We start from the raw sequence: 56,570 nt of genomic DNA on the forward strand, positions 1-56,570 counted from the left end.
TACAGCCGGACCAGGGCATCGCTGACAGCCCTCAGTCATTTAGAAAGCAACTTTATTGCTTCTGCATAAAAAAATTACTGGGGATCCCTCAGCCCACAGGGAGAGGGGGAAGTCACTGCCTGTATCAGAACCTCGTATTCACGCTCATGTACCAGGTGCGACCCGGCTCATTATACGTATACGCACCCGCACCGTACATATACGCACCTGTCGTGGTATTACCCGTGGTCTGGGCGTTACCGGCGCGCCACTGGCGCTTGTCGAAGACGTTGTCCACGCCGCCGGTCAGGCTGACGTTTTTCGTCACGTCCCAGGTCGCGCTCAGGCCAACGATGCTGTAAGGGCTGACTTCGTCTTTCTCAGACCCGGTCACCGGCTGACCTTTGTAGTTGTACTTCTTCGGCTGCTGCTTGCCGTACCAGGTGAAGGTCGACTGCAATGAGACATCCTGACGTACCTGCCAGCTCAGGGTAGAGTTCAGCGTATACTCCGGGATGATCGACAGACGATCGCCGGTCTCCTTGTTCTTGCTTTGCAGCATGTAGGTGATGTTGTTGGTCCAGTTGATGGTATCGCTGACCGGCACGTTCAGGGAGCCTTCCAGACCTTCCACTACCGCCTTCGGTACGTTTTCCCACTGGTAGATATCGGTGGTGACTTTGCCGGTGGACGTCTGGCCAATCGGCGCGTAGCCCGCTTCAATCTTGTTGCGATAGTCGTTGCGGAACCAGGTCACGCCCGCCAGCCAGCCGTCGCGTTTCCACTCCAGGCCAATCTCTTTGTTGATGCTGGTTTCCGCTTTCAGATCGTCGTTACCCATCATGTAGCAGCCCACGCCGTCGGAGCTGGCGTAGCAGCCCTGGCCTTTACTGTACAGCAGGTAGTTCGGGTTGGTCTGATACAGGCTTGGCGCTTTATAGGCGCGCGCGATGCCCATCTTCAGGGTGAAGTCATCCCCCAGACCTTGCGACAGGTTCAGGGACGGGCTCCAGTTATTGCCGACAATAGTGTGGTGATCGAAGCGCAGGGCAGGGGTCAGCATGGTGCTGTCGGTCAGCTCCATGTTGTTTTCGGCGAACAGGGAGAAGATCTCCGCTGACGTGTAGGGGCTACGGTCTTCGCTCATGCCCGGGATGGTGCCGCCCTGCTGGGTTTGCGTGAAGGAGGTCGAGTCCTTCATGCGCTGCTGGTTCCACTCGGTGCCGAGCGTCAGGTTCTGGTTCACAATGAAATCAATCGGCAGGTTGATTTCGCTGTGCAGCATCACGTCGGACAGATCGGTGTCGGTGAATTTATTGCTGTTGAACAGACCTTCAGTACCGCCCGCCAGTCCTTCACCCAGACGGGAGTTGCGGGTGTGCTCGTACTGCGCCCAGTTGCTGGTGGTAATGCCGTTATCCCAGCCGCCGTTCCAGGTCACGGCGAAGTTCTGGCGATAAATACGGTTCGTCTCTTTACCGTAGTTCTTCTTCACCAGCGCGTTGTCGTTGTTGGTGTTCTGCGTGTCGCCCGCATACAGGTTGTTCTGGCGGCTGTAGCCCGCTTCAAACTCCAGCGACTGCATCGGTGCGAAGTCCCAGCGCACCACGCCGTTGATGTCTTTGTTTTCCACACCTTCACGGCCTGCGGGCAGGGTGTTGGCGTAGGCACCGGTACGTTCAGACTGGTGACCCTGGTTGATGTCCCACGCATCGGCCTGGGTTTTGTCCAGGTTACCAAACATGCGGAAGCTGAAGTCGCCGCCCAGCGGGCCGCTCAGGCTGAAGTTGGTGCGTTTAGTCGAACCTTCGTCCTTATGTTCTGGCGCGTTCAGGTAGGTGTTCCAGGAGCCGTGCCACTGGTCGTCGAATTTTTTGGTGATGATGTTCACCACGCCGCCCGCCGCGCCGTTACCGTAGCGTGCAGCGGCCGGGCCACGGATCACTTCGATGCGCTCGATCATCTCTGGCGGTACCCAGCCGGTATCGCCGCGGGTGTCACGCTCGCCGCGCCAGCCCAGACGGATGGAGTTGCGGCTGGTGACCGGCTTGCCGTCGATCAGAATCAGGGTGTTTTCCGGGCCCATGCCGCGAATGTCAATCTGGCGGTTGTTCCCGCGCTGGCCGCTGGTGGAGTTGCCGGTCAGGTTAACGCCCGGCATGGTGCGGATGATTTCCGCCACGTCGCGCGCGGGCGGGTTTTTGCGGATCTCATCGGCGGTGATGGTCGACACGCCCGGCGCCTGCAAATTCTGCTCGGCGGCGGTGATCACCATGGTGTCTTCGTGCTGCGCGGAGGCGGTGTTGTCGTCTGCCATGGCGGGCAGCGCGACACCATAAATCCCTAAATTGACCAGCAAGGCCAGAGAGTGAATCTTCTTATTCATTGTACGTCCCGCTTTTATGGTTATTTAATGAGCGCGCTTCCCACAGCGCGGGCATTACGCTATTGCAAATGCAAATAGTTATCAATAATATTATCAATAAAATTTGCTCTGAAACAAAAAAGACTGTTAAACATGGGGTTATAAGGGTGACGGCGTTAACAACCGGAAGTGAAGCGTGGTGGCAGGCGAAAGACGGGCCGGAACGGGAACGTCATCAGGAAAACTATCGCGTGACATTCTGGTGGCGGGACCCGGCGGGAACGCAGAAAACGTCGACGGTTAAACGCGTCTGGCTCTACGTCACCGGTGTGACCGATCACCATCAAAATGCCCGTCCGCAGTCCCTTGAACGTATCCCGGATACCGACGTCTGGCAGTGGCAGGGCGAGTTCAGCCCGGAATGGCGCGGCAGCTACTGTTTTATCCCCTCCGACAATGAAAACGATTTTGCCAGCGCAGTGTTTGAAGGCGATCAGCCGGACCGCATGGCGCTGCGCGAAGGCTGGCGCAAACTATTGCCGCACGCGGTGTCCGACCCGCTGAATGCCCAGAGCTGGCGCGGCGGGCGCGGGCACGCCGTCTCGGCGCTGGAGATGCCGGAGGCGCCCGTACAGCCCGGCTGGAACCATCCCGATACCCCTTACAAAAAGCCTGTCTGCATTGAGTGGCACAGCGCGCGTCTGAAGAACCGTCGCCGCGTGTGGATTTTTACCACCGGGGATGAAAGCCCCGAGCGCCCGCTGGCGGTGCTGCTCGACGGGCAGTTCTGGGCCGAAAGCATGCCCGTCTGGCCTGCGCTGGCGTCGCTCACCCATGAAGGCAAACTGCCGCCTGCGGTCTATGTCTTAATCGACGTGATTGACACCGCACACCGCAGCCGCGAGCTGCCGTGTAACCCTGATTTCTGGCTGGCGGTGCAGGACGAACTTCTCCCGCAGGTGAAAAGCATGGCCCCGTTCAGCGACCGCGCCGACCATACCGTGGTGGCGGGTCAGAGCTTCGGCGGGCTCTCTTCCCTCTATGCGGGCCTCAACTGGCCGCAGCGTTTTGGCTGCATCCTCAGCCAGTCCGGATCCTACTGGTGGCCGCACCGCGGCGCGCAGCAGGACGGGCTGCTCATCGAACAACTCAAAGCGGGTGACAAAACCGCTCGCGGGCTGCGCATCGTCCTTGAGGCCGGGCGCAACGAGCCGCTTATCTTACGCGCAAACCAGGCGATCCTCGCCGAACTACACACTCAGCAACCGGTTTTCTGGCGTCAGGTTGACGGCGGACACGATGCGCTTTGCTGGCGCGGTGGGCTGACACAGGGGCTGATGACCCTCTGGCAGCCGCTTATTCAATAACGGAGTCTGTATGGAATTCAGCAATCCTTTCGATAATCCGCAGGGACAGTTCGCCATTTTGCAAAATGACCAGGGGCAGTACAGCCTGTGGCCGCAGGAGTGCGAGTTGCCCGCGGGCTGGCGCGTGGTGTGCGAACCGCAATCTCAGGAGGCGTGCCAGCAGTGGCTGGCGGAACAGTGGCAGACGCTTGAGCCGTCTTACTTTGCGGGGGAGCGCGCATGAACCGTCTCCCTCTTGTCGCCGCCCAGCCGGGGATCTGGATGGCAGAGCAGCTTTCCTCCCTGCCAAACGCCTGGAGCGTGGCGCACTACACCGAACTGAAAGGCGCTATCGACGCGCCGTTGCTGGCAAAAGCCATCGCTGAAGGCATGATGCAGGCCGACACCCTGCGGATGCGTTTCACTGAGGATAACGGCGAGGTGTGGCAGTGGGTCGATGAGGCCATGATCCTGCCGGAGCCGTCCATTGTGCGCGTTAACTCCCACGACGCCGCCGTGGCGCTGATGGAGGCCGATCTCAACCAGAACCTGCGCGTCGACAGCGGTCAGCCGCTGGCGTTTCACCAGCTGATTCAGGTGGGAGAAAACCACTGGTACTGGTATCAGCGGTATCATCATCTGGTGGTAGATGGCTTCAGTTTCCCGGCCATTACCCGTCATATCGCCGCCATTTACGCTGCGTGGCAGAAAGGTGAACCTGCGCCCGCCTCCCCGTTTACTCCGTTCGCCGAGGTGGTGGAGGAGTATCAGCGCTATCGCGACAGCGAGGCGTATCAGCGCGACGGTGCTTTCTGGGCCGAACAGCGCCAACAGCTTCCTTCTCCGGTCTCGCTCTCTTCCGCACCCCTGCCGGGACGCGCCGCCACCACCGACATCCTGCGCCTGAAAATGGCGATGGACGGCCGTGCGTTCAGCCAGCTTGCACAGGCGGCCGGACAAACGCAGCGAACCGATCTGGCGCTTGCGCTGGTGGCGCTGTGGCTGGGTCGCCTGACCGGACGGCTGGACTACGCCGCCGGGTTTATCTTTATGCGCCGCATGGGCTCCGCCGCGCTGACCGCGACCGGACCGGTGCTCAACGTCCTGCCGCTGGCGGTGAATATTCGCCCGCACGAGAGCTTGCCAGCGCTGGCGCTGCGCCTGGCGAACCAGCTGAAAAAGATGCGCCGCCATCAGCGCTACGATGCCGAGCAGATCGTGCGCGACAGCGGGCAGGCCGCAGGGGACGAACCCTTGTTTGGTCCGGTGCTGAACGTCAAGGTGTTCGATTATCAGCTGGATATCGACGGCGTGGAGGCCATTACCCACACGCTGGCGACCGGCCCGGTGAACGATCTGGAGCTGGCGCTGTTCCCGGACGAGCAGGGCGGACTAAGCATTGAGATCCTCGCCAACAGGCAGCGTTACGACGAGGCGACGCTGAAGGGGCACGCGGCGCGGCTGAACGCAATGCTGACGCAGTTTGCCGCCAACCCGGACCTGCGTTGTGGCGACGTGGAAACCGTATCAGAGCAGGAATACGCGCGGCTGGCGCGAATCAACGATACCGGGCTGGCGCTGCCGTCCACCACGCTGGCGGACCTTGTCGCGGAGCAGGCGAGCAAAACGCCGGACGCCCCGGCGCTGGCGGATGCCCATACTGAGCTGAACTACCGCCAGATGCGCGAGCAGGTGGTCGCGCTGGCAAATCTGCTGCGCGCGCGCGGCGTGAAGCCGGGCGACAGCGTGGCGGTGGCGCTCCCGCGCTCGGTGTTCCTGACCCTGGCGCTGCACGGGATTGTTGAAGCTGGCGCCGCCTGGCTGCCGCTGGATACCGGTTACCCGGACGACCGTCTGCGGATGATGCTGGAGGACGCGAAGCCGTCGCTGCTCATTACCACCGACGAGCAGCTTCCGCGCTTTAACGATCTGCCGATCGCCACCTTTAGTTACAACACACTATTACCGGCCACCGATGCTGAACCTCTGCGCCTGGCGAAGCCGGAGCAGACCGCGTACATCATCTTTACCTCCGGTTCGACGGGACGACCAAAAGGCGTGATGGTCGGCCATACCGCCATCGTTAACCGCCTGAAGTGGATGCAGGATCATTATCCACTGGCGGCGCATGACGTGGTGGCGCAGAAAACGCCGTGCAGCTTTGACGTGTCGGTGTGGGAGTTCTGGTGGCCGTTTATCGCCGGGGCGAAGCTGGTGATGGCCGAGCCGGACGCGCACCGCGATCCGCAGGCGATGCAGAGCTTCTTCGCACAATATGGCGTAACCACCACCCACTTCGTGCCGTCGATGCTGGCGGCGTTCGTCGCCTCGCTGACGCCGGAAAACGTCGACTGTTGCAGGACGCTGAAGCAGGTGTTCTGTAGCGGCGAGGCGTTGCCGACTGCGCTGTGCCGCGAGTGGGAACAGCTCACCCATGCGCCGCTGCACAACCTCTATGGCCCGACCGAAGCGGCGGTGGACGTCAGCTGGTATCCGGCGTACGGCCCCGAGCTGGCGGCGGTGGAAGGGAACAGCGTGCCGATCGGCTTCCCGGTGTGGAATACGGGGCTGCGCATTCTGGACGCGATGATGCGCCCGGTGCCGTTCGGCGTGGCGGGGGATCTGTATCTCACCGGCATCCAGCTGGCGCAGGGGTATCTGGGACGCCCCGACCTTACCGCCAGCCGCTTTATCGCCGATCCGTTTGCCCCCGGCGAGCGGATGTACCGCACCGGGGACGTTGCTCGCTGGCTGGACAACGGCGCGGTAGAATATCTGGGCCGCAGCGATGACCAGTTAAAAATTCGCGGTCAGCGCATTGAGCTGGGCGAAATCGACCGGGCCATGCTTGCGCTGCCGGATGTGGCCCAGGCCGTGGCGCACGCCTGCGTGTTCAACCTGGCAACTGCCACGGGTGGCGATGCCCGCCAGCTGGTGGGGTACGTTGTCTCCGAATCCGGCTTACCGCTGGATCGCGACGCGCTGCTAGCATCACTCAAAGCCCAGCTGCCGCCACATATGGTGCCGGTGGTGCTGCTGCAAATCAGCGCGCTGCCGTTAAGCGCCAACGGCAAGCTGGATCGCAAGGCGTTGCCGCTGCCGGAGCTGACCAGCAAAACCTCTGGTCGCGCGCCTGAGACACAAACCGAAGTCGCCGTGGCGCAGGCGTTTTCTGCCCTGCTGGGCTGCGTAGTGAACGATATCGAATCCGATTTCTTTGCCCTCGGCGGCCACTCGCTGCTGGCGATGCGCCTCGCGGCTCAGCTCAGCCGTGCGTTCAGCCGTAAGGTCACGCCGGGCCAGATTATGGTCGCCTCGACGGTGAGTAAGCTTAGCGCCCTGCTGGACTCGCAGATGAGCGACGAGCAGGCGCAGCGTCTGGGGTATGAAACTGTTCTCCCGCTGCGTGAAAGCAACGGCCCGACGCTGTTCTGCTTCCATCCGGCATCCGGCTTTGCCTGGCAGTTTAGCGTCCTGGCGCGCTACCTCAGCCCGCGCTGGTCAATCGTCGGCATTCAGTCTCCCCGGCCTGAGGGGCCGATGGAGCAGTGTGCGGATCTCGATGCGGTGATCGAACATCATCTGAACACGTTGCGTAAGCAACAGCCTCAGGGGCCGTATTATCTGTTCGGCTATTCCCTCGGCGGCACGCTGGCGCAGGGCATTGCGGCGCGTCTGCGCGAGCAGGGTGAAAACGTAGCGTTCCTCGGCCTGCTGGATACCTGGCCGCCGGAAACCCAGAACTGGGCGGAGAAAGAGGCCAATGGCCTCGATCCTGAGGTGCTGGCGGAAATTGAGCGCGAGCGTCAGGCGTTTATCGCCGCCCAGCAGCGGCAAGGTTCCAGCGAGCTGTTTGACGCTATTGAAGGCAACTACGCCGATGCGGTGCGGCTGCTCACCACCGCGCATAGTTCACGGTTCGACGGCAAAGCGACGCTGTTTGTCGCCGAACGCACGCGAACCATGGATCCGCAGGCCGCATGGGCGCCGTGGGTGAGTGCGCTGGAGGTGTACAGCCAGGACTGCGCCCACGTGGATATTATTTCACCGCAGGCGTTTGAGAAAATTGGGCCGGTACTGAAGGAAATTTTAGGATAGTGCAAATGCCCCTCACCCTAACCCTCTCCCACGGGGAGAGGGGATGGTTTGCTCCCTCTCCCTGTGGGAGAGGGCTGGGGTGAGGGCATCAGACCGCACGTTTTCCAAGCGGCACCACCAGCGGCGTACCCGCCACCGGGTCGTCAATAATCATGCAGCGCATGCCGTAGATCCGCGCGATCAGATCCGGCGTCACAATCTCCTTCGGCGCGCCCTGCGCCACAATCTCGCCGTCGCGCAGCGCAATCAGATGCGTCGCGTAGCGGCACGCCTGATTTAAGTCGTGCAGCACTGCCGCCAGGGTGTACCCCTGCGTGCGGTTCAGTTCGCTCAGCAGCTCCAGCAAATCAATCTGATGGCTGATATCGAGCCAGGTTGTCGGCTCGTCCAGCAGCATAATCGAGGTTTCCTGCGCCAGTACCATTGCAATCCAGGCGCGCTGGCGCTGTCCGCCGGAGAGAGTATCGACGCTTTGCTGGGCCAGATTGGTGATGCCCGTAGCCTGCATCGCGCGCTTCACCGCCTCGTCGTCCTCCTTGCGCCAGCGGGTAAACAGCGGCTGGTGCGGGTAGCGCCCGCGGGAGACCAGCTCCTGCACGGTAATATCCCCCGGCGTGGTGGCGTTTTGCGCCAGCAGACCAATTCGGCGCGCCACCTCTTTGCTGGCGAAGCGCTGGATCTGCTCCCCGTCGAGGAACACGCTACCCTCAACCGGCGACATCAGGCGGCTCAGCGTGCGCAGCAGGGTCGATTTGCCGCAACCGTTCGGGCCGATAATGGCGGTGAAGTGGCCGTCCGGAATGGACACGGATAAATCCCGGGCAATGATTTTTTTGCCGTAGCCGAGGGTCAAGTTTTCGCCGCGCAAGCGGAATGTTGAATCTGTCATTTCTTGCGTGACTCCTGAACGAGCAAGACGATGAGGTAAATCCCGCCGAGGCTGACGGTCACCACGCCCACCGGCAGTTGATAAGGCATAAACAGCTGCTGAGCGCAGAGATCGGCGGCCAGCAGTAACAATGCGCCGCACAGCGCCGCCTGGGTTAATCCCCAGCGCGCGGTACCGCTAAGACGCCGCGCGATATGCGGGGCCACGAGGGCAATAAACGAGATCGGCCCGGCGATGGCGGTAGACGCTGCGGTCAGCAAGACCGCCACCAGCATCAGCATCAGGCGCGAGCGCTCTACGCTCACGCCCAGCGCGCAGGCGCTGTCGTCGCCCATCTCCAGCAGCCGCATGCGCCTGACCAGCAGCAACGCGCCAATAAACATCAGCAAAATCAGCGGCGCGGCGGGCCAGGTTTTTCCCCACGTCAGACCGTTGAGGGAGCCGGCGTACCACAGCCCGGCGGAGAGCGCGGTTTCCAGCGATGCCTGTAGCAGAAGCCAGGTGTTGAACGCCATCAGCATCGCACGGATGCCGATCCCGATGATGATCAGACGGAAGGTGTCGATGCCGTTGCGCCAGGCCAGGGCCCAGATAAGCAGGGAGGTGAGAATGCCGCCCGCCATCGCCGTAAAGGTAATGGCCGTAAGATGCTGCCCGAACAGCACCATCGCCACCAGCACGCCGCTCCACGCGCCGGTATTCAGGCCCATCACGTCCGGGCTCCCGAGGGGGTTACGCATCAGCGACTGGAATATCGCGCCGCTGACGCCAAGCGCCGCGCCCACCAGGATCGCCATCGCCACGCGCGGCAGTCGCCATTCGGTGACCACCATGGTGATGTTACGCGGCGCGCTGCCGGTGAGAGCGTGAAAGACCTGCGCGAAATCAAGCGTTACGGCACCGCTTTGCAGGCTCCAGACCGCCAGCAGCAGACTGGCGACGACCAGCAGGGCGACGCTGGTAAGTAAACGACGGGACGGGGCCATCATGCGCCACCCCCGCGTCTGCGTCGAACCAGGAAGATCAGCACCGGCGCGCCGATAAAGGCGCTGACCACCGAGACGCGAAGTTCACCCGGCACCAGCAGGCGGCCCAGTACGTCGGCAAAGAGCAGCAGGGCAGGGGTCGCCAGCAGCGTGACCGGCAGCGACCAGCGGTGATCCGCCCCCACCAGCCAGCGCGCCATGTGCGGCATCATCAGGCCGATAAAGGCAATCGGCCCGACCACGGCGGTCGCGCTGCCGCAGAGCACGGTAATGGCGAGTAGCCCCGTCAGCTGCGTGCGCGCCACACGGTTGCCGAGGGCGGTCGCGGTATCGCTGCCGAGGCTCAGGCTGTTCAGCGCCCGGCTTAAACAGAGCGCCACGGCGGCAGCGACGATCGTCGGGATCACCACCACCTTTAAGGTTTCAAGGGTACGAATATCCAGCGAACCCGCCTGCCAGAAGCGCAGCTGGTCATACACGTCCGGGTTGAGCAGGGCGATGCCGTTGGACAAGCCTTCCAGCACCGCCGCGAGCGCTACGCCCGCCAGCGTTAAGCGTACCGGGCTGAGCTGGCCGCCGCCCTGGCTGCCGGTAAACGCCACCACCAGCGAGGCCGCCAGCGCGCCGCAAAAAGCCATCATCAGCTGTTCAGAGGGGGACGTAAATCCAAACAGCGCTGCGCCGAGCACGATGGCAAAGCTGGCGCCGGAGTTAACGCCGAGAATGCCGGGGTCCGCCAGCGGGTTGCGGGTGAGGGTTTGCATCAGGGCACCGGCAAGGCCGAGCGCACCGCCAGCCAGCAATCCGGCAAGGGTGCGGGGCAGGCGAGCGTCGAGCACGATGGTGCAGTCGGCGCTCTGACAGGTACCGGATAGCGCATCGACAATAACGGACGCGGGCAGCGGTTTTGCGCCGACCAGCAGGCTGAGTGCAATCGCAAGGATTAGCAGTAGCAATAAAACGGGCACGGCAAGGGCGCGCACCGCAGAAGAGGAAAACGACATAGCAACATCCATGATTTGATAATGATAGTGATTATCGTTATCTATCTTATTTGGCTATGTTAGCATGTGCGCCCATGGAATGGGTAGAAATAGACTCAAGGCTTTGTCATGAATCAAAAATCCTGGCTGCTTAACCTCAGCCTGCTCAAAACACACCCGGCGTATCGCGCCGTTTTTATCGCTCGCTTTATCTCCATTTTGTCCCTCGGTCTGCTTGGTGTGGCCGTACCGGTGCAAATCCAGACCATGACTCACTCCAGCTGGCTGGTGGGGTTATCCGTCACCTTAACCGGCGGGGCGATGTTTATCGGCCTGATGGTGGGCGGCGTGCTGGCGGACCGCTACGAGCGTAAAAAGCTGATCCTGCTGGCGCGCGGCACCTGCGGGGTGGGCTTTATCGGGCTGTGTCTGAACGCCATGCTGCCGGAGCCGTCGCTGGTGGCCATCTACGTGCTGGGATTGTGGGACGGCTTTTTTGCTTCGTTAGGCGTGACGGCGCTGCTGGCGGCCACGCCCGCGCTGGTCGGGCGCGAGAACCTGATGCAGGCGGGGGCGATCACCATGCTCACCGTACGTCTCGGCTCGGTGATTTCGCCGATGGTGGGCGGTCTGTTGCTGGCGACCGGCAACGTGGCGTGGAACTACGGCCTTGCCGCGGCGGGAACGTTTATTACCACCCTGACGCTACTGCGTCTGCCGCTCCTGCCACCCCCGCCGCAGCCGCGCGAGCATCCGCTGAAGTCCCTGATGGCCGCGATTCGTTTCCTGTTCAGCAACCCATTGATTGGCGGCATTGCGCTGCTCGGCGGCCTGCTGACGATGGCGAGCGCCGTGCGCGTGCTGTATCCGGCGCTGGCGGGTGAGTGGCAGATGAGCGCCTCAGAGATTGGTGTGCTGTACGCCGCCATTCCGCTCGGTGCGGCCTTCGGGGCGCTGACCAGCGGCAACCTGGCGCAGAGCGCGAGACCGGGGTTGATCATGCTGGTGGCGACGCTGGCCTCGTTTATCGCCATTGGTTTCTTTAGCCTGATGCCGGTGTGGGCGCTGGGGGTGATGTGTCTGGTGATTTTCGGCTGGCTGAGCGCGGTCAGCTCTCTTTTACAGTACACCCTGATCCAGACCCAGACGCCGGAAGGGATGCTCGGGCGCATTAACGGCCTGTGGACGGCGCAGAACGTCACGGGCGATGCGATTGGCGCGGCGATCCTCGGCGGGCTGGGGGCGATAATGACCCCGGTGGCGTCGGCGAGCAGCAGCGGGTTTGTGTTAGCCGTTGTTGGCGTGATTTTACTGGCGGTTCTGGTGGAGTTGCGTCGGTTCAGGCAAACCCTGTAGGTCGGGTAAGGCGTAGCCGCCACCCGACAAAACGCCCGGTGGCGCTGCGCTTACCGGGCCTACGGGGAACGTGCCACTTATTTAAAAATTGAATTCAAACGCTGCAACACCAACATCGCGCTGTAATAATCCAGGCGGAACGTCTCGGTTCCTAATGCCCAGACGCGCTTGTTCTTCACCGACGGCAGATGCGCCAGCAGCGGGTTGGCGTAAATCGCGTCCACGTCTTTCTGATCGCCGGCAAACACGAACAGCCCTTCGCCGTTCAGCCCCGTCGCCAGGTTTTCACCCCCTAACTGGATAATGTCGTGGCGTTTGCCCTGACTTTTTGAGGTGTGCAACCCGGCAGGCACGTCGGCCAGCGTAAAGCCCAACTGGTGCAAAAGCTTGCCCTGCGCGGAGTCTGTCGTCCACAGGTTCGCCGTGTGCGCCGCGGCGGTGTAGACGATGGCGTTCACCGGCTGTGGCGGCAGCTTCATCTGCTGTTTCACCTTGGCGAGCTGTTTGTCGAAGGCAGCGATGCGCTCTGCGGCCTGTGTCTCCTGCCCGGTGATCGTCCCCAGTTGGGTCAGCAGTTCCTGCCAGCTTTTGTCGTCGTAGTTAATGATAAGCGTCGGCGCGATGGCGGAAAGCTGATCGTAGAGCGCCAGCGCGGAATCCCCGCCGGTGGCGCTGATCAAAATCAGGTCCGGCATCTGGGCCGCGACGGCTTCGGCGCTCGGCTCGCCGATGTACAGCCGGGCAACCTTACGCTGTTTGGCGATATCGCCCCACTGACGTAAAAAGCCCTGCGCATCCGCCACGCGGTTGTTTGGCGTGGTCGCGCCGCTGGCAATGACCGGCGCGTCAATGGCCAGCAGGGAGCCGGTTAAGGTCACGCTGGTGGAGACAATGCGCGTCGGTTTGCTCTCAAGCGTGTGAACGCCGCGGCTGTCGGTGACCTGACGCGGCCAGTCGGCGGCGGCGGCTGAGGTTAGTCCTAAAACAAAAAGTCCTGTTAAAAGAAGGGCATTGCGGCAAACGGCAGCGATTTTCACAGAGCGGCATCCTGATTTTATTGAAGATAATGCTTCTCATTTTCAGGGCTGTAGGGAAGGGATGCAAGCGTTTGTCGCACAAGTTATTTGCCCGACGGTTGACAGCGGGGCGATGTGGGATTAGGTTAGCCGACGAAAATATAAATGATAATCATTATTGCTTCTTTTATCATTTTAAGGAGGATGATATGGACACGTCCCTGGCTGAGGAAGTTCAGCACACCGCGACAACGCTGCAATCAGACAGCTTTTTCTTTATGTCGCCTTACCGCAGTTTTACCACGTCCGGCTGTTTCGCCCGTTTTTCTGAACCCGCCGTCGGCGGTGACGATCCGGCGGGTCCCTTTCAGCAGAAATTAGCTCAGGCTTTCCGGAATGCGAAAAACAGCGGCATTGCCCATCCGGTGATGGTAGGGGCGATCCCCTTCGATACCCGCAAACCGTCATCGCTGTTTATTCCGCAACGCTGGCAAACCTTCTCCCGCCCGGCGCGTCAGCAGTCCGCACGTTATGCCTCCGGCGCGCAGACGCTGAACGTGCAACAGCGCACCGAGATCCCGTCGCAGCCGGTTTTCGAGGAGATGGTTGCTCGCGCCGCGTCGCTCACCGCTACGCCGCAGGTGAATAAGGTGGTGCTGTCGCGCCTGATTGATATCGCTACCGACAAACAGATCGATAGCAGCGCGCTGATGGAGCGTCTTATCGCCCAGAACCCGGCGAGCTTTAACTTCCACGTACCGCTGGAAGACGGCGGCGTGCTGCTGGGCGCCAGCCCGGAACTGCTGCTGCGCAAAGAGGGCGCGCACTTTAGCTCGCTGCCGCTGGCAGGCTCTGCGCGCCGTCAGCCGGACGATGTGCTGGATCGCGAAGCGGGCACTAAGCTGCTGGCCTCCGAAAAAGACCGCCACGAGCACGATCTGGTCACGCAGGCGATGAAAACCATTCTGGAACCGCGTAGCCATCATCTGAGCATGCCAGCTTCCCCGCAGCTCATCACCACCCCGACGCTGTGGCATCTGGCCACGCCGGTAGAAGGTGAGGCACGTGAAAACGAGAACGCCCTGACGCTGGCCTGCCTGCTGCACCCGACGCCCGCGCTGAGCGGCTTCCCGCATCAGGCGGCAAAAGAGCTGATTGCCGAGCTGGAGCCGTTCGACCGCGAGCTGTTCGGCGGCATCGTCGGCTGGTGCGACAGCGAAGGTAACGGCGAGTGGGTGGTAACTATCCGCTGCGCGCGGCTGCATCAAAATACCGTTCGCCTGTTTGCCGGCGCGGGCATTGTGCCTGCCTCCTCCCCGGTCGGCGAGTGGCGCGAGACGGGCGTGAAGCTCTCCACCATGCTCAACGTGTTTGGTTTGCACTAAGGAATACTCATGACCATCCCTTTTACCCGCTGGCCTGAGGAGTTTGCCCGCCGCTACCGTGAAAAAGGCTACTGGCAGGATCTGCCGCTGACCCACATCCTGACGGACCATGCGGACAGCGATACGGTCGCGATAATTGACGGCGATCGCCGCATCACCTACCGCGCGTTTAATCAGGCGGTGACGAATCTGGCGTCCTCCCTTCAGGCGCAGGGGCTGCATCGCGGTGAGACCGCGCTGGTGCAGCTTGGCAACGTGGCCGAGTTCTACATCACCTTCTTCGCGCTACTGCAAATCGGCGTCGCGCCGGTCAACGCGCTCTTTAGCCATCAGCGCAGTGAACTCAACGCCTACGCGGAGCAGATCAAACCCGCCGTGCTGATTGCCGATCGCGACCACGCGCTGTTCTCGGGCGACGATTTTCTCAACACCGTTGTGGATGCGCATCGCTCGGTACGCGTTGTGCTGCTGCGTGGCGATAAGGGCGAACATGCGCTGGAGGCGGCGATTGCGCGCCCGGCGGACAATTTCATCCCGAACCCGACGCCCGCCGACAAAGTGGCGTTCTTCCAGCTCTCCGGCGGCAGCACCGGCACGCCGAAGCTGATCCCGCGCACGCATAACGATTACGACTACAGCATCCGTCGCAGCAACGAAATCTGCGGTATCACTGCGCACACCCGCTATCTGAACGCCCTTCCCGCGGCGCATAACTACGCCATGAGCTCGCCAGGATCGTTAGGCGTTTTCACGGCGGGTGGCTGCGTGGTGCTGGCGAACGATCCGAGCGCCACGCTCTGCTTCCCGCTGATTGAGCAGCATCAGATAAACGTCACCTCGCTGGTGCCGCCCGCGGTCAGCCTGTGGTTGCAGGCGATTGCCGACGGCGCGGGGAACGCCCAGCTGAAATCCCTCAGGCTGCTCCAGGTGGGCGGCGCGCGCCTCTCCGCCACGCTTGCGGCGCGCATTCCGGCGGAAATTGGCTGCCAGCTTCAGCAGGTATTTGGCATGGCGGAAGGGCTGGTGAACTATACCGCCCTCGACGATGTGCCGGAGCGCATCATCAATACCCAGGGTCGCCCGATGTGCCCGGACGATGAAGTGTGGGTGGCGGACGAGGACGGTAACCCGCTGCCGCGCGGGGAGGTCGGGCGTCTGATGACGCGCGGCCCTTACACCTTCCGCGGCTATTTCAACAGCCCGGACCACAACGCCAGCGCCTTCGATGCCAACGGCTTCTACTGCTCGGGCGATCTGATCGCCATCGATGAGCAGGGTTACATCACCGTGCAGGGGCGCGAGAAAGATCAGATCAACCGCGGTGGCGAGAAAATCGCCGCCGAAGAGATCGAAAACCTGCTGCTGCGCCACGACGCGGTGATCCACGCCGCGCTGGTGAGCATGGAGGACAGCCTGCTGGGCGAAAAAAGCTGCGCGTACCTGGTGGTGAAACAGCCGCTGCGCGCGGTGGAGGTGCGCCGCTTCCTGCGCGAGCAGGGCGTTGCCGAATTTAAGCTGCCGGACCGCGTGGAGAGCGTGGATGCGCTTCCGCTCACGCCGGTCGGCAAAGTTGATAAGAAACAGTTGCGCCTGTGGCTTGCTGAACGCGCCCGGGGCTGAGGAACAGAGAATGGCTATTCCAAAATTAACCGCATATGCGCTGCCAACCGCCGCCGAACTGCCGACCAGTAAAGTAAGCTGGGCGTTTGAGCCGGCGCGCGCCGCGCTGCTGATCCACGATATGCAGGAGTACTTCCTGAATTTCTGGGGCGAAAATAGCGACATGATGCAGCAGGTAGTGGCGAACATCGCTAAACTGCGCGCGTACTGCAAAGAGCACAATATTCCGGTGTACTACACCGCGCAGCCGAAAGATCAGAGCGATGAAGACCGCGCCCTGCTGAACGATATGTGGGGGCCGGGTCTGACTCGCTCGCCGGAGCAGCAGCGCATCGTCGCTGAGCTGACCCCGGACGAAGCGGACACCGTGCTGGTGAAGTGGCGCTACAGCGCGTTCCACCGCTCCCCGCTGGAGCAGATGCTGAAAGAGACCGGCCGCAACCAGCTTTTGATCACCGGCGTGTACGCCCACATCGGCTGCATGACCACCGCCACCGACGCCTTTATGCGCGACATCAAACCGTTCTTTATCGCCGACGCGCTGGCGGATTTCACCCGCGACGAGCACCTGATGTCGCTGAAATACGTGGCCGGACGTTCGGGCCGCGTGGTGATGACCGACGAGTTGCTGCCGTCTGTTCCGGCAACGAAAGCCGCGCTGCGTGAGCTGATCCTGCCGCTGCTGGACGAGTCCGACGAGCCGATGGATGACGAAAACCTGATCGACTACGGTCTGGATTCAGTACGGATGATGGCGCTCGCCGCCCGCTGGCGCAAAGTGCACGGCGACATTGATTTCGTGATGCTGGCAAAAAATCCGACCCTCGACGCCTGGTGGGCGCTGCTCTCCCGCGAGGTGAAGTGATGGCTTTTGATTTTACCGGTAAAACCGTCTGGGTGACGGGCGCGGGTAAGGGCATTGGCTATGCGACCGCGCTGGCATTTGTGGAGGCCGGGGCGCAGGTGACCGGGTTCGATCTGGCTTTCCCTCACGGCGAATATCCGTTTGCCACCGAAACGCTGGACGTGGCGGATGCGGCGCAGGCGAGTGACGTCTGCAGGCGTTTGCTCAGCAGCCTTGAGCGGCTCGACGTGCTGGTTAACGCGGCGGGCATTCTGCGTATGGGCGCGACGGATCAGCTTTCGCAGGAGGACTGGCAGCAGACCTTTGCGGTCAACGTCGGCGGCGCGTTCAACCTGTTCCAGCAGACGATGGGCCAGTTCCGTCATCAGCAGGGTGGGGCGATTGTGACGGTGGCCTCTGACGCGGCGCACACGCCGCGCATCGGCATGAGCGCCTACGGCGCGTCGAAAGCGGCGCTGAAAAGCCTGGCGCTGACCGTCGGGCTGGAGCTGGCGGGCAGCGGCGTACGCTGTAACCTGGTGTCGCCGGGTTCTACGGATACCGACATGCAGCGCACGTTGTGGACCAGCGATGATGCGGAACAGCGGCGCATTCGCGGCTTCGGCGAGCAGTTCAAACTCGGCATTCCGCTCGGTAAAATTGCCCGTCCGCAGGAGATTGCCGCGACCGTGCTGTTCCTGGCATCCGATGCCGCCAGCCATATCACCTTGCAGGATATCGTGGTGGACGGCGGCTCCACGCTGGGGGCGTAATGATCTGGAAACGTCATTTATCCCTCGACGAGCTGAATGCCACTAGCCAGAACACGATGGTGGAACACCTTGGCATCGTCTATACCCGCCTCGGGGACGATACGCTGGAAGCGGAGATGCCGGTGGATGCGCGCACCCACCAGCCGTTTGGCCTGCTGCACGGCGGTGCGTCGGCGGCGCTGGCGGAAACGCTGGGGTCGATGGCCGGTTTTCTGATGACCCGCGACGGGCAGAATGTGGTGGGCACGGAACTGAACGCTACGCACCACCGCGCGGTCTCTCACGGTAAGGTGCGCGGCGTATGTCAGCCGCTGCATCTGGGCCGCTCCAGTCAGAGCTGGGAGATTGTGGTGTTCGACGAGCAGGGGCGGCGGTGCTGTACGTGTCGGTTGAGTACGATGGTGCTGGGTTAGATTGTGCGGCGGGAGTGCCGGGTGGCGGCTTCGCCTTACCCGGCCTACGAAACATGCAGGCCCGGTAAGCGAAGCGCCACCGGGCGGTTGTTACAACATCGATACCACCCGCTTCAACAGCCGAATTCGCGGCGCAATGGACGCTTTATCCAGCCATTCCGCCGGGCTGTGGAACCCGGCGCCAACCGGCCCGAAGCCGTCAAGCGTGGGGATGCCGAGCGCGGCGGTGTGGTTGGCGTCGCTGCCGCCGCCGACTGCCTGCCAGGTAATGTCGATGCCTTCCGCTTTACCCGCCGCTTCAACCTGCTGCATCAGCGCCTGCGTCGCGTCGCTCGCGGCCATCGCCGGTTTGTGATTAACCCGCGTCAGCGTGGTGGTCACGCCGTCTAAAAAGCCTTGTTCACATAACAACTCCAGCGCCTGGTTCACCCGGTCATACTCGTCGTTTTCCCAGAAGCGAACGTCCAGTTCTGCCACAGCGCTGTCCGCGACCACGTTCGCCGCGCTGCCGCCCTGAATCACGCCGACGTTAAGTGTAGTGCCGCGATCCCAGTCCGTCAGCGCATTGATGGCGATAACGCTCTTTGCCAGCGCGGTGATCGCCGAGCGGCCTTTTTCCGGGTCATTGCCCGCGTGTGCCGCCACGCCGCTAAAGGTGAGGTGATAGCCCGCCATCCCTTTACGCGCTTTCACCAGCGAACCGTCGGCGCGGGCGGCTTCGCACACCAGCACGCAGCGGGAACGCTTAGCCAGCTCGCCAATCCACTCATGGGAATGGACAGATCCGGTCTCTTCGTCCGGGTTCATCGCAACGGCAATCGCGAGACGATCGTTGTCTGCGGCGTCAAGCGCGCGCATTGCCCACAAAATATTCAGAAGTCCGCTCTTCATATCCGAGACGCCGGGGCCGTACAGGCGGGTTTCATCCTCGCTCAGCGGACGCGCGGCCACGGTGCCGGCGGGAAATACGGTATCCAGATGCCCGACCAGCAGCACGTCGAACCGTTCCGCCTGCGGCTTGTTACTGACGAAGACGCCGGGGCCCACCTTGTCGCCCAGGTTCACCTGCTCCGTATGCCAGCCTTCGCGCTGCCACAGTTGCTGCATGATGCCTGCAACAGCGGCGACGCCGTCAATCGTCTGGGTGCCGCAGTCTACGTTCACCAGGGTTTTCAGCTCTTCGATATAATGGTCAAGGTTCATGTTCACGTCCTGTTCAGAGAATAATGCGCATCAGCAGCATGGCTAAGAAAGCGTTGACCACCGAGAGGGCGATCATCAGCGGAATACGTTTGGCGCGGGTGCCAATCACCCCCAAAATGCGGCCCAGGTACTGCACCTGCGAGCCCATCAGGTAGATGGCGGGCGCCAGGATCGCCAGGTGCTCGCCGGTGAGGATGCCTTTATCAAACAGGCCGATGGCAACGCCGATCCCGCCGCCCATCGACATCCAGCCGCCAATCAGCACGGCGGCCGCTTCGCCCGGCAGGCCAAACAGGCCCATCAGCGGAGAGAAGATCGTGCCCAGCCCTTTCAGCGCGCCGGTAATTTCCAGCGCCTTGATGATGATAAAGGCCATCACCACGTTGGGCAGCGTGCTGCTGGTGGCAATGCTCCAGCCTTTGCGCGCGCCTTCGATAAACACATCGGTAATGACGGGATTGGACTGTGGGGCACTCATGCGGCGTCTCCTTTATGGGTAAACGTCAGGATCAGGCGCAGCAGATTGGCGCCGACAATTTTCATGATAAACATCACCGCGATACAGGCCCCGATGGAGGTGGGCACCGCCGCCGTGCCGTCAACGGCGAGCAGCGTGAAGAGGATCGCCCCGGAAGAGAAAAAGTTGGTGATCATCGCCCCGGCGGAGAACTGGAACATGGCGAAAACGTCTTTCTCTTTTTCGCTGATTTGCCCTTCATCAGAGAGATTACGGGTAAGCGACGCGCCCACGTCGGTACTTTGCAGGCTGCCAATCAGCGCCAGCCCGGTGGTGCCAGGGATCCCCAATAGCGGGCGCAGCAGAGGAGTTAAGAGTTTGCGCGCGGCACGCAGGGCGCCATAGTGCTCCAGCACGTTGATCATCCCCAGGGCGAACATCACCGCAGGAATTAAACCGAGCGCGAAGAGAAACCCGTCCATCGCGCCGCTGCCGCCGGTGCCGCGAAAGGCGCTGCTGGCTGTTGTTAACGTACCGTCATCCAGACTGGCTTTGCTGACCACTTTGCCAAATGCGCCGTTGAGGGTGGTGAAATCAAAGACGCCGTACCACTCTTGTCCGCCTAACAGACCCGAGAAGAAAACGGCTGCAAACGCCAGCGCGAAGTACGCGCCCGGCCCGACCTGACTATCCTGAGGTACTGAACTGTTCATATCCTTTTCCTTGTATGCACGCGATTGCGCAGGATCATTCTGGCGAGGTTATGGCCAAAAAAAATGATACAAATCATTCCGTAAGGCGGTGTCTGGCCGAAAAAGGTAAAAGTGTGAACGGTGACGCTACGAAAGTGATCGGCTTAACAATGTGGTGTAAATGTCTGGTTTGACCACGCATTATTGCGTTTCAAAGTTGTTAAATTTTATCCGTTGTTCTAGAAACAAAATGTAACATCTCACTGTTTCACAACAACGGATAACCATTATGAACAACTCAGGGAAATACCTTATATGGGCAGGGCTCTCCGTTGTGGGAGCCTTTGCCCTGGGCTACATCGCCCTCAACCGGGGGGAGCAGATCAATGCGCTCTGGATCGTGGTCGCCTCCGTCTGCATTTATCTGATAGCATACCGTTTTTATGGCCGTTATATCGCGAAGACGGTACTGGGCGTAGACGGCACGCGCATGACGCCGGCCGTGCGTCATAACGATGGTCTGGACTACGTGCCGACCGATAAAAAAGTGCTGTTCGGTCACCATTTCGCGGCGATTGCCGGGGCAGGCCCGCTGGTGGGGCCGGTACTGGCGGCGCAGATGGGCTATCTGCCGGGGATGATCTGGATCCTCGCGGGGGTGGTGCTGGCGGGCGCGGTGCAGGACTTCATGGTGCTGTTCGTCTCCACCCGTCGCGACGGTCGTTCGCTGGGTGAGCTGGTGAAAGAGGAGATGGGGGCAACTGCCGGGGTGATTGCGCTGGTGGCGACCTTTATGATCATGGTCATCATCCTCGCGGTACTGGCGATGATTGTGGTGAAAGCCTTGACCCACAGCCCGTGGGGAACCTATACCGTCGCCTTCACCATTCCGCTGGCGCTGTTCATGGGGATCTACATTCGCTATCTGCGTCCGGGACGCATTGGTGAAGTTTCAGTCATTGGCCTGGTGTTCCTGGTGTTTGCTATTATCTCCGGTGGCTGGGTGGCGGAAAGCCCGACCTGGGCACCGTTCTTCGACTTCACCGGCGTGCAGCTGACCTGGATGCTGGTGGGCTACGGCTTCGTGGCGGCGGTGCTGCCGGTATGGCTCCTGCTGGCCCCGCGTGACTACCTCTCTACGTTCCTGAAAATTGGTACCATCGTCGGGCTGGCGATCGGCATTCTGATTATGCGCCCGACCCTGACCATGCCTGCCCTGACCAAATTCATTGACGGCACCGGCCCGGTCTGGACCGGCAATCTGTTCCCGTTCCTGTTTATCACCATCGCCTGTGGGGCAGTGTCTGGCTTCCATGCGCTTATCGCCTCCGGGACCACGCCGAAGATGCTGGCGAATGAAAATCAGGCCTGCCTGATTGGCTATGGCGGCATGCTGATGGAATCCTTCGTGGCGATTATGGCGCTGGTCTCGGCCTGTATTATCGACCCGGGCGTGTACTTCGCGATGAACAGCCCGATGGCGGTACTGGCCCCGGCCGGCACTGTTGACGTGGTCGCCTCTGCTGCGCAGGTGGTGAGCGGCTGGGGCTTTGCGATTACCCCTGAAACGTTGACGCATATCGCTAACGAGGTCGGCGAGCAGTCGATTATCTCCCGTGCGGGCGGGGCGCCGACGCTGGCGGTGGGTATGGCCTACATCCTGCACGGTGCGCTGGGCGGGCTGATGGATGTCTCGTTCTGGTATCACTTCGCCATTCTGTTCGAGGCGCTGTTTATCCTGACGGCGGTGGATGCCGGTACGCGCGCGGCGCGCTTTATGTTGCAGGATCTGCTGGGGGTGATCTCCCCGAATCTGAAACGTACCGATTCACTCCCGGCTAACCTGCTGGCGACGGCACTGTGCGTGCTGGCGTGGGGCTACTTCCTGCATCAGGGCGTGGTCGATCCGCTGGGCGGCATTAACACCCTGTGGCCGCTGTTCGGTATCGCCAACCAGATGCTGGCGGGCATGGCGCTGATGCTTTGTGCCGTAGTCCTGTTCAAGATGAAGCGCCAGCGTTACGCATGGGTGGCGCTGGTGCCAACGGCGTGGCTGCTGATCTGTACCCTGACAGCAGGCTGGCAGAAAGCCTTCAGCCCGGACAACAAGGTGGGCTTCCTGGCCATTGCCAACAAGTTCCAGGCGATGATCGACAGCGGCAAGATCCCGGCGCAGTACACCGAATCTCAGCTGTCCCAGCTGGTGTTTAACAACCGTCTGGACGCCGGGCTGACCATCTTCTTTATGGTGGTGGTTGTGGTGCTGGCGTTGTATTCTCTGAAAACCGCGCTGGCGGCGTTGAAAGTCGACACGCCAACGGCGAAAGAGACGCCGTATGAGCCAGTGCCTGAGAACCTGGACGAGATTGTCACCCAGGCGAAAGGGGCGCATTAACCCGTGTGCCGGGTGGCGGCTTCGCCTTACCCGGCCTACATTTCTTATCCTCCCTCTCCCTCCGGGAGAGGGCCGGGGTGAGGGAAACAAACGAGAAACTGATTATGTTCGACACCCTTTCCAAAGCAGGTAAATACCTGGGCCAGGCCGCTAAAATGATGATTGGCGTGCCGGATTACGACAACTACGTCGAGCATATGCGCGTCAACCACCCGGATCAGACGCTAATGACCTACGAAGAATTTTTCCGCGACCGTCAGGACGCCCGCTACGGCGGTAAGGGCGGGGCGAAGTGCTGTTAACCCTCTTTTGGTAAATAGAGGCTGATCTGCTCCTGTTTACAGCCGTAAATTGCCGCCAGCTTTTCGCGGGTGCGCTTTTGCGGTCGGGAGTCCAGCGCCTCCAGCTGTGACACGGCGGACTGACTGATGCCAAGCTTCTCCGCCACCTCCTGCTGGGACATACCGCGTAAAATGCGCCAGGCGGCCTGTAGGCTGACGTTTTCGTTATGCATGATGTCGCACACTTCACCCGGTAAACCTACGTTATCGTAGATGTCTGATTCGTAAGGGATGTCTTCCCAGTCGTTTTCATCATCGTCATCGTACTCAAGCATGGCTAAACGCATGCGAAAATATTCACCGTAGGGTATGACAACATACTGTTTTTTTCCTTCTTCATCCTTGATGAACTGAATAGTCATATTCCGTATGCTCCTCATGAAGGTAGGTAGTGATTGTCCGGCGTTTTACTGCCACTACGTAGCAGATATCACCCGGCGGATCCCCGAAGGTGTAAATGACCCTGTAATCACCTAATCGCAACCTGTAGTGGTTTTCGGGAGAAGATAATTTCTTGATATCCGCGACAGGTGATGTTTTATCGTCCATCTTCTCCAGCCTGAATTTAATGCGGTTCTGATATCGAGGATCGATTTTAGAAAACTGCTTCTCTGCTGTTTTAGACCAGACAATCTTCATCCGTACCTCCACTGTACGCCCACACAAAACATAAGGAAATAATAAGACTATTAGATAAATTCCGAATTTCTTATGGGGTACTGTAGAGCGGAGAAAAACCGCGAGAAAGCGGCAAAACGCGAATCGTCGAGGCGACTCGAACAGGCCTCTGCCGGGCGACAGAGGCATACAGTAAATTTGCGATCAGGCGTTCAGACCGCCGTCGACATCCAGACCGGCGCCGGAAATTTGCCCCGCAGCCGGGCTGGCGAGGAAGGTGACCGCCGCTGCGATATCCTCCGGCTGGCCGTAATGACCAAGCGCGATCATCCGGCGCTGGGCTTCCGCCTGCTCGCCGTCTTCCGGGTTCATATCGCTGTTGGTCGGGCCGGGATGAACCAGGTTGACGGTAATGCCGCGCGGGCCTAAATCGCGGGCCAGACCCCGGGTAAGGGAGTTTAGGGCCGATTTGGTCATCGAGTAGACGGCGATCCCCGGCTGCGCCACGCGGTTCGCCAGACAGCTGCCGATGTTGATGATGCGTCCGCCGTCAGACATATGCACCAGCGCTTCCTGAATGGCGATCACCACGCCGCGGATATTGACGTTGATCAGAGCGTCGATGTCCGCCAGGGTCATGGACTCCAGCGGGCCGCCGCGTGCAATCCCGGCGTTATTGACCAGAATATCCAGCCCGCCGAGGGAGCGCGCCGCCTGCGTGACCGCATCCTGAATCGCCTGCGCGCTGGCGCTGTCGGCCTGAATCGCCTCGCCGTGTCGCCCCAGCGCGTTGATTTCATCGACGACCTGCTGGGCTTTATCGACGGATTTTTCGTAGGTGATAACCACATCGGCACCGGCGCGTGCCAGCGACAGCGCAATTGCCCGACCCAGCCCACGACTGGCGCCGGTGACCAGCGCCTTTTTACCTGTTAAATCGATCTGCATGATGACCTCGTTGCAAGAGTGGAGAGAATCATCATTAGGTATAGCCCGTCGGCGCGATTAACGGCTGAAGGATTCCACCTTCTCAAACGCGGCGCGCAGAACGTCAGGGCTTAACGTAATCGGTAAAAAGTGAATCGACTCCACCGGGCGCAGGGTGTGAGCAATGACCTTGTCCAGCTCGTCGCGGTTATGGATATCGACCTCCAGCGCGCGAAGCGTGGTCGGCAGGTTAAAACGCTGGTATGCCGCCACCAGCTGCGTCAGCACGTCCTCCTGACCGAGCAGGGCGCTCTGCACCAGAATGCCGTAGGCCACCTTGGTGCCGTGGAGGTATTTTTCCGTCTGCGGCAGCACGGTTAAGCCGTTGTGCACCGCATGTGCCGCCGCCACGCGGGTATAGCGTTCGCCCAGACCGCCGACCATACCGCCACCGGCGATAACGGCGTCCACCACGTCCCGAAACGCCTGCGTCTGGTCGCCGCGCTGCTGGTCGGCCAGCGCCTCTTCGCTGCGCTCCAGCAGCACGTCGCGGATCGCCAGCGCACCGTTCAGGCCAAGACGCACGGTCAGCGGCAGGTTTTCCGGTTCAGGGGCGAGTACCGCCGCTTCGTACCACTTCGCCAGCGTATCGCCGATGCCTGCCAACAGGTATTCCGCCGGGGCGTTAAGGATGATTTGCGGCTCCACCAGCACCAGATAGTTGGCGTCGTCAAAAATCTCAAACTGTAGCGCCTGCCCGGCATCGTTGTACCACACGGAGAGCGGGGTCCACGCCGCGCAGGTGGCGGCGATGGTGGGAATGCCCACGAACGGCACGCCCAGACGACGCGCCACGGCCTTGACGGTATCCATTACCGCACCGCCGCCCACGCCAATCACCACGCTGGCTTCACCACCCGACGCGTTCACCAGATGAGTGACGTCACGCTCGCTGCAATGGCCCTTAAACAGCAGATGTTTTGCCCCCGTTGCGTTAAAACTCTGCGGCAGATAAGGGCGTGCGCCCTCGATAGCCCGCTCGCCGTAGATCCACACCGCGCGGGAAAGCTGTTCCGGAGTAAAGAAATCATCCAGGTGCGCAAGGCTTCCCGGATGAGAGAAGTAGTTCGCCGGGCCGGGCACGACGCGGATATTGGTGTTGCTCATGAAGTTGTCCTTTTTTAGCAAGCGCTAACCCGATGTTATGTCTGGACATCCGGATGGCTAATAATATTTCGCTTTATCTTATGCCTTTTCCGTCGTTGTCAGTCAACCGGAGCTGTGAAAAATTCGCTAAATCAGAAGAGTAATGAAGGATTTACGCGGATGGTTTCCAGTCGCCTTGAGATGCGCGGTATCAGCCTGGCCTTTTCCGGCTTTCAGGCCCTGTCGCGCGTGGATTTCACCCTGAATGGCGGGTCGGTGCATGCGCTGACCGGCGCCAACGGCGCGGGAAAATCGACGCTGATGGCGGTGCTGTGTGGGACGCACGATCGTTATGAAGGCGAAATCTGCATTAACAACCAGCAGGTAAGCATCCGCGAGCCGCTGGACGCCAAACGGCTGGGTATCCACCTTGTGCAGCAGGAGGTGGACGTGGCGCTGATCCCCGGGCTGAGCATTGCGGAGAACATTATGCTCGACCAGCTGGCGCAGCCGGGACACCGCTACAGCTGGCGCGCGATTCGTCAGCAGGCGCGGCAGGCGCTGGCGCAGCTGGATGTTTCGCTGGACGTTCGCCGTTCCATCGACAGCTGCACGCTGGCTGAAAAGCAGCAGATTTTGCTGGCGCGGGCGCTCTCGCACCACTGCCGTTTTCTCATTCTTGATGAGCCCACTGCGCCGCTGGACGCGCACGAAAGCGAGCGTCTGTTTGCGGTAGTAAGACGTCTGCAACAGCAGGGCATTGGCGTGGTGTTTATTTCTCACCGCATTCACGAGCTGAAGGCCATCTGCGACACCCTGACGGTGCTGCGCGACGGCAGGCTGATTGAGTCCGGCCCGATGGCGGATCTGAGCGGAGAGGAGATCGTCGAGAAGATGCTCGGCCACGAGCTGAGCGATATCTATCCGCCCCCGCGACCGCCGCACGGTGAAGAGATGCTGCTGCGGGTGGAAGGCCTGCACGACGACGCGTTGCTGAAAGATATCTCCCTGCATCTGCGCAAAGGTGAAATCCTCGGCATTGCCGGGCTGGCGGGGGCGGGGAAAACGGAACTCTGCAAGGCGCTGTTTGGCGCCAGCAAAAGCCGCGTGGCGCGCGGCGAGCTGAACCATCAGGCCTGGAAACCGCGCGATCCGGCAGACTCGGTGCTACGCGGTCTGGCGCTGGTGCCGGAGGAGCGGCGCAAAGAGGGCATTTTTATCGACGAGCCGGTGAGCATGAACCTTGCCGTGTGCGCCGATAACAGTTTCTCGCGCTGGAGCCTGTTTGGTCATCGTCAGGCGTGGCGCTGGGCGGAAGAGGTGATTGCCCGCGTCGGCGTGCGCACGCGCGGGCCGGGGCAGGTGCTGCGTCGGCTTTCCGGCGGTAACCAGCAGAAGGTCGCCATCGGGAAATGGCTGCGCAATGACGCCAGCGTGCTGATATTCGACGAGCCGACCAAAGGCGTGGACGTGAAGGCCAAAACCGATCTGTTTCAACTGATCGACGGCCTGGCGCGCGAGGGCAAAGGGGTGATTTACGCCTCGGGTGAATTTGCCGAGCTGGTCGGTCTGTGCGACCGCATCTGCGTGCTGTGGGACGGGCGCATCGTGGCGGAAATCGCCGGGGCAGAGGCCCGGGAAGAAACACTACTTTATTATTCAACCGGAGGAACGGCGTCGTGAGCAAGGCCCTTTCAGTGACCACGGCGGCGTCTGGCCGTCAGCAGATTTTCGATTTTCTTTATAAGTGGGGCATGCTGCTGACCGTCGTCGCGCTGGTGGCGGTGTTTGGCCTGGCGTCGGACAGCTTCCTCGACCCGAACAACATCATCAACATTCTGCGCTCGATTGCCATCGTGACGGTGATTGCCGTTGGCGTCTCTATTTCGCTGACCGTCGGCGGGTTCGACCTCTCCGTAGGATCTACCGCGTCGCTGGCGAACGCGCTGGTGATTTCGCTTTTCGTCTGGCACGGCTTCGGCACCACCGAGTCGATTCTGCTGACCCTCGCGCTCTGTACGCTGGTCGGCCTGTTAAACGCCTTTCTGATCGTCATCCTGCGCATTCCGGACATGCTCGCGACCCTTGCCAGCCTGTTTGTCATCCAGGGTGTGGCGATGACCTACAGCTACGGCGGGTCGATTACCGAGAACATGGTGCTGCCGAGCGGCGACATGGCGGAAGGGACCATTCCGGCGGCGTTTGGCCTGCTGGGGCAGGTGCCGACCATTGTGATCGTCATGCTGGTGGTGACGATTCTGGCACAGCTGGGCCTGTCGCTGACCACCCATGGACGCCGGATGTACGCCATTGGCGGCAACCCCGAAGCCGCGCGCCTCTCCGGCATTCGCACCACCCGCTACAAAGTGGCAGCCTACGTGATTGCCTCTCTGCTGGCGGGGCTGGGCGGCATTCTGCTGGCCTCGCGCATTGGTTCATCGCAGGTGAATGCGGGCGGCGGCTACCTGATGGACGCGGTGGCGGCGGCGTGGATCGGCTTCTCGCTGGCCGGATCCGGCAAGCCGAACGCGCTGGGTACGCTGGTGGGGGCGGTGATCCTCGGCGTGCTGTCGAACGGGCTGGTGATGCTCTCCGTGCCGTATTACGCCATGGACATTATAAAAGGGCTGGTGCTCGCGGTAGCGCTGGCGATTACCTACATACAAAAACGCTGACAACACAACGGGATAATAAATGAAAAAGATTGCGCTCTCTTTGGTAGCTTTTGGGTTACTCACTTCTCTGCCGGGCCTGGCGGCTACCCCCGCGCCTGTTCCGACCGCCATTGCCAGCCATGACGGCCCGATCCGCATCGCGGTGATCCGCAACCTGGGCTCGGACGACAACACCACGCAGTTTGTTGCCGGGGCGATTCAGGAAGGGAAAAAGCTCGGCTTTAAGGTCAGCACCTTTTTAAGTAACGGGGACGACGCCAAATTCCAGGATTTCGTTAACCAGGCCATCAGCCAGAAATACGACGGGATTATTCTCTCTCAGGGGCGCGATCCGTACTCCACCGCGCTGGTGAAGAAGGCGGTGGATGCCGGGATCAAAGTTTCGGTGTTTGATACCGCTGTGAACGGCGAGATCCCGGGCGTAACCGTTACCCAGCAGGACGATGCCTCCCTGACCAACCTCTCTTTCGGCCAGCTGGCGAAAGATTTCAACGGCAAGGCCAATATCGTCAAGCTATGGGTCGCGGGCTTCCCGCCGATGGAGCGCCGTCAGGCAGCGTATAAAGAGTTGCAAAAGCAGTACCCGGAGATTAAAGAGCTGGAGTCCATCGGCGCGGTCTCCTCTGACGTGCAGGGCGATACCGCCAACAAGGTGGGCGCGATCCTCGCGAAATACCCGAAAGGTAAAATCGATGCCATCTGGGGTACCTGGGATGCCTTCAGCCAGGGCGCGTATAAGGCGCTGAAAGAGAACGGCCGCACCGAGATCAAACTCTACAGCATCGACATCTCCAACCAGGATTTACAGCTGATGCGCGAGCCGGGTAGCCCGTGGAAGGTGAGCGTGGCGGTAGATCCGAAGCTGATTGGCGCGACCAACGTACGCCTGATCGCCAACAAGATTGCCGGTGAAGCCACGCCTGCCACCTACGACTTCAAAGCCGCTGCGATCCCGCAGGCGCTGCTGACCGCGCAGCCGGGGGCGGTGAACGTGGCGTCTCTGGGGAAAATCATTCCGGGCTGGGGCCAGACGGAAGATTTTGTTGCGCCGTGGTTTGCGACGCTGGAAGCCAGGTCAAAATAATGCCCGGTGGCGCTTTGCTTACCGGGCCTACGGTGTTGTAGGCCGGATAAGGCGCAGCCGCCATCCGGCGAAAGGACTTATACATGTCTGCATTACCTCAACCCGAATACAGCCGCAATATGCGGCTAATTGGCCATAGCGATCAGGGCGGTCGCCCGGACGGCGTGCAGCTGATGGTGCACCGCGGTTTCGCCTATATCGGCCATATGGTGTCGCAGGGCTTTTCGATAGTGGATGTGCGCGACCCGAAAAAACCAAAAGCCGCAGGATACGTGCCTGCGCCGCCGGGTACCTGGAATGTGCATCTCCAGGCGCATGACGACCTGCTGCTGGTGATCAACGCCCGGGATCTGTTTGCCGATGCGCGTTTTGCCGACGAGAAGGTCTACTACACCCGCCAGGTGGGGGAGACCGTCAGCGATGTGCAGGATAAAGGCTGGAGCGCCGGGCTTCGCGTCTTTGATATCTCCACACCGGACAGGCCACGCGAGATAGGCTTTTTATCGCTGAGCGGCATCGGCATTCACCGCATCTGGTACGTCGGTGGCCGCTGGGCGTATGTCTCAGCGCTGATAGACGGCTTTACCGACTACATCTTTCTGACCATCGATCTGGCGGACCCGCGCAAGCCTGAAGTGGCGGGACGCTGGTGGCTGCCGGGGATGAATCAGGCCGAAGGCGAACAGCCGAACTGGCCGGAAGGCAAACGCTACGCCCTGCACCATGCGATTATTGCAGGCGATACCGCGTACGGCAGCTGGCGCGACGGTGGCCTGACGCTGCTGGACGTGAAGGACCGCACCCGGCCTAAGCTCATTAGCCACCGTAACTGGAGCCCGCCGTTTGGCGGCGGGACGCACACCGCGCTTCCGCTGCCGGATCGCGATCTGCTGGTAGTGCTGGACGAGGCGGTGCTGGATAACCAGCAGGACGGCGAGAAGCTGATCTGGCTGTTTGATATCCGCGAGCCGTCGAACCCGGTGAGCATTTCTACCTTCCCGCAGCCGGATGAAACCGACTACGTGGCGAAAGGGGCGCATTTCGGCCCGCACAACCTGCACGAGAACCGGCCGGGGAGCTTTGTCAGCTCAACGCTGATCTTCGCGACGTACCAGAACGCGGGCGTGCGCGCGTATGACATTTCCAATCCGTATCGCCCGGTAGAAACGGGGGCGCTGGTGCCCGCGGCGCCGGAAAAGATGATGGATACGCGGCCCAATCGCCCGCAGGTGATCCAGTCGTGCGACGTGTTTGTGGATGCGCAGGGGATTATTTACAGCACGGATTATAACGGTGGGATGTCAGTGATTGAGTATCTGGGGTGAGTTTTTGCCGGGTGGCGGCTTCGCCTTACCCGGCCTACATTTTGCACCCGTAGGCCCGGTAAGCGCAGCGCCACCGGGCAAACGTTCTCAACTGTACTGCCGCACCCGCGCGACCAGCTCTTCCGCGCTGTCGATGCGGTCAGCAATCACAATCAGCGCCTTGCCGAGGGATATCGCGTGGCGCAGGCATTCGTGACGCATCGCTTCATCCTGAATGGTGTCGATATCCGCCACATGGGAAAGCCCGACGCTGCGGCGAATCAGCTCGGTGCCGCAGAAACCGATGGCGTCATGCCAGACCTTTTTCAGGAACGCAGAGGCATAGCCCGGCGCGCTCAGCGCGGCGTCGCGCGTTTTCTCGTTCGCCAGCGCCTGGAAGCGCTCCGCTAAGGTGTTCCACAGTTCCTGAATATCGGTCAGGCGCTGCTCGCGCGCGGCGGCGGCATCGCGAATGCCCAGATGCCCCGGCAGGCCGCAGAAGTTCAGCAGCAGGTTGCCGATGGCAGTGCCAACGTCAAAGCCAATCGGGCCAAAGTAGCCGAACTCGGCGTCGATGGCCTTCAGGCTGCCATCGGCCACAAAAATTGAGCCGCTGTGAATGTCCCCGTGCAGCAGGGCTTCGGCATGCGAAAAGAAGCGGTGCTTCAGGGAGGCCACAGCGATTTTAAGCTGGGCGTCGTCGCGCAGGGCGGCAACATCGTTCTCCAGATCGGCCGGGTAGCTGTTGCGCGAGTGGATCTGGTACGGATCGTTAAAGAACAGATCTTCAGTGATCTCGCACATCTCCGGGTTGATGAATTTTGCCACCTGCGCTTTTTTCTCGTGCGGATGCAGATAAAAATCGCTGGTGTGGAACAGGGTGTGAGCCAGATATTCACCCAGCTGCCGCGCCGCCTGCGGGTAGTAAATGTTGTTAATCAGCTCGCCGCGCCAGATGCGATGGCTGGAGAGATCTTCCATCACCATCACCGCCAGTTTCGGGTCAAAGTGGTGGATTTTCACCGTGTGCTCAGGGCTGTGCTTGTAATGCTCGACCAGGGTTTGCGCCTCCAGGCGAGCGCGATCCAGCGTCAGCGGCCAGGACTCGCCGACGCAGCGCACATAGGGCAGCGCCTGCTTAACGACGATGCGGCTCACGCCCGCGCGGTCGAAAACTTTAAAGACCAGGTTGAGGTTACCGTCGCCGATTTCCTGCGCCTCCACCAGCGATGACGGATCGTCAAGTCCGCCAAACTGCCTGGCATACTCCACGGCGTCCTGAGCGGTAAAGGTACGGTATTGCGACATGGCCTGCTCCTCAGTTTTGCTAATTAAGACATGTAGACGTCTATACATCTGGATTTCATCCTGACACAATGTGCTACAACAACGCAACAGGGAATTAACGACATGCAGACATTACAGACGACCAGCCTGCGGGTGGCGAATAATCAGCTCTTTATTCTCGACCAGCAGGCGCTTCCGCAGGAGAAACGCTGGCTGGATGCCTCGACGGTGGAGGCGCTGGTTGGGCATATCCACGCTCTGCGCGTGCGTGGCGCGCCGTTGATTGGTCTCTCTGCAAGCCTGCTGCTGGCGCTGTTAGCGGAAAGCGGTAAAGGCCGCGACGAGCTGGCGGCGGCGCTGGAGACCCTGCGTGCCTCCCGCCCGACGGCGGTGAACCTGATGAACAATCTCGACCGCATGAAGATTGCGCTGTGGCAGGAAGCGTTCGTTCCGGCGCTGGTGGCTGAAGCGCTGCGCCTGATTAATGAAGACAAACGGCTTTGCGACGCGATTGCGAAAGCGGGTAGCGCGCTGGTGAAGCCCGGCAGCCGCCTGCTGACCCACTGCAATACCGGCGGGCTGGCAACGGCGGGCGTCGGTACGGCGCTGGGTGTGATTGCCCGCGCGCATCAGGAAGGCAACGTCAGCAACGTCTGGGTGGATGAAACCCGTCCGCTGTTGCAGGGCGGCAGGCTGACCGCATGGGAGCTGGGCGAGCTGGGCGTGCCTTATCAGCTGATTACTGACTCCATGGCCGCCAGCCTGATGGCAAAAGGGCAGGTGGATGCCGTGTGGGTGGGGGCAGACCGCATTGCCGCCAACGGCGACGTGGCGAACAAAATCGGCACCTATTCCCTGGCGGTGCTGGCGAAGTTCCACGGTATTCCGTTCTACGTCGCCGCCCCGCAAACGACCCTCGACCGGGACTGCCCGAACGGTGACGCGATCCCGATTGAGCAGCGCGCGGCCAGCGAAGTGACGGGCGTGGCGGGAAGCTTTGGCGCGGTGCAGTGGGCGCCGCAAGAGGCGCAGGTCTATAACCCGGCGTTTGACGTTACCCCCGCCTCGCTGATTAGCGGCTGGGTGCTGGATACGGGCGTGGTCACCCCTGAAGAGGTAGCGAAAGGGAAATTCGCCTGAGTGGGACTATCCTTGTAAGGGGTTCCCTTTAGAGGACGTTATCGTGACGCTCGATCCTGAAACAGACTTAAAACTGGAACGCGTGGTGGATGCACCGCGCGACCTGCTGTGGCTCTGCTGGACCACACCGGAGCACATCAAAAACTTCTTCATTCCTGCTCCCCATAAGGTGACTGAATGCGACCTCGATCTGCGCGTGGGTGGGCGATTCAATACCGTGTTTGAGGTGGACGGGCAGCGGATGGATAACCGGGGCGTATTTCTTGAAATCGATCCGGGGAACAAGCTGGTCTTTACCGATGGCTATACTGAGGGCTGGAAGCCGGCTGAAACGCCGTTTATGACGGCGATCCTGCTGCTGGAAGATGTAGGGGAGGGCAAGACCCGCTACACGGCGATAGCGCGTCACCCAACGAAGGAAATCCGCGAGCAGCATGAACAGATGGGCTTCCACGAAGGGTGGGGCGTGGTGTTGGATCAGCTGGTGGGGTATGTGAAAGGGCTAAAACGGTAGTGCTCTAAGACCCCCTCTCCCTTGAGGGAGAGGGCTGGGGTGAGGGGGGATAATTCATTGATTATGTTGAAGACAGATTTCTCTTTTTGGTATTCCTCATCTGACGAAATACTCGCTTCCCTTTTCATCAAAGTATCTTTCCGGCCATATCACATCGGGTGGAATGTCTGGCGCCTGAGCGGTAAGCAGTTCACCTTTGGGCCATGGTCGGGTAAGCGCATTTGCCAGTGTGGATGAGGAAAGGCCAGCCTTTCTGGACAACGCAGCCAGGCTTGTTCCATGTTTCTTTAGTGCAGCGATAATATCGGCCGGGTGCCAGTTCTGATGCTGCATTGTGTCCTCCTTACATGTGTTCGTTACGTGCTCAATTATCCTGTTTTGGGATGAGAAGGCAACGGGAGGATATTCGATTTCAGGATATTTGTATGGAATCGGAACAATGGCTTCAGTTTACTCGGATGAATACCAGCGTGTTATCAATGCGTTGAAGAAAGCGCGTAAAGAGAAGGCGATGACTCAGGCGCAGCTTGCGGAGGCACTGGGAAAACCACAATCGTTTATTGCTAAAGTGGAAAACGGTGAGCGTAGGTTGGACGTGGTGGAGTTTGTGCATCTGGCGAGGCTGGTTGGCGCAGATGTGCAGAGGATTATCGCCAGCATTTAATTAATGCCTGAGTATGGAACTGACCACCTGAGCCGTATGTTCCCCTCACCCTAACCCTCTCCCCAGAGGGGCGAGGGGATAGCACGGTGCTCGCATTACTTTGCGGGGTAGGGAGAAAAGATCAGGCCAGGCGTGGATACGCATCCGCGATTGCATCGCCCGTAAACTGGGCAACCCAGCCTTCCGGATTGTCGAAAATACGAATGGCGGTAAAGTTCGGCTCTGAACCCATGTCAAACCAGTGCGGCGTGCCTGCGGGTACGGAAATCAGGTCGTTTTTCTCGCACAGCACCTGATACACCTCATCGCCGATGTGCAGGCAGAATAGTCCCGCCCCTTCCACGAAAAAGCGCACTTCGTCTTCGCCGTGAGTGTGCTCGTTGAGAAACTTCGCGCGCAGCGCCTCTTTCTGCGGATTGTCGGCGCGAAGGCTAATCACGTCCCAGCTCTGATAACCTTTCTCTGCCACCAGCTTGTCGATTGCATGCTGATACGCCTCAATCACGGCTTCAGGCGCGGGATCCTGCCCTAAATCACGGTCTGCCGCCCAGCGTTCAAACCGCACGCCTTTGGCGTTGAGCTGTTGGGCAATCTCGGCGGCGTCGGTGCTGTGCCACAGGTGCTTACTGGCGTCTTTATCGGAATAAATGGTCAATGCGCTCATGAAGGGATCTGCTCCGGGTTAATCTCGTCAAACTGGTGGATCTGATGGTGATGGCTTGCGCCGTCATCTTCACCGCGTATCAGTTGCAGGGTGCGAAAACCCGCCTGTTCAGCCGCGTCCAGCTCCTGATGAATATCCGACAGGAACAGGATCTGCGACGGGGCGATGCCCGTTTGCGCCGCAATATTTTGATAAGACTGCACCTCACGCTTGGCACCGATGCGGGTATCAAAATAGCCGCTGAACAGATGAGTAATATCACCTTCGTCGCTGTAGCCAAATAACAGTTTCTGCGCGGCGACGGAGCCAGAGGAATAAACATAGAGATCAATCCCTTGTGCCTTCCATTTTTCCAGCGCGGGCAGTACATCAGGGTAGAGATGGCCGGTAAAGTCACCGTTGATGTAACCGTCCTGCCAGATGATGCCTTGCAGGGCTTTGAGCGCCGTCGATTTGCGGTCTTCATCCATAAAGGTAAACAACACGTTGATGAGATCGCTGACGCTGGCATGCGGAGTGCTGATTTCATCGCGCAGGTTGTCCAGAATCGATTTGACCGGCTCGGCGTACTGCTGCGCGGTCACAAAGGCCGCCAGCCGCTCACGCGCGTAAGGGAACAAAACATCATGGACAAAACGGATATCGCTGGTGGTCCCTTCAATATCCGTCACAATCGCGCGAATCATACTCTCTCCCATTGTCGTAAACGCATTTCGCATTCAAATAAGAATTCTAAACCTTCCAGATGACGGCGGGCTTCGGCCACGTCGCGTCCCCAGCAGGTTAAGCCATGACCGCGCAGAAGAAAACCATAATTAAGCGGGCGTTCCTGCGCGTAATGGGCGATTCGAGAGGCGAGGGCGTCGATGTCCTGGTCATTATCAAACACCGGGATGGCCACCGTATCCCGATGCGTGGTCTGTCCGGTAAGGGATTTTTGCATCTCGAAGCCGGAGATCTTCAGCTCGGTCTCGTTGACCAGCCGCGACAGCACCGTGGCATTGACGGTGTGAACGTGCAGGACGGCGTTAGCCTCGGGGAACAGGCGGTAGATGAGGGTATGCAGCCCGGTCTCTGCCGACGGTTTACGGCCAGAAGGCGCACGGTTGGTGGCGATTTCAACCTGTAGAAAATCGGCGGTGGTCAGGCTGCCTTTGTCTTTTCCGGATTCGCTCAGCCAGCACAGATGTTCATCCTGACGCACGGACATATTGCCGCCGGTAGCGGGCGCCCAGCCTTTAGCGCCAATCCAGCGGCAGGCCTCGACCAGGTGTGTGAGTTGCAGGTTGTCTGTCATTTCCTTTTACCCTCTCGGTCAGGAATATTTATATCATTTAGACGTCTAAGCGTCTTGATTGCCAGAGACTAACATCGTGTTATAGTGTCAGCAACATAAGTATTACAGGCAGGCACACTACAATGAGCAATAACCCGTTGATCCCGCAGAGTAAACTTCCGAATCTCGGCACGACGATTTTTACGCAGATGAGCGCCCTGGCGCAGCAGCACAACGCCATTAACCTCTCACAAGGTTTCCCGGATTTTGACGGGCCGAAATATTTGCAGGAGCGTCTGGCGTACCACGTTGCGCAGGGAGCCAACCAGTATGCGCCGATGACCGGCGTGCAGGCGTTGCGTGAAGCCATTGCGGATAAAACGGCGGAGTTATACGGCCATAAGCCTGACGCGAACAGCGATATCACGGTAACCGCAGGGGCCACCGAAGCGCTGTATGCGGCGATAACCGCCCTGGTGCGTACGGGCGATGAGGTGATTTGTTTTGACCCGAGCTACGATAGCTACGCCCCGGCGATTGAACTGGCCGGTGGCGTGGTGAAACGCGTGGCGCTCCAGCCGCCGCATTTTCGTCCGGACTGGCAGGCGTTTGCCGCGCTGCTGAGCGATAAAACCCGGCTGGTGATCCTGAATACGCCACACAACCCATCGGCGACGGTGTGGCAGAAAAGCGATTTTGCCGCCCTGTGGCAGGCCATCGCCGAACGTGAAATCTATGTTCTGAGCGACGAGGTGTATGAGCACATCTGCTTTGCCGAAGAGGGTCATGCCAGCGTGCTGGCGCATCCGCAGCTTCGCGAGCGCGCAATCGCGGTATCATCATTTGGGAAAACCTACCATATGACCGGCTGGAAGGTAGGGTACTGCGTGGCGCCCGCCGCCATCAGCGCTGAGCTGCGTAAAGTGCACCAGTATTTGACGTTTGCCGTAAACACACCCGCCCAGCTGGCGCTGGCGGATATGCTGCGCGCTGAACCTGAACATTACCGGGACCTGCCAGCTTTTTACCGTGCGCGGCGGGATCGGTTTGTGACTGCCTTGAGCGAGAGTCGGCTGGAGATTTTACCCTGTGAAGGTACTTACTTCCTGCTGGCCGACTACAGCGCGATTTCCGATCTGGATGATGTCAGTTTTTGCCAGTGGCTGACGAAAGAGGTGGGCGTGGCGGCCATTCCGCTGTCGGTGTTCTGCGCCGATCCCTTCCCGCATAAACTGATTCGTCTTTGCTTTGCGAAGCAGGAGGCGACGCTGCTGGCAGCGGCTGCGCGCTTAAATTCGCTCTGACTATTCAACCGTCCAGGCTTCTGAAAAACGACGGTCCGCGAAGAGTTCCAGCAGACCGTTGATTTGCTTCAGTCGCAGCACTTCATCGCTGTCCATACCCAACTCCAGGCCAATTTTCTGCTCACTCCAGCCCATAAGCACCAGTTCTCGCACGATTTCTGACATGGCATTGATCTGGTGGCGTCCACGCGCGCGGTTGTGACGAATGGTTGTAGCCATGCGATCGAACTTTTCCTGGCGTGCTTTACGCAGGCAGGTAACAGGGAGGTAACCTTTAAGTTGACGCTTCAGAATAGCCCGATGACTGCCAAGCTCATGGCGATGGAATCCATCGACAATTTCATAGCTCTCAGGCGCATTTTCCGTCACAACGATAGGTTGTGTGAATCCATCCAGCTCCAGTGATTTGCTGAGCAACCGCTTCTCCGCCGGAGCGACATTATTTGGGTTGTAGTCATTGGCGGTGATGTCAGTCTGTTTTATCCACAATACGCAGTCGACGGGTTGATTATTAAAAGGGCTGATTTCGTGTAATGCCTGGCGAAAGGCATTAATAGCGCCGATTTTCTCTTCTTCAGAAAGGGCCTGCAGGTACGTCTGCATTTCTCTGATTATTTGCTGCTGCATAAAATCCCCCATTCCTTGCGTTTAGCTTTCACTCTTTCGCTGTAGCGTTGATAGTGTTTAGGTTTGTTTGGACTAAATGAGAGAGCCCGGCACCAGTAGTCATTGTTGAGTAAAACCTTGCAAATGCGTCGCCAGGAAGGGATATCTTTTGCGCCAATGTCACCCTCCTGCGTATCGGGAATATCGTCCAGGCCTCGCTTTTGATACCAGTGGAGATAAATTGCGATTTTATTTCGGTAATGTTCCGCCGTATTTTGCGGCATGCTGTCGAGTAGCAGCATGGCGTATTCGCGCCAGCCGAGATGGTCAGGTTTCAGGATCTTCCGGTGGCCATAAAAATGGTTATCGTGCCCGGCATAAATACCTCCACTTCGCACGCCGCAGGCGCGTTCACACATAGCCGCCCAGCGTTCGGGTTCAATGACATGATAGAGCCATAAGCCCTGACGCTGTTCCGGACCAAACGGTTCGCAGATGCGCATATAACGCGGCGGCACCCCCGCCTTGTACATCAGGTCGTATAACGGGTTATAGCAACATTTTGATTTCGCGAACCACGTCCAGATGTCGGCGGTTTTCCAGTCGTACAGTGGGTAGATATACCAGGCGTGCCCACCCGGGGCGACGGTCGTCCAGGGTTTATCGTCAGAAAAGCGCTGCTTACGCGCCGACGCGATAGCCAGAAAGCGGTTGTAAGATTCATCGGCGCGGATCCCCACCATGACTGCGGAAGGACGTCTTTGCGCATACCATTCGGCAAACTCGCGCACGAAGGCTTCAAACGTCATTCCCTGCTGATAAAAATCGAAATAGTGATAATCGGTAATGGCATCTTCTGGTGGCTGGCGAACCCAGTTTGTTCCGGGTTCCCAGCACTGCCATTCAGGTTGAAACTGTGACAGGGCGTTCTGGGTCGTGAGCGGAAGCGCTACCCACCAGAACTGGTGGATAACATCCCGATAGAGCGTTTTCATAGCGTCAACATGCTGAATGGTCGACGAGAATTGCGCTTCCCAGTCCAGAAAGATGACGTCTATTTTTCGCTTTAATTGCCGTGCTTTCTGGGCAACAAGATGCAGCATCACGGTAGAGTCTTTTCCACCGGAAAAGGAAACGCATACCTTGGGGAAATTGTTAAGCGTCCAGTGTATGCGTTCCGCAGAAGCGTCTAAAACATTTTCCTGTAAAGGGATTTTATAGTTCGACATGATTAATCGCGTCCTGCGTGTTAAATGTCTTGGGAAAATCAAAACGATATTATGGAATTATTTATCCTTAATTTCACGGAGTCATTTTTTTCGGTTCGCTTTAATTATATTCACCATGCAAATGTATTTTACGCAGACGGCGGAGAAACGCAGAGCTTATGCATTTTTTCAATGAATGTTGAAAAAACAGAGCTATTCAGTGATGAACGGCCGTAGAGCATATAGATCTTTAATTCAGGCAGCGCAAACGGTGGTTCAAGCCTTTTTAATTTCAAAGATTCTTTAAATGTTTCATAGATCGACACGGGGATATAGCCTAACAAATCAGATGAACTGACCATAGAGATGAGAGAGCTAAGGGAGTCGGTGTGAAAAGCAATATTTCTTTCCGGAAAAGCGTCATTGGCCCGACTCTGGAACTCTTTTACACCCGGATGAGCACTCTGGTAAAAAGTGAATTTCTCCTGGTATAGCGCGTCCACCGTAGCTGTGTCAGCGAGCCTTGGGTGGTCTGCTCTACAGATTAAGGCTATCGGCACCGTAGTGAAGTGGGTGCAGACCACAGAGCGATTGTGGATAGGTGCGATAGAGAAGATGAGATCGGCTTTACGATAGGCCAACAAATCTTCCGCTGATTCGGAGGAAATAAGCATATCTCTTTGTTCTATCTCATAATTCTCCTCAGATATTAAAAGCTTCAACGGTTCCAGCATCGAACCAGGAGACACCATTTGAGTGCAATAGATAACGAACTTTTTCTTGATGTCCGAGTGATGCATCATGTTGATCGTCTGCTCAAGCTGATTGAGATTTTTTTCCAGATGATGATGCAAGTTGGTACCTACCGTGGTGGGCGTAATTCCCTTCCCTGAACGGATAAACAGGGGGTCATCAAGCTGACCGCGCAGGCGTTGCAGCGACTGGCTGACGGCGGATGGTGTGATATAAAGCGTCTCGGCAGCCCTACTGATACTGAGATGTTGGTAAATGCATTCGAAGATAACTAACAGATTGAGATCGAATTTTTTTAGGTCGTAGAGGTTTGCCATGTTTCGTCCTGAGTGAGTTGAGTTTGCTGTCGTTATCACACCATGGAGTACGACAGAGTGTAGTTACCCTTTACAATCCGTGTGAATAACTCGCTTAATTTAAAATTTAAGTGATCTTAATATATCACGGCTCTGGATTATTGAAACATATCTTCAAGAGTTATTAAGATAATTTTATCTTTAAAGTGTGATTGAATTATTTGAATGACAAATGGCGTTTATATATAGCGTGAAACCCATAATGAAATTAAATTTATAATGTTTCAATGACCTGTTCGAATCTGCCTATCACAGCCATAGGCAGGACTATCCCTCTTATGCATTGCTCATTGCGCGCAGGGGTGCTGTAATCAAACCGCTGTTACGGCCTTGATACAAGGTATGTAGAGCGCAACGCAACGCCAGCTTCGGCTGGCACTGAATGTACCTGCGGGGAATTCAGGTATCAGGGCCGCCCGTTGAGGCGGCCTTTTTACTTTCAGGCTTTCCTGTAAAAGGTTCACCTTGCTGTCTTGTTGCTGTTGTAAGGTTTGGCTGATTGATTTGATAAAGCATACGCATTAGCCCCGATGAACAAAGTTGGTTACCTTACACCTCAACGAAAACACGGAGGAAGTACAGATGTCCTTGATTAACACCAAAATTAAACCTTTCAAAAACCAGGCGTTCAAAAACGGTGAGTTCATCGAAGTTACTGAGAAAGATACCGAAGGCCGCTGGAGCGTGTTCTTCTTCTATCCGGCTGACTTCACCTTCGTTTGCCCGACCGAACTGGGCGACGTTGCAGACCACTACGAAGAACTGCAAAAGCTGGGCGTAGACGTTTACTCTGTTTCTACCGATACCCACTTCACCCACAAAGCGTGGCACAGCAGCTCTGAAACTATCGCGAAAATCAAATACGCGATGATCGGCGACCCGACTGGCGCCCTGACCCGTAACTTCGACAATATGCGTGAAGATGAAGGCCTGGCTGACCGTGCGACCTTCGTTGTTGACCCGCAGGGCATTATCCAGGCTATCGAAGTTACCGCTGAAGGTATCGGCCGTGATGCATCTGACCTGCTGCGCAAAGTGAAGGCGGCTCAGTACGTTGCTTCTCACCCAGGCGAAGTGTGCCCGGCGAAATGGAAAGAAGGCGAAGCGACGCTGGCGCCATCTCTGGACCTGGTCGGCAAGATCTAAATTTCCGTCGTCCTTCACGCCATAGCTGCGTTGGCGTCGCCTGCTCACCCCGGTCACTTACTTCAGTAAGCTCCCGGGGATTCTCAGGCTAGCCGCCTTGCTCTGACGCGAAATACTCTGGAAATTGTTTCAGTCATGGGCGCACCCGCGCCCATTTCATTCCAGCACCATGATGCAAGTTGCATTCAGGCAGCCCGTATAAGGCGGCTTGCATGATGACGTTTTAAGAGAGGGAAGAATAATGCTCGACACTAACATGAAAACCCAGCTCAAGGCCTACCTTGAGAAACTGACCAAACCTGTTGAGCTGATTGCCACGCTGGACGACAGCGCGAAATCGGCAGAAATCAAAGCGCTGCTGACAGAGATTGCTGAGCTGTCGCCGAAAGTGACCTTCAAAGAAGACAACACGCTGGCAGTCCGTAAGCCTTCTTTCCTGATCGCCAACCCAGGGTCTGACCAGGGGCCGCGTTTCGCGGGTTCTCCGCTGGGGCACGAATTTACGTCCCTGGTGCTGGCGCTGCTGTGGACCGGTGGTCATCCGTCAAAAGAAGCGCAGGCGCTGCTGGAGCAGATCCGCGATATCAACGGTGATTTTGAGTTTGAAACCTATTACTCGCTCTCCTGCCACAACTGCCCGGACGTGGTGCAGGCGCTGAACCTGATGTCAGTGCTCAACCCACGCATTAAGCACACGGCGATTGACGGCGGTACGTTCCAGAACGAAATCACCGAGCGCAACGTGATGGGCGTTCCGGCGGTTTACCTGAATGGTCAGGAGTTCGGCCAGGGGCGTATGACGCTGACCGAAATCGTCGCCAAAGTGGATACCGGCGCAGAAAAACGTGCGGCGGAAGAGTTGAACCAACGTGATGCGTACGACGTGCTGATTGTTGGCTCCGGCCCGGCGGGCGCGGCGGCAGCGGTTTACTCCGCACGTAAAGGGATCCGTACCGGTCTGATGGGCGAGCGTTTCGGTGGTCAGGTTCTGGATACCGTAGACATTGAAAACTACATTTCCGTGCCGAAAACCGAAGGCCAGAAGCTGGCCGGGGCGTTGAAAGCGCACGTCAGCGACTACGACGTGGATGTCATTGACAGCCAGAGCGCCAGCAAACTGGTTCCGGCAGCGGTCGAGGGTGGTTTGCACCAGATTGAAACGGCGTCCGGCGCGGTGCTGAAGGCGCGCAGCGTGATCATTGCCACTGGCGCGAAATGGCGCAACATGAACGTGCCGGGCGAAGATCAGTATCGCACCAAAGGCGTGACCTATTGCCCGCACTGTGACGGCCCGCTGTTCAAAGGTAAACGCGTAGCGGTGATCGGCGGCGGTAACTCCGGTGTGGAAGCGGCTATCGATCTGGCGGGAATTGTTGAACACGTTACCCTGCTGGAGTTCGCCCCTGAGATGAAAGCGGACCAGGTGCTGCAGGATAAAGTGCGTAGCCTGAATAACGTCGACATTGTGCTCAATGCCCAGACGACAGAAGTGAAAGGCGACGGCAGCAAAGTGACCGGTCTGGAATACCGTGACCGCGTGAGTGGCGATATCCACAGCGTAGCGCTGGCGGGGATCTTTGTTCAGATTGGCCTGCTGCCAAACACCACCTGGCTGGAAGGCGCAATTGAGCGCAACCGCATGGGCGAGATCATCATCGATGCGAAATGCGAAACCAGCGTGAAGGGCGTATTTGCGGCGGGCGACTGCACCACCGTGCCGTACAAGCAGATCATCATCGCTACCGGTGAAGGTGCGAAAGCCTCGCTGAGCTCGTTTGATTACCTGATCCGCACCAAAACTGCATAATAAAAGAAAGCAAGACGACACCTGCAATACAAGAGGCCACCAAAAGGTGGCCTCTTTTTTTATCTGACGACCATCACCGGAATGTGGGTGTGGCGGATCACGCTGGAGGCGTTCGACCCCAGCAGGTGCGTGGTAATAGACGGGTTGCGCGAACCAATCACTACCACGTCGGCATTTAATTCCCCAGCAAGCTCATTTACGGCGTCACGCACGCTACCGAACCGGACGTGGGTTTTTATGCGGGAAGGATCGATGCTGAAGTGCCCGACCATGGTTTGCAGGCGCGTCTCGGCTTCATGCTGTAAATGCTCTTCAAAACGACGCACATCAGCAGCGAAACGATGCAGGCTCAGGCTGGCAGTGCCCGGTAAAACATGCAGAAGATGAATAACTCCGTCCTGCTGCGCGAGAAATTCCGCATGACGTACAGCTTTATCACTCAGTTCCATTTCGAAAACATCAACCGGCATAATGATTGTTTGATACATACCCGTTTCTCCTTGTTTATAAACGCTGCAATCATTCAACCACAAAATATAAATGGTTTCTGTAATCCCGACAGCACTTTTATCTCGCCAGGATAAATCTCAAAACAGCCGGATTCCGGGGCATATCCCGAGAGGTAGCTACCCTTTTATAAGCTTACCCACACCCTTTCGGAGGTTGCATGAAAGCTCTCACCTATCACGGTCCACATCATGTTCGGGTCGATAATGTCCCCGATCCGGGCATCGAACAGCCTGACGATATCATCCTGCGCGTAACGGCCACGGCGATCTGTGGTTCTGATTTGCATCTTTATCGCGGAAAAATTCCCAAGGTCCAGCACGGCGATATCTTTGGTCATGAATTTATGGGCGAGGTGGTGGAGTGCGGGAGCGAAGTGAAGAACGTGCAGAAAGGTGACCGGGTGGTGATCCCGTTTGTGATTGCCTGCGGTGACTGTTTCTTTTGCCAGATGCAACAGTACGCGGCCTGCGAAAACACGAACCGCGGGCAGGGCGCGGCGCTGAACAAAAAGCAAATTCCCGCCCCTGCCGCGCTGTTTGGCTACAGCCATCTTTACGGCGGCGTGCCGGGCGGACAGGCGGAGTATGTGCGCGTGCCGAAAGGCAACGTGGGGCCGTTTAAAGTGCCTCAGCTGCTGTCAGACGACAAAGCGCTTTTCCTGTCAGATATTCTGCCTACCGCCTGGCAGGCGGCGAAAAATGCGCAGATCCAGAAAGGCTCCAGCGTCGCCGTATTCGGGGCCGGGCCGGTGGGGTTGCTGACCATTGCCTGCGCGCGGCTTCTCGGCGCAGAGCAGATTTTTGTGGTTGACCATCATCCCTATCGACTGCGGTTTGCCCAGGAGCGCTACGGCGCGATCCCGATTAACTTTGATGACGATAACGACGCGGCGGAGAAAATCATTGAGCAAACGGCCGGGCAGCGCGGGGTGGATGCGGTGATTGATGCCGTCGGGTTTGAGGCCAAAGGCAGCACGACGGAAACGATCCTCAGTAACCTGAAAATTGAAGGCAGCAGCGGCAAAGCCCTGCGCCAGTGCATTGCTGCGGTGCGACGCGGCGGCGTGGTCAGCGTGCCGGGCGTGTACGCCGGTTTCATCCATGGCTTCCTGTTTGGCGATGCCTTCGATAAAGGGCTGAGCTTTAAGATGGGGCAGACGCACGTCCACGCCTGGCTGGGAGAGCTGCTGCCGCTTATCGAAAAAGGGTTGCTTACACCGGAAGATATTGTGACCCACTATCTTCCGCTGGCTGATGCGGAGCGCGCCTATAAGATCTTCGAAAAACGGGAGGAGGAGTGCCGCAAGGTGATCCTGGTGCCTGGCGCAGATACCCCGGAGGCAGCGCAGCAGAAAGTGAAGGGACTGGTGAATGCCTTCCCCGGCGGCGTTGTGTGAGGTTTTGTCCCCACGGCACTACAACAGAGTAAGCGTGGATTAAGCGGTTTTTGTCCGATATAAGACAATCGGTGAATTTGCGGAAAGAGGATGCAGGTGCATCCTCTGTGCAAAGCGGGGTCGCTTGTTCAGAAGGGATTAACGCAGGTAATCGCCAGCGGCTTCGGGCTGGTAGAGCAGCTCAAGTACTTCCAGATGGGCTGAGGCGCCGCCCGGGAGTTCCCAGTGGATAGTATCGCCCGTGCGCAGTCCAAGCAGCGCCGCGCCCACGGGTGCCAGCACCGAAAGCTGCATGCTGCTGTCGGTCATCTGCGCCGGATAGACCAGCGTACGGGTGAGTTCCTCCCCGGTGGTCAGGTTGCGGAACTTCACCTGGCTGTTCATGGTGACCACATCATGCGGCATGGTCTCAGGCGTACACATTTGCGCCCGGTCTAGCTCTTCGTTCAGCGCATCGGCAACCGGCAGCGAGGCGAATTCTGGTTTCTCCAACAGTCGGTCAATACGTTCTGCGTCGAGTTCATTGATGATAATCGTAGGTCTGGACATTTTTACTCCATGTCGTTAATGCTGCGTGTAACGCAGAAACCAATCCAAAAGAAAACCCTCGCCGTCTGGCAGCGAGGGTTTAACTTATCTGATGATACTGTCTGAAACCCTAAGTTTGAAGTGATGAAGATCACATTCGTGCGCCATATGAATTTTTGGCAATAAACCCGGCATCCCGATTCACGCTGAACGGAAATTTCGTTACGCTGGTAAAACTTAAACCGGGCAATGCGCGTTGCAGCCCCAGCGTAGAGAGAGCGATATGTACTTTTACCAACCGTCTCAGGGGCACGGTCTGCCGCACGACCCGCTGAACGCCATTATCGGTCCACGTCCGATTGGCTGGATTTCATCCTGTGATAAGGCCGGTCAACTGAACCTTGCCCCGTACAGCTTCTTTAACTGCTTTAACTATCGCCCACCGATCATTGGTTTTTCCAGCAACGGCTGGAAGGATAGCGTGCGGAATATTACCGAAACGGAAGAGTTTGTCTGGAATCTCGCAACGCGCGATCTGGCTGAGGCGATGAATGAAACCTCCGCCACACTCCCTCATGGCGAGGATGAATTTACCTTTGCCGGCCTGACGCCCGTAGCCAGCCAGCTTGTGAGCTCGCCGCGCGTGGCGGAAAGCCCGGTGAATTTCGAGTGTCGATTGTCACAGTGCATTCAGTTGACCGGCGCGGATGGGACACCGATTGATACCTGGCTGGTGCTCGGCGAAGTGGTGGGCGTCCATATCGCTGAGAGTTTGCTGGAAGAGGGGATTTACCAGACCGCGAAAGCGCAGCCCATTCTGCGTGCGGGTGGACCGTCAGCCTACTACGGCATCAGCGACAGCCATCGCTTCGATCTGGTACGCCCGGATGCGCGCAGGAACAATCAGTAACCAGCTTTATCGATAACAAACTGTTTGCCGCAGTTGCCCGGATGCGGCTGTGGCGCAAAGGTGCTGGCTGAGAGCGAGTTGTTAATGGTGCTGGATTTTAGCGAGATCTGCATCTCGGTCAGATAAGCCGGATTGCCATGGCAGGTAAGCTTGAACGCTTTTACGTTCTGTTTCCCCCAGCTTTTGGCCACGGCTGCATCAAAGTCGCTACGGCGGACGGTCTTGCCATAGTTTTCCGCCAGAAATTCCCCAACCGCACTATTTTTCACTTCCTGGTTCATGCGCACCATGGTGCCGAAGTAAGCGTCGGGATCAAAACCAAAGCAGACGCCGTGTTTCGCGTATTCATAACGTTCAAGGCAGGAGTTGCCGCCCGCGCCGGGCATCACGCTGTTCAGCTTCGCCGCGCCCGTTAGCGATAGTCCGGTCTCTGCGGCGTCACATTTGCGGCTGGCTTTTGCTTCCGGCATATTCGGAACCGGACGAGTGGCACAGCCGAAGCGCATCCAGCGGCGTTCATCCACTCCGCGAGCGGCAATAGATTTCGGCAGCGCTGGCCATAAGCCGTGGACGGTCAGAAAATCGGTTTTGTTGCTGCTCTCTTTTTGCAGGCGACACTCTTCCGGTTCGTCACGGTTGCGTTCGACCATACTCTGGCAAAATCCCGTTTGCCAGGAAAGCGCCAGAACGTAGCGATCGAAATCGCCGTACTGGGTTGGCTTAAGCGGATCTGCCTGAATTGAGAAGACACAGAGTGCAAGCGCTACTGCGCCAGACGGGATAACGATATCCTTCCTGAACATTTGCTTTCCTGATTGGTTGGGCGCGATTAATTTCTGAGGGTTATTAAAGCACAAAAAGCGCCCGCAGGCGCTTTTTGGAAAGCAGGAATTTCGCTTAGGCAGCGCCGGGAACCAGCACTTCGGTGGCGATAATAACGATAATCAGGCCAACCAGCACCGGCACTGACGTGCGTTTTACCACTTCAAACGGAGAGATTTTTGCCATCCCCGCCACCGCAACCACCACGCCCGATACCGGAGAAATGGTACGACCCAGGTTGGAGGCCTGGAGCATCGGAATGGACAGGTAAGCCGGGTTGATGCCGGAGGAGTGTGCCAGCTTAGGGATCATCTCAACAAACGCATAGAACGGCGCGTTACCGGAGCCGGTAGTCATCGCCGCCAGCATGGTCAGTACCACCAGCACCAGCATCAGGATAATGCTGGCCGAGCCGAACGAGGTGGCGATAGAGATCAGGCTCTGGATAAAGCCGATGGTGCTCAGCCCCTGAGCAAACACCCCTGCGGCAACCAGCAGCATCACCACGCCCGCGAAGGCATCCGCCATGCCGCGGAAGGCGACTTCAAGACCCGTGAACACCTTCTGGGTATTAAAGCCACGAACAAATTCCAGGATGGCCGCCAGCAGCATACAGATCACCAGGATAGTGATGATGTGCAGCTGAGGGCCCCATTTGCCGTCAAAAATAAGCACGCCAATAATCGGCGTGAAGGGCAGGATGGAATAAAACGCCGGGGCGGTAGTGGTGATTTCACTGACGTCCATCATCTCATGGCTGACGTTCTCTTTCTTATCGAGGTAGCGTTGCCAGAAGAAATGCGCCACGCCCATGCCGAGAATAGCGGTGATGGAGATTGGCAGTGTGGTTTTAAAGGCGAAGTCAATCAGCGACATTTCCGCGGCTTTCGCGGCCAGCACCACGTCACCGGAAGTAGGGGAGAGAATAATCGCCGCCGGAGAGGCGCAAATAGCCGCCGCTGCGCCACGGCTGATCCCGACGTTAACCATTACCGGGAATAACGTCGCCATTAACAGCACGCCAAGGCCCGTTGCTGAGGAAACGGCTAATGACATCAGACAGGCCAGGAAATAAGCCGCGACCATCAGCAGATAGGGGGAGTTAATATATTGCAGCGGCTTAGAAGCCAGCTTCACCACCATATCATTCGCGCCGATATGGGTCATATAAGCAGCAAATCCGCAGAGCATCATGATCATCATGCCCAGGTCGCCGCCGCGGCTCATCAGCAGAATTTTTATATATTCCACAATATCGGTAGCGGTATATCCGGTGCTGGCTTCGCTGGCGGGTAAAACCTGATGACCCATTAGCGCGCTAATGATCAGCAGCGTCAGGCCGCCGACAAATAGCACGCCGGTGGCTGAGTAACCTTTAATGATGTAGCGTGCTACACCGACAATGACCACGACTCCAATGAGGAGTTCGAGAAAAGTAAGCATGATTTCCCCTGTATCCTTGCTGCCCGAGAGACAAATAATCAATAAAAAAGAAGCCTGAAATGTGCCGAATAAATGGCCAGCCCTTGCTGATTAAAATCAAGAAAGAGACTACTAAAGGCAATGATGACGATATTTTTGCTAACCCTGCGTCATTTATATTAAGACGTTATTGACCTGATGAATAGATATTATATGTCATTAAATTGATGGTGAAGTGTTAAGGTTTTGAGTATTACTTGCCGACAATCGATTTAAAAACGTAAATCTCTTTAAAACTACTTCTCTTTCATTCTTTTGCCTGCTTATACTCGGTTCACTTTTACCCTATCCGACGATCTGAATATGCACGCCAGCTGGACATATCGCCTGCGCTTTATCAAAAAACATCTGCTGATGTTTTTGCTGGCGTTTGGCTGGCTGTTGATCCAGAGTCAGGTGGCCGTCGCCTCCCATCAATGTTCAATGGATTTGCGCGGTGAGGTGGCCACCATCCAGCATATGGATATGATGGCGGAACCGGGGCCGCATTATGCTGCCGGTGCTTCACCGCTGTGTGAAAAACATTGTGTGCCGGATCAGGTACAAAAAGAACCTGCCCAGCCGCATCTGGTGGCGCTGCCTGCCGCCATGACGCTGACCTTAACGACGCCAGAGTGTTCATCTGCAAGCCATTCTGCGTGGTCTGTTACCCCTCCTGCTGTGGGGCCGCCGGCAACGATCCGCTATTGCCGGTTTCGGGAGTAAAAACCTGTTAATTCGTTGATTTTATTTACTTAACGTTTAACAGGAGTTTTATCATGCGTACCCTATTCCTTTCCGCGCTGGTTGGCGCGTCCATCTCTTTCGCTTCTTATACCGTTCAGGCAAACCAGACCTGGCAGGGCCGCGGCGTGGTTCAGTCAATCTCTGACAATGCCGTCATGCTCCGTCACGAGGCCATACCGGAACTAAAATGGCCAGCGATGACCATGCCGTTTACTTTATCTTCGGGTGCCACGCTGAATGGCGCCAAACCGGGGGATGAGGTGACCTTCACGCTTGAGCGAGCGGGTGACGGTTTCCAGATTATCTCGCTGACGCCAGCGCGCTAAGCGAGGTCACCATGAAACAACACACACTGAGCCTGTGGCTCGGTGGGGTGTTGTTCGGCCTGTTAACCTCCGCCGCGCAGGCGGAGCCGTGGACGCTCGAACACACCCTGACCGAAGCCCAGCGCTACTCGGCAGAACTCTCCGCCAGCCGTAACGAAGCGCAGGCGCTGGATGCGATGGCGGATTCCGCCACGCAATTACCTGATCCAAAACTGAAATTCGGTATTGAAAACGTGCCGGTACAGGGCAGCAACGATCGGCGGCTTACGCGCGAAGGGATGACCATGCAGAAGGTTGGCATCATGCAAAGCTACGTCAGCTCAGAGAAGCGGGAACGTAAAGCACAGACTTTTCAGGCGCAGGCGCGAAGCGTGCTGGCAAAATCCGAGGCCGTACGTGCCGCGCTTCAGCGTGATACCGCCCAGGCCTGGCTGGATCTGGCGCTGGCACAGCAGGCGCTGAAAACGGCCAGAACGCTGGTCCGTGAAACGGAACGCCAGCGGGGCGTGCAGAAGGCGAGCGTCGGGGCGGGAGGCGCAACGCCGGACAGCGTACTGGCCCTGCAAATGATCCTCAGCGCCATGCGCGACAAAGAGACGCTGGCGCAGCGGGATGTGCAGCTGGCGCAAAGCCGTCTGCTGGAGCTAACAGGGCACGCTATTACGGCGGTTCGCGGTCCGCTGCCGCGCTATCAGCGCCTTCCTGCCGATGAAAAAACGTTGCAGGAGGGGATTGCCAGACACCCGGAAGTGGAGGCCGCGCGACGTGAAGCAGAGACCGCGAAAGCGCGTTCAGCGCAATCTGCCGTGGCAGCGATACCCGATGTGGATGTGGAGGTCTATTACGCCCACCGCGCCGAAGGCTATGACGATATGGCTGGCGTGATGTTCAGCGTGGATCTGCCTCTGTTCCAGTCAAAACGTCAGGACAAGGATTACGCCGCCGATGTTTCCCGCTCAATGCAGGCGGTGGATCAACTGACGCTGCTCAAACGCGAACACATTGCCCAGGTGCAAACGCTGGTGGCGCAGTATCAGGCTGCGCAAACGGTGTGGCAGCGACAGCGAGACGAGGTACTACCGTTGCAGCGTCAACGGCTGACAGTGCTGACGGCGCAATATCGCTCTGGACAGTCGGCGCTTCCGGCCCTGCTGGAGGCGCGTCGTGGCGTACTGGATACGGAACTGGCGGTGAACCAGGCGGAGCGCGAAATGGCGCGAACCTGGGCTGCCGTGAACTGGCTGATCCCGCAGGAGCTGGCGCAATGAAAAAAACAACGTTAATGGCGATTGCCATCGCGATAGCTGTCGCTGGCGGCTATTTTGTCGGACAGAAGCAGACGCATCAGCCGGATGCGGCTTCACAACCCTCAGAACGCAAGGTGCTTTACTGGTACGACCCCATGGTGCCCGGTCAGCGCTTCGATAAGCCGGGTAAATCCCCCTTTATGGATATGGATCTGGTCCCACGCTACGCCGATGAAGCGCAGGCGGCGTCAGGCGTGGCCATCAGCACTCAACAGCAGCAAAACCTGGGGATGAAAACCGCCAACGTTGAGATGCGCCAGCTGGTTTCGCCGTTCTCGGCCTTTGCCACGGTTGCAACGGATGAACGTAACGTCTCGGTGTTGTCAGCCCCGGCCAATGGCGTGGTGTCAAAATTGTTTGTTAATGCGCCGCAGCAGCAGGTAAAAGCCGGAGAGGCGCTGGCGCAACTGTGGATCCCGCAGTGGACCGCCGCCCAGCAGGAGTATCTCGCGGTTCGTCAGCTTGGCGATGCCGCATTGACCCGCGCCGCTCGCGAGCGGCTGGCGTTGCAGTTTATGCCAGAAGAGGTCATTCGTTTGCTGGAGCGTAGCGGTAAGCCGCAGACCACGCTCATTCTGCGCACCGACCGGGCGGGCTATGTGGTGAAGCTGGACGTGCGGGAAGGGGCGCAAATCACCGCAACGGCGCCGCTGTTTGAGATCGCCAGCCTCAATCCGGTCTGGCTGGTGGTCGACTACCCGCAAACGCAGGCGCAGTCTCTGGCGGTGGGCAGCAAGGTGGTAGCAACCTCAGAAAGCTGGCCGGGGGAGCAGTTCCACGGCACGGTCAGCGAATTGCTGCCGCAGATGGAGGCGGCCACGCGAACCCTGAAAGCCCGTATCGTGCTGGAAAATTCCGCACATAAGCTGAAGCCGGGCATGTACCTCTCCGTCAGGTGTGCGGAAGAGCTGAAAGGCCCGCCGGTGCTGGCGGTGCCGGAAGAAGCGGTGATTAACAGCGGAGAGTCTGCGCGTCTGCTGCTGGCTACCGGGGACGGTTATTTTCAGCCTGTGACGGTGAAAACCGGCCTGACGGCGCAGGGCTGGACGGCGATCCTGTCCGGGGTCAAAGAGGGCGATAAGGTGGTGACGTCCGGGCAATTCCTGATTGATTCCGAAGCCAGCCTGCGTAGCGTGATGCCGGAGGTGACGCCATGATTGCCGCTGTGATTCGCGCCTCGTTGCGTAACCGCCTGCTGGTGATCCTGGCCGCGCTGATGATGGCCAGCTGGGGCTGGTGGGCGGTGCAGCGCGCACCGCTGGACGCGTTGCCCGATCTGTCTGATGTGCAGGTCATTATCAAAGCGAGTTACCCCGGGAAAGCGCCGCAGGTGATTGAAGATCAGGTGACCTGGCCGCTGACAACCTCCATGTTGTCTGTGCCGGGCGCCAAAACCGTGCGCGGTTTTTCAATGTTTGGTGACGCTTATGTGTATGTGCTGTTTGAGGATGGCACCGATCTCTACTGGGCGCGATCCCGGGTGCTGGAATATTTAAGCCAGGTACAGGCGCAGTTTCCGCCGGGCGTGAAGGTGTCGCTGGGGCCGGATGCGACGGGCGTGGGCTGGATCTACGAATATGCGCTGATCGACCCTAGTGGAAAACACAGCCTGGCAGATCTGCGGGCCCTTCAGGACTGGACGCTTAAGTTCGAGCTTAAGACGGTACCGAATGTATCTGAAGTGGCAAGCATTGGCGGAATGGTGCGTCAGTATCAGATCGTGGCGGACCCGGCGAAAATGCGCGCGCTGAATATTACCCACAGCCAGCTATCCGGCGCGGTGCAGGCCGCCAATAAAGAGAGCGGCGGCGCCCTGCTGGAGATGGGCGAAGCGGAGTATATGGTGCGGACAACGGGCTATTTGCGCTCGCTGGAGGATTTTCGCAATGTGGTGATCGCCACCCGCAATGGCGTGCCTGTCCTGCTGAAAGATGTCGCCACCATTGGCATTGGCCCGGAGATCCGCCGGGGCGTGGCGGAGCTTAACGGTGAAGGGGAGGTTGCTGGCGGCGTAATCGTGATGCGCTACGGGCAGAACGCGCTGGAAACCCTTCGCGCGGTAAAAGCGAAACTGAGCGAGCTGCAAAAAACGCTGCCGCAGGGCGTCGAGATTGTTCCGGTCTACGATCGCTCCAGGCTGATTGAGGAGTCGGTCAAAACGCTGACGCACAAGCTGCTCGAAGAGTTTGCCGTGGTGGTACTGGTGTGCGCGCTGTTCCTGTTCCACCTGCGTTCCGCGCTGGTGGCGATGGTTTCTCTGCCGCTGGGGATCCTCGGGGCTTTTGTGGTGATGCACTATCAGGGCATTAACGCGAATATGATGTCGCTCGGCGGGATCGCCATTGCCATCGGAGCGATGGTGGATGCGGCAATTGTCATGATTGAAAATATGCACAAGGTGCTGGAGCAGTGGCGGCATGATAATCCGGGCAAGGAGCCTGCGTCGGGAGAGTACTGGCGTCTGGCGGAAAAGGCGGCGGTTGAAGTGGGACCGGCGCTGTTTTGCAGTCTGTTAATCATCACGCTGTCATTTATACCGGTATTTTCGCTGGAAGCGCAGGAGGGGCGAATGTTCTCGCCGCTGGCGTTCACCAAAACCTGGTCGATGGCCGTGGCCGCCGGGCTTGGGATCACCCTTGTACCGGTGCTAATGGGCTTCTTTATTCGCGGGAAAATCCCGGATGAGAAGGCAAACCCAATAAACCGCCTCCTGATCCGCCTGTATGAGCCGTTGCTTGATAAGGTACTGACCTTCCCGAAAACGACCCTGGCACTGGCATGTCTGCTGCTGATCGCCACGCTCTGGCCGCTGAGCCGCCTGGGGAGTGAGTTTATGCCGCCGCTGGATGAAGGGGATTTACTCTATATGCCCTCCACGCTGCCGGGGATCTCTGCTCGCGAGGCATCGCGGCTGCTTCAGCAGACGGACCGCTTGATCAAAAGCGTACCGGAGGTGGCGAGCGTGTTTGGCAAAGCTGGTCGGGCGGAGTCGGCAACCGATCCCGCGCCATTAACCATGCTGGAAACAACTATCCACTTTAAGCCCCGCGAACAGTGGCGGCCTGGAATGACGCCGCAAAAGCTGGTGGAGGAACTCGATAAAACCGTGTCGCTGCCGGGCATTGCCAATGTGTGGGTGCCCCCTGTCCGTAACCGTCTGGACATGCTGGCAACCGGGATCAAAAGCCCGGTCGGCATTAAGGTGAACGGCAATAATATTGCCGACATTGAGCGCGTGGCCCGGCAGATTGAGCAGGTGGTGAAGGACGTTCCTGGCGTCTCCTCGGCGCTGGCGGAGCGACTGGAAGGCGGGCGCTACGTGGATATTCGTATCGACCGGCAAAAAGCCGCGCGCTACGGCGTTTCCGTCGATGAACTGCAAAGCCTGGTCTCCACGCTGGTCGGGGGCGATAACATTGGTGAGGTGATCCAGGGACGCGAGCGGTACCCCATCAACCTGCGTTATCCCCGCGATTTGCGTGATAACGTCGACACGTTGCGGGTGTTGCCGGTAGTAACCGCCAGCGGTAGCCAGGTGGCGCTGGGGGAACTGGCCGATATCGTCGTGACGGAAGGCCCACCGATGCTAAAAAGTGAAAACGCGCGCCTTTCCAGCTGGATCTACGTGGACTTACGCGGGCGCGATCTGAAGTCCGCCGTAGATGAAATGCAAAAACGGGTGGAGGAGAAGGTGGTATTGCCGCAGGGCGTATCTCTCTCCTGGTCCGGGCAGTTTGAATATCTGGAACGGGCGACCGCGACGCTTAAAATAGTCTTACCTGTCACGCTGATGATTATATTCATCCTTTTATGGTTAACCTTCAGGCGGATATCAAATGTCCTGATAATAATGGGGACATTGCCTTTCGCGCTTATTGGTGGGGTGTGGTTATTATGGCTGCTTGAATATAATTTGTCTGTGGCGGGGGCCGTTGGCTTTATCGCCCTTTCCGGGGTGGCAGCAGAATTCGGCGTAATTATGGTTCTATATTTGAATCATGCGCTTGATAAATATCACAGGCTTGAGCCAGAAGGGGGAAATACGGTGCTATTGCGGGCGATCCACGAAGGTGCCGTGCTGCGCGTGCGTCCGAAGGTGATGACGGTCGCCACGATTATGGCGGGACTGCTGCCCATCATGTGGGGCAATGGGAGTGGCTCGGAGGTGATGCAACGTATTGCTGCACCGATGATTGGTGGCATGGTTACTGCACCGTTATTGTCGATGTTAGTTATTCCCGCACTCTACAAATTGTTACATCAACGTTAAAAATGTCAACTGCATGTGCTTATTCAGGCATGCAGTTTATGTATCGTCAGACTATTCTCAGGAACGGGATGGTAATTAGGAATAACACCCATGCTGTTAAGCGTTCATTCAAGTATTCTGTGCTAAGGTCTGCACCGAATACTAAATATGGTAATGGCATTGTGATTGTACGAATTAAATTCCCCCTGATTTTATTGTTTATTATTGCGCAGTTATCATTTGCGTCTGCTGTTAATGCACAGAGCAATACAGCGGATAAAAGCTGGTTCACCACCTTCACGGATAACGTCGCGCAAACATGGAACGAACCTGAACATTACGATCTCTATATTCCGGCCATTACGTGGCATGCACGTTTTGCCTACGATAAAGAAAAAACAGACCGTTATAACGAGCGTCCGTGGGGGGCTGGTTTCGGTCAGTCTCGCTGGGATGAAAAAGGTAACTGGCATGGCCTGTACCTGATGGCGTTTAAGGACTCCTACAATAAATGGGAGCCTATTGGTGGCTACGGCTGGGAAAAAACCTGGCGTCCGTTATCAGACGACAACTTCCGTCTTGGGCTGGGCTATACGGCAGGGTTCACGGCGCGTGATAACTGGAAATACATTCCTGTTCCGGTACTGTTGCCGCTTGCCTCCATCGGCTATGGTCCGGCAACGTTTCAGATGAC

General features: G+C 58.4%; 53 protein-coding genes (1 of these 53 running past the window's edge). 29 read left to right on the forward strand and 24 right to left on the reverse strand.

Going from position 1 to position 56,570, the window contains the following annotated elements; translation table 11 throughout:
- Positions 1-124: 124 nt before the first annotated feature.
- On the reverse strand, positions 125-2,365 hold the full coding sequence (locus tag ACOTZP_RS17260) for a TonB-dependent siderophore receptor (RefSeq protein ID WP_023299551.1): 2,241 nt from the start codon (positions 2,363-2,365) through the stop codon (positions 125-127).
- 146 nt (positions 2,366-2,511) lie between these two features.
- On the opposite strand from ACOTZP_RS17260, the gene fes reads away from it, so the two are divergent.
- Genes fes through entF form a run of 3 tightly spaced genes read left to right on the forward strand, consistent with a single transcriptional unit; the run spans position 2,512 to position 7,788 of the window.
- Positions 2,512-3,711 (forward strand): enterochelin esterase, encoded by a 1,200-nt coding sequence (gene fes, locus ACOTZP_RS17265; RefSeq protein ID WP_032670401.1) that lies wholly within the window; start codon positions 2,512-2,514, stop codon positions 3,709-3,711.
- 10 nt (positions 3,712-3,721) lie between these two features.
- Positions 3,722-3,934: an MbtH family protein gene (locus ACOTZP_RS17270; RefSeq protein WP_032624700.1), complete on the forward strand. Its 213-nt coding sequence runs from the start codon at positions 3,722-3,724 to the stop codon at positions 3,932-3,934.
- Entirely contained in the window at positions 3,931-7,788 is a 3,858-nt protein-coding gene (gene entF / locus ACOTZP_RS17275; protein WP_421633756.1) for an enterobactin non-ribosomal peptide synthetase EntF, read from the forward strand. The genes ACOTZP_RS17270 and entF overlap by 4 nt, the downstream gene beginning before the upstream one ends.
- 88 nt (positions 7,789-7,876) lie before the next feature.
- Here entF and fepC read toward each other — a convergent pair whose 3' ends face one another.
- The 3 genes from fepC to fepD are packed head-to-tail and all read right to left on the reverse strand — an operon-like array spanning position 7,877 to position 10,667.
- Positions 7,877-8,677, reverse strand: coding sequence for an iron-enterobactin ABC transporter ATP-binding protein (gene fepC, locus ACOTZP_RS17280; protein ID WP_023299555.1), 801 nt, complete (start codon positions 8,675-8,677; stop codon positions 7,877-7,879).
- Positions 8,674-9,663, reverse strand: a complete 990-nt coding sequence (fepG, locus tag ACOTZP_RS17285) for an iron-enterobactin ABC transporter permease (protein ID WP_072200994.1) — start codon at positions 9,661-9,663, stop codon at positions 8,674-8,676. Before fepG ends, fepC begins: the two co-directional genes overlap by 4 nt.
- A complete protein-coding gene (gene fepD / locus ACOTZP_RS17290) occupies positions 9,663-10,667 on the reverse strand; it encodes a Fe(3+)-siderophore ABC transporter permease (RefSeq protein WP_022647378.1) in 1,005 nt (334 codons plus the stop codon). Before fepD ends, fepG begins: the two co-directional genes overlap by 1 nt.
- 108 nt (positions 10,668-10,775) lie before the next feature.
- On the opposite strand from fepD, the gene entS reads away from it, so the two are divergent.
- Positions 10,776-12,002: an enterobactin transporter EntS gene (gene entS / locus ACOTZP_RS17295; protein ID WP_058677448.1), complete on the forward strand. Its 1,227-nt coding sequence runs from the start codon at positions 10,776-10,778 to the stop codon at positions 12,000-12,002.
- 77 nt (positions 12,003-12,079) lie between these two features.
- Here the strand turns inward: entS and fepB are convergent, their stop codons facing one another.
- Positions 12,080-13,039, reverse strand: coding sequence for a Fe2+-enterobactin ABC transporter substrate-binding protein (fepB, locus tag ACOTZP_RS17300; protein ID WP_063138053.1), 960 nt, complete (start codon positions 13,037-13,039; stop codon positions 12,080-12,082).
- A gap of 188 nt (positions 13,040-13,227) precedes the next feature.
- Between fepB and entC the strand changes: the two genes are divergently transcribed.
- From entC to entH, 5 genes are read left to right on the forward strand one after another with little or no spacing between them, the layout of a single operon-like run.
- Positions 13,228-14,403 (forward strand): isochorismate synthase EntC, encoded by a 1,176-nt coding sequence (entC, locus tag ACOTZP_RS17305; RefSeq protein WP_023299559.1) that lies wholly within the window; start codon positions 13,228-13,230, stop codon positions 14,401-14,403.
- A 9-nt stretch (positions 14,404-14,412) separates the two neighbouring features.
- Entirely contained in the window at positions 14,413-16,023 is a 1,611-nt protein-coding gene (gene entE, locus ACOTZP_RS17310; protein ID WP_271075012.1) for a (2,3-dihydroxybenzoyl)adenylate synthase EntE, read from the forward strand.
- A 10-nt stretch (positions 16,024-16,033) separates the two neighbouring features.
- Positions 16,034-16,888, forward strand: a complete 855-nt coding sequence (locus ACOTZP_RS17315; RefSeq protein ID WP_271075011.1) for an isochorismatase — start codon at positions 16,034-16,036, stop codon at positions 16,886-16,888.
- Positions 16,888-17,640, forward strand: coding sequence for a 2,3-dihydro-2,3-dihydroxybenzoate dehydrogenase EntA (gene entA / locus ACOTZP_RS17320; RefSeq protein WP_045622250.1), 753 nt, complete (start codon positions 16,888-16,890; stop codon positions 17,638-17,640). The genes ACOTZP_RS17315 and entA overlap by 1 nt, the downstream gene beginning before the upstream one ends.
- Entirely contained in the window at positions 17,640-18,053 is a 414-nt protein-coding gene (entH, locus tag ACOTZP_RS17325) for a proofreading thioesterase EntH (protein WP_022647384.1), read from the forward strand. Before entA ends, entH begins: the two co-directional genes overlap by 1 nt.
- 90 nt (positions 18,054-18,143) lie before the next feature.
- Here entH and ACOTZP_RS17330 read toward each other — a convergent pair whose 3' ends face one another.
- Genes ACOTZP_RS17330 through ACOTZP_RS17340 form a run of 3 tightly spaced genes read right to left on the reverse strand, consistent with a single transcriptional unit; the run spans position 18,144 to position 20,426 of the window.
- A complete protein-coding gene (locus ACOTZP_RS17330; protein ID WP_058677444.1) occupies positions 18,144-19,256 on the reverse strand; it encodes a M20 family metallopeptidase in 1,113 nt (370 codons plus the stop codon).
- Between the two features lie 13 nt (positions 19,257-19,269).
- Positions 19,270-19,734, reverse strand: coding sequence for a YjiG family protein (locus ACOTZP_RS17335; RefSeq protein WP_023305665.1), 465 nt, complete (start codon positions 19,732-19,734; stop codon positions 19,270-19,272).
- Positions 19,731-20,426 (reverse strand): nucleoside recognition domain-containing protein, encoded by a 696-nt coding sequence (locus tag ACOTZP_RS17340; protein ID WP_022647389.1) that lies wholly within the window; start codon positions 20,424-20,426, stop codon positions 19,731-19,733. The genes ACOTZP_RS17335 and ACOTZP_RS17340 overlap by 4 nt, the downstream gene beginning before the upstream one ends.
- 268 nt (positions 20,427-20,694) lie before the next feature.
- On the opposite strand from ACOTZP_RS17340, the gene cstA reads away from it, so the two are divergent.
- On the forward strand, positions 20,695-22,800 hold the full coding sequence (gene cstA / locus ACOTZP_RS17345) for a pyruvate/proton symporter CstA (protein WP_271075009.1): 2,106 nt from the start codon (positions 20,695-20,697) through the stop codon (positions 22,798-22,800).
- 104 nt (positions 22,801-22,904) lie between these two features.
- The gene (locus ACOTZP_RS17350; protein WP_153908445.1) at positions 22,905-23,102 is read left to right on the forward strand and encodes a YbdD/YjiX family protein; all 198 of its coding nucleotides are present in this window, start codon (positions 22,905-22,907) and stop codon (positions 23,100-23,102) included.
- On the opposite strand, the gene ACOTZP_RS17355 is transcribed toward ACOTZP_RS17350, so the two are convergent.
- From ACOTZP_RS17355 to ACOTZP_RS17370, 4 genes are all read right to left on the reverse strand, one after another.
- Entirely contained in the window at positions 23,099-23,503 is a 405-nt protein-coding gene (locus ACOTZP_RS17355) for a helix-turn-helix domain-containing protein (protein WP_022647392.1), read from the reverse strand. The two genes, ACOTZP_RS17350 and ACOTZP_RS17355, sit on opposite strands and share 4 nt — an antisense overlap.
- On the reverse strand, positions 23,478-23,780 hold the full coding sequence (locus ACOTZP_RS17360) for a type II toxin-antitoxin system RelE family toxin (protein ID WP_404349098.1): 303 nt from the start codon (positions 23,778-23,780) through the stop codon (positions 23,478-23,480). Before ACOTZP_RS17360 ends, ACOTZP_RS17355 begins: the two co-directional genes overlap by 26 nt.
- A 183-nt stretch (positions 23,781-23,963) precedes the next feature.
- Positions 23,964-24,707, reverse strand: coding sequence for an SDR family NAD(P)-dependent oxidoreductase (locus ACOTZP_RS17365; RefSeq protein WP_038415642.1), 744 nt, complete (start codon positions 24,705-24,707; stop codon positions 23,964-23,966).
- A gap of 57 nt (positions 24,708-24,764) precedes the next feature.
- A complete protein-coding gene (locus ACOTZP_RS17370) occupies positions 24,765-25,853 on the reverse strand; it encodes an oxidoreductase (protein ID WP_063150844.1) in 1,089 nt (362 codons plus the stop codon).
- Between the two features lie 159 nt (positions 25,854-26,012).
- Between ACOTZP_RS17370 and ACOTZP_RS17375 the strand changes: the two genes are divergently transcribed.
- The 4 genes from ACOTZP_RS17375 (at position 26,013) to ACOTZP_RS17390 (ending at position 30,916) form a co-directional block, all read left to right on the forward strand.
- Entirely contained in the window at positions 26,013-27,515 is a 1,503-nt protein-coding gene (locus ACOTZP_RS17375; protein ID WP_038415646.1) for a sugar ABC transporter ATP-binding protein, read from the forward strand.
- Positions 27,512-28,507, forward strand: a complete 996-nt coding sequence (locus tag ACOTZP_RS17380; protein WP_271075007.1) for an ABC transporter permease — start codon at positions 27,512-27,514, stop codon at positions 28,505-28,507. Before ACOTZP_RS17375 ends, ACOTZP_RS17380 begins: the two co-directional genes overlap by 4 nt.
- Before the next feature lie 19 nt (positions 28,508-28,526).
- On the forward strand, positions 28,527-29,591 hold the full coding sequence (locus ACOTZP_RS17385; RefSeq protein WP_271075006.1) for a sugar ABC transporter substrate-binding protein: 1,065 nt from the start codon (positions 28,527-28,529) through the stop codon (positions 29,589-29,591).
- An 83-nt stretch (positions 29,592-29,674) separates the two neighbouring features.
- Entirely contained in the window at positions 29,675-30,916 is a 1,242-nt protein-coding gene (locus ACOTZP_RS17390; protein ID WP_023299569.1) for an LVIVD repeat-containing protein, read from the forward strand.
- Positions 30,917-31,003: 87 nt separating this feature from the next.
- Here ACOTZP_RS17390 and mtnK read toward each other — a convergent pair whose 3' ends face one another.
- Positions 31,004-32,203, reverse strand: a complete 1,200-nt coding sequence (gene mtnK, locus ACOTZP_RS17395) for an S-methyl-5-thioribose kinase (protein ID WP_271075005.1) — start codon at positions 32,201-32,203, stop codon at positions 31,004-31,006.
- A 102-nt stretch (positions 32,204-32,305) separates the two neighbouring features.
- Between mtnK and mtnA the strand changes: the two genes are divergently transcribed.
- Together mtnA and ACOTZP_RS17405 are read left to right on the forward strand one after the other, a co-directional pair.
- On the forward strand, positions 32,306-33,322 hold the full coding sequence (gene mtnA, locus ACOTZP_RS17400) for an S-methyl-5-thioribose-1-phosphate isomerase (protein WP_058645961.1): 1,017 nt from the start codon (positions 32,306-32,308) through the stop codon (positions 33,320-33,322).
- A 43-nt stretch (positions 33,323-33,365) separates the two neighbouring features.
- Positions 33,366-33,836: an SRPBCC family protein gene (locus ACOTZP_RS17405; RefSeq protein WP_022647402.1), complete on the forward strand. Its 471-nt coding sequence runs from the start codon at positions 33,366-33,368 to the stop codon at positions 33,834-33,836.
- A 96-nt stretch (positions 33,837-33,932) separates the two neighbouring features.
- Here ACOTZP_RS17405 and ACOTZP_RS17410 read toward each other — a convergent pair whose 3' ends face one another.
- A complete protein-coding gene (locus ACOTZP_RS17410) occupies positions 33,933-34,169 on the reverse strand; it encodes a helix-turn-helix domain-containing protein (RefSeq protein ID WP_022647403.1) in 237 nt (78 codons plus the stop codon).
- Between the two features lie 106 nt (positions 34,170-34,275).
- Here ACOTZP_RS17410 and ACOTZP_RS17415 point away from each other — a divergent pair, with 106 nt between their 5' ends.
- Complete coding sequence (locus tag ACOTZP_RS17415) at positions 34,276-34,500, forward strand: helix-turn-helix transcriptional regulator (RefSeq protein WP_022647404.1); 225 nt, start codon at positions 34,276-34,278, stop codon at positions 34,498-34,500.
- 121 nt (positions 34,501-34,621) lie between these two features.
- Here the strand turns inward: ACOTZP_RS17415 and ACOTZP_RS17420 are convergent, their stop codons facing one another.
- From ACOTZP_RS17420 to ACOTZP_RS17430, 3 genes are read right to left on the reverse strand one after another with little or no spacing between them, the layout of a single operon-like run.
- On the reverse strand, positions 34,622-35,164 hold the full coding sequence (locus tag ACOTZP_RS17420; RefSeq protein ID WP_022647405.1) for a 1,2-dihydroxy-3-keto-5-methylthiopentene dioxygenase: 543 nt from the start codon (positions 35,162-35,164) through the stop codon (positions 34,622-34,624).
- Positions 35,161-35,850 carry an acireductone synthase gene (gene mtnC / locus ACOTZP_RS17425; protein ID WP_023305674.1) on the reverse strand — a complete coding sequence of 230 codons (690 nt, stop codon included), beginning with the start codon at positions 35,848-35,850 and terminating at the stop codon, positions 35,161-35,163. The genes ACOTZP_RS17420 and mtnC overlap by 4 nt, the downstream gene beginning before the upstream one ends.
- Positions 35,847-36,461: a methylthioribulose 1-phosphate dehydratase gene (locus ACOTZP_RS17430; RefSeq protein ID WP_022647407.1), complete on the reverse strand. Its 615-nt coding sequence runs from the start codon at positions 36,459-36,461 to the stop codon at positions 35,847-35,849. The genes mtnC and ACOTZP_RS17430 overlap by 4 nt, the downstream gene beginning before the upstream one ends.
- Positions 36,462-36,583: 122 nt before the next feature.
- On the opposite strand from ACOTZP_RS17430, the gene ACOTZP_RS17435 reads away from it, so the two are divergent.
- Positions 36,584-37,744, forward strand: coding sequence for a pyridoxal phosphate-dependent aminotransferase (locus tag ACOTZP_RS17435; RefSeq protein ID WP_022647408.1), 1,161 nt, complete (start codon positions 36,584-36,586; stop codon positions 37,742-37,744).
- On the opposite strand, the gene ACOTZP_RS17440 is transcribed toward ACOTZP_RS17435, so the two are convergent.
- The 3 genes from ACOTZP_RS17440 to citR all read right to left on the reverse strand — a co-directional run bounded on the left by ACOTZP_RS17440 (position 37,745) and on the right by citR (position 40,628).
- A complete protein-coding gene (locus ACOTZP_RS17440) occupies positions 37,745-38,371 on the reverse strand; it encodes an IbrB-like domain-containing protein (protein ID WP_032624678.1) in 627 nt (208 codons plus the stop codon). It abuts the gene before it with no gap.
- Positions 38,356-39,579 carry a phosphoadenosine phosphosulfate reductase gene (locus ACOTZP_RS17445; RefSeq protein WP_271075003.1) on the reverse strand — a complete coding sequence of 408 codons (1,224 nt, stop codon included), beginning with the start codon at positions 39,577-39,579 and terminating at the stop codon, positions 38,356-38,358. The genes ACOTZP_RS17440 and ACOTZP_RS17445 overlap by 16 nt, the downstream gene beginning before the upstream one ends.
- A gap of 128 nt (positions 39,580-39,707) precedes the next feature.
- Positions 39,708-40,628 carry a DNA-binding transcriptional repressor CitR gene (citR, locus tag ACOTZP_RS17450; RefSeq protein ID WP_421633757.1) on the reverse strand — a complete coding sequence of 307 codons (921 nt, stop codon included), beginning with the start codon at positions 40,626-40,628 and terminating at the stop codon, positions 39,708-39,710.
- 621 nt (positions 40,629-41,249) lie between these two features.
- Here citR and ahpC point away from each other — a divergent pair.
- Both ahpC and ahpF read left to right on the forward strand, forming a co-directional pair.
- Positions 41,250-41,813: an alkyl hydroperoxide reductase subunit C gene (gene ahpC / locus ACOTZP_RS17455; protein WP_014882974.1), complete on the forward strand. Its 564-nt coding sequence runs from the start codon at positions 41,250-41,252 to the stop codon at positions 41,811-41,813.
- A 241-nt stretch (positions 41,814-42,054) separates the two neighbouring features.
- On the forward strand, positions 42,055-43,620 hold the full coding sequence (ahpF, locus tag ACOTZP_RS17460) for an alkyl hydroperoxide reductase subunit F (protein WP_206227961.1): 1,566 nt from the start codon (positions 42,055-42,057) through the stop codon (positions 43,618-43,620).
- Between the two features lie 59 nt (positions 43,621-43,679).
- Here ahpF and uspG read toward each other — a convergent pair whose 3' ends face one another.
- Positions 43,680-44,108, reverse strand: a complete 429-nt coding sequence (gene uspG, locus ACOTZP_RS17465) for a universal stress protein UspG (RefSeq protein WP_023299578.1) — start codon at positions 44,106-44,108, stop codon at positions 43,680-43,682.
- A gap of 179 nt (positions 44,109-44,287) precedes the next feature.
- On the opposite strand from uspG, the gene ACOTZP_RS17470 reads away from it, so the two are divergent.
- A complete protein-coding gene (locus ACOTZP_RS17470) occupies positions 44,288-45,526 on the forward strand; it encodes a zinc-dependent alcohol dehydrogenase (RefSeq protein WP_015571156.1) in 1,239 nt (412 codons plus the stop codon).
- Positions 45,527-45,664: 138 nt separating this feature from the next.
- Here the strand turns inward: ACOTZP_RS17470 and rnk are convergent, their stop codons facing one another.
- A complete protein-coding gene (rnk, locus tag ACOTZP_RS17475) occupies positions 45,665-46,075 on the reverse strand; it encodes a nucleoside diphosphate kinase regulator (RefSeq protein ID WP_022647414.1) in 411 nt (136 codons plus the stop codon).
- A 262-nt stretch (positions 46,076-46,337) separates the two neighbouring features.
- Here rnk and ACOTZP_RS17480 point away from each other — a divergent pair, with 262 nt between their 5' ends.
- Complete coding sequence (locus tag ACOTZP_RS17480) at positions 46,338-46,964, forward strand: flavin reductase family protein (protein ID WP_023299579.1); 627 nt, start codon at positions 46,338-46,340, stop codon at positions 46,962-46,964.
- On the opposite strand, the gene rna is transcribed toward ACOTZP_RS17480, so the two are convergent.
- Together rna and dcuC are read right to left on the reverse strand one after the other, a co-directional pair.
- Positions 46,958-47,767, reverse strand: coding sequence for a ribonuclease I (gene rna / locus ACOTZP_RS17485; protein ID WP_032624674.1), 810 nt, complete (start codon positions 47,765-47,767; stop codon positions 46,958-46,960). The genes ACOTZP_RS17480 and rna overlap by 7 nt on opposite strands.
- A gap of 94 nt (positions 47,768-47,861) precedes the next feature.
- On the reverse strand, positions 47,862-49,229 hold the full coding sequence (gene dcuC / locus ACOTZP_RS17490; RefSeq protein ID WP_017382481.1) for an anaerobic C4-dicarboxylate transporter DcuC: 1,368 nt from the start codon (positions 49,227-49,229) through the stop codon (positions 47,862-47,864).
- 342 nt (positions 49,230-49,571) lie between these two features.
- Between dcuC and ACOTZP_RS17495 the strand changes: the two genes are divergently transcribed.
- From ACOTZP_RS17495 to pagP, 6 genes are all read left to right on the forward strand, one after another.
- Positions 49,572-49,973: a hypothetical protein gene (locus tag ACOTZP_RS17495; RefSeq protein WP_063201394.1), complete on the forward strand. Its 402-nt coding sequence runs from the start codon at positions 49,572-49,574 to the stop codon at positions 49,971-49,973.
- 53 nt (positions 49,974-50,026) lie between these two features.
- On the forward strand, positions 50,027-50,320 hold the full coding sequence (locus ACOTZP_RS17500) for a copper-binding protein (RefSeq protein ID WP_046618907.1): 294 nt from the start codon (positions 50,027-50,029) through the stop codon (positions 50,318-50,320).
- Between the two features lie 11 nt (positions 50,321-50,331).
- A complete protein-coding gene (locus tag ACOTZP_RS17505; RefSeq protein WP_271075002.1) occupies positions 50,332-51,588 on the forward strand; it encodes a TolC family protein in 1,257 nt (418 codons plus the stop codon).
- Entirely contained in the window at positions 51,585-52,784 is a 1,200-nt protein-coding gene (locus ACOTZP_RS17510) for an efflux RND transporter periplasmic adaptor subunit (protein WP_271075001.1), read from the forward strand. The genes ACOTZP_RS17505 and ACOTZP_RS17510 overlap by 4 nt, the downstream gene beginning before the upstream one ends.
- Positions 52,781-55,897: an efflux RND transporter permease subunit gene (locus tag ACOTZP_RS17515; RefSeq protein ID WP_421633758.1), complete on the forward strand. Its 3,117-nt coding sequence runs from the start codon at positions 52,781-52,783 to the stop codon at positions 55,895-55,897. The genes ACOTZP_RS17510 and ACOTZP_RS17515 overlap by 4 nt, the downstream gene beginning before the upstream one ends.
- 161 nt (positions 55,898-56,058) lie before the next feature.
- Positions 56,059-56,570 carry the 5' portion of a lipid IV(A) palmitoyltransferase PagP gene (pagP, locus tag ACOTZP_RS17520; protein WP_032621658.1) on the forward strand. The gene runs 64 nt beyond the window's last position, so 512 of the gene's 576 nt are visible here — the first part of the coding sequence; the start codon lies at positions 56,059-56,061; its stop codon lies off the right edge, out of view.

Source organism: Enterobacter cloacae complex sp. SYL001, from assembly GCF_049237025.1.
Taxonomy (GTDB): domain Bacteria; phylum Pseudomonadota; class Gammaproteobacteria; order Enterobacterales; family Enterobacteriaceae; genus Enterobacter; species Enterobacter intestinihominis.

Coding starts and splice junctions, on each gene's coding strand:
- mtnC (WP_023305674.1), bottom strand. CDS start 35,850: ATGATTCGCGCGATTGTGACGGATATTGAAGGGACCACCAGCGATATC.
- ACOTZP_RS17335 (WP_023305665.1), bottom strand. CDS start 19,734: ATGAGTGCCCCACAGTCCAATCCCGTCATTACCGATGTGTTTATCGAA.
- dcuC (WP_017382481.1), bottom strand. CDS start 49,229: ATGCTTACTTTTCTCGAACTCCTCATTGGAGTCGTGGTCATTGTCGGT.
- fepD (WP_022647378.1), bottom strand. CDS start 10,667: ATGTCGTTTTCCTCTTCTGCGGTGCGCGCCCTTGCCGTGCCCGTTTTA.
- rnk (WP_022647414.1), bottom strand. CDS start 46,075: ATGTCCAGACCTACGATTATCATCAATGAACTCGACGCAGAACGTATT.
- ACOTZP_RS17370 (WP_063150844.1), bottom strand. CDS start 25,853: ATGAGCAACACCAATATCCGCGTCGTGCCCGGCCCGGCGAACTACTTC.
- ACOTZP_RS17355 (WP_022647392.1), bottom strand. CDS start 23,503: ATGACTATTCAGTTCATCAAGGATGAAGAAGGAAAAAAACAGTATGTT.
- citR (WP_421633757.1), bottom strand. CDS start 40,628: ATGGCAAACCTCTACGACCTAAAAAAATTCGATCTCAATCTGTTAGTT.
- ACOTZP_RS17420 (WP_022647405.1), bottom strand. CDS start 35,164: ATGAGCGCATTGACCATTTATTCCGATAAAGACGCCAGTAAGCACCTG.
- mtnA (WP_058645961.1), top strand. CDS start 32,306: ATGCAGACATTACAGACGACCAGCCTGCGGGTGGCGAATAATCAGCTC.
- ACOTZP_RS17415 (WP_022647404.1), top strand. CDS start 34,276: ATGGCTTCAGTTTACTCGGATGAATACCAGCGTGTTATCAATGCGTTG.
- ACOTZP_RS17410 (WP_022647403.1), bottom strand. CDS start 34,169: ATGCAGCATCAGAACTGGCACCCGGCCGATATTATCGCTGCACTAAAG.
- ACOTZP_RS17435 (WP_022647408.1), top strand. CDS start 36,584: ATGAGCAATAACCCGTTGATCCCGCAGAGTAAACTTCCGAATCTCGGC.
- entF (WP_421633756.1), top strand. CDS start 3,931: ATGAACCGTCTCCCTCTTGTCGCCGCCCAGCCGGGGATCTGGATGGCA.
- ACOTZP_RS17315 (WP_271075011.1), top strand. CDS start 16,034: ATGGCTATTCCAAAATTAACCGCATATGCGCTGCCAACCGCCGCCGAA.
- entS (WP_058677448.1), top strand. CDS start 10,776: ATGAATCAAAAATCCTGGCTGCTTAACCTCAGCCTGCTCAAAACACAC.
- ACOTZP_RS17505 (WP_271075002.1), top strand. CDS start 50,332: ATGAAACAACACACACTGAGCCTGTGGCTCGGTGGGGTGTTGTTCGGC.
- mtnK (WP_271075005.1), bottom strand. CDS start 32,203: ATGTCGCAATACCGTACCTTTACCGCTCAGGACGCCGTGGAGTATGCC.
- entA (WP_045622250.1), top strand. CDS start 16,888: ATGGCTTTTGATTTTACCGGTAAAACCGTCTGGGTGACGGGCGCGGGT.
- ACOTZP_RS17360 (WP_404349098.1), bottom strand. CDS start 23,780: ATGAAGATTGTCTGGTCTAAAACAGCAGAGAAGCAGTTTTCTAAAATC.
- ACOTZP_RS17375 (WP_038415646.1), top strand. CDS start 26,013: ATGGTTTCCAGTCGCCTTGAGATGCGCGGTATCAGCCTGGCCTTTTCC.
- ACOTZP_RS17510 (WP_271075001.1), top strand. CDS start 51,585: ATGAAAAAAACAACGTTAATGGCGATTGCCATCGCGATAGCTGTCGCT.
- ACOTZP_RS17385 (WP_271075006.1), top strand. CDS start 28,527: ATGAAAAAGATTGCGCTCTCTTTGGTAGCTTTTGGGTTACTCACTTCT.
- ACOTZP_RS17270 (WP_032624700.1), top strand. CDS start 3,722: ATGGAATTCAGCAATCCTTTCGATAATCCGCAGGGACAGTTCGCCATT.
- ACOTZP_RS17445 (WP_271075003.1), bottom strand. CDS start 39,579: ATGTCGAACTATAAAATCCCTTTACAGGAAAATGTTTTAGACGCTTCT.
- ACOTZP_RS17390 (WP_023299569.1), top strand. CDS start 29,675: ATGTCTGCATTACCTCAACCCGAATACAGCCGCAATATGCGGCTAATT.
- cstA (WP_271075009.1), top strand. CDS start 20,695: ATGAACAACTCAGGGAAATACCTTATATGGGCAGGGCTCTCCGTTGTG.
- entH (WP_022647384.1), top strand. CDS start 17,640: ATGATCTGGAAACGTCATTTATCCCTCGACGAGCTGAATGCCACTAGC.
- entC (WP_023299559.1), top strand. CDS start 13,228: ATGGACACGTCCCTGGCTGAGGAAGTTCAGCACACCGCGACAACGCTG.
- ACOTZP_RS17260 (WP_023299551.1), bottom strand. CDS start 2,365: ATGAATAAGAAGATTCACTCTCTGGCCTTGCTGGTCAATTTAGGGATT.
- uspG (WP_023299578.1), bottom strand. CDS start 44,108: ATGTATCAAACAATCATTATGCCGGTTGATGTTTTCGAAATGGAACTG.
- ahpC (WP_014882974.1), top strand. CDS start 41,250: ATGTCCTTGATTAACACCAAAATTAAACCTTTCAAAAACCAGGCGTTC.
- ACOTZP_RS17350 (WP_153908445.1), top strand. CDS start 22,905: ATGTTCGACACCCTTTCCAAAGCAGGTAAATACCTGGGCCAGGCCGCT.
- ACOTZP_RS17500 (WP_046618907.1), top strand. CDS start 50,027: ATGCGTACCCTATTCCTTTCCGCGCTGGTTGGCGCGTCCATCTCTTTC.
- ACOTZP_RS17340 (WP_022647389.1), bottom strand. CDS start 20,426: ATGAACAGTTCAGTACCTCAGGATAGTCAGGTCGGGCCGGGCGCGTAC.
- fepG (WP_072200994.1), bottom strand. CDS start 9,663: ATGGCCCCGTCCCGTCGTTTACTTACCAGCGTCGCCCTGCTGGTCGTC.
- ACOTZP_RS17365 (WP_038415642.1), bottom strand. CDS start 24,707: ATGCAGATCGATTTAACAGGTAAAAAGGCGCTGGTCACCGGCGCCAGT.
- fepC (WP_023299555.1), bottom strand. CDS start 8,677: ATGACAGATTCAACATTCCGCTTGCGCGGCGAAAACTTGACCCTCGGC.
- ACOTZP_RS17330 (WP_058677444.1), bottom strand. CDS start 19,256: ATGAACCTTGACCATTATATCGAAGAGCTGAAAACCCTGGTGAACGTA.
- ACOTZP_RS17515 (WP_421633758.1), top strand. CDS start 52,781: ATGATTGCCGCTGTGATTCGCGCCTCGTTGCGTAACCGCCTGCTGGTG.
- entE (WP_271075012.1), top strand. CDS start 14,413: ATGACCATCCCTTTTACCCGCTGGCCTGAGGAGTTTGCCCGCCGCTAC.
- ahpF (WP_206227961.1), top strand. CDS start 42,055: ATGCTCGACACTAACATGAAAACCCAGCTCAAGGCCTACCTTGAGAAA.
- ACOTZP_RS17495 (WP_063201394.1), top strand. CDS start 49,572: ATGCACGCCAGCTGGACATATCGCCTGCGCTTTATCAAAAAACATCTG.
- ACOTZP_RS17440 (WP_032624678.1), bottom strand. CDS start 38,371: ATGCAGCAGCAAATAATCAGAGAAATGCAGACGTACCTGCAGGCCCTT.
- ACOTZP_RS17470 (WP_015571156.1), top strand. CDS start 44,288: ATGAAAGCTCTCACCTATCACGGTCCACATCATGTTCGGGTCGATAAT.
- ACOTZP_RS17430 (WP_022647407.1), bottom strand. CDS start 36,461: ATGACAGACAACCTGCAACTCACACACCTGGTCGAGGCCTGCCGCTGG.
- ACOTZP_RS17480 (WP_023299579.1), top strand. CDS start 46,338: ATGTACTTTTACCAACCGTCTCAGGGGCACGGTCTGCCGCACGACCCG.
- rna (WP_032624674.1), bottom strand. CDS start 47,767: ATGTTCAGGAAGGATATCGTTATCCCGTCTGGCGCAGTAGCGCTTGCA.